At 38.5% G+C, this 57671-nt stretch carries 52 protein-coding genes, 1 tRNA gene and 1 pseudogene; 3 read left to right on the top strand and 51 right to left on the bottom strand.

Annotated elements, in window-relative coordinates:
• Window positions 1–271: 271 nt before the first annotated feature.
• The 31 genes and pseudogenes from ONT18_RS17135 to ONT18_RS16990 all read right to left on the bottom strand — a co-directional run bounded on the left by ONT18_RS17135 (window position 272) and on the right by ONT18_RS16990 (window position 27686).
• Window positions 272–760, bottom strand: coding sequence for a hypothetical protein (locus ONT18_RS17135; RefSeq protein WP_203069189.1), 489 nt, complete (start codon window positions 758–760; stop codon window positions 272–274).
• 293 nt (window positions 761–1053) lie between these two features.
• Window positions 1054–1599, bottom strand: a complete 546-nt coding sequence (locus ONT18_RS17130) for a hypothetical protein (RefSeq protein WP_218459710.1) — start codon at window positions 1597–1599, stop codon at window positions 1054–1056.
• A gap of 7 nt (window positions 1600–1606) precedes the next feature.
• Window positions 1607–1681 (bottom strand): annotated as a pseudogene (locus ONT18_RS17365) (Fe-Mn family superoxide dismutase); the annotation flags it as partial.
• 74 nt (window positions 1682–1755) lie between these two features.
• Window positions 1756–2127, bottom strand: coding sequence for a hypothetical protein (locus ONT18_RS17125; protein ID WP_203069187.1), 372 nt, complete (start codon window positions 2125–2127; stop codon window positions 1756–1758).
• A 17-nt stretch (window positions 2128–2144) separates the two neighbouring features.
• Window positions 2145–5360 carry a hypothetical protein gene (locus tag ONT18_RS17120; RefSeq protein ID WP_264907261.1) on the bottom strand — a complete coding sequence of 1072 codons (3216 nt, stop codon included), beginning with the start codon at window positions 5358–5360 and terminating at the stop codon, window positions 2145–2147.
• Between the two features lie 16 nt (window positions 5361–5376).
• Window positions 5377–5476, bottom strand: a tRNA-OTHER gene (locus tag ONT18_RS17115).
• Window positions 5462–6220 (bottom strand): hypothetical protein, encoded by a 759-nt coding sequence (locus ONT18_RS17110; RefSeq protein ID WP_264907259.1) that lies wholly within the window; start codon window positions 6218–6220, stop codon window positions 5462–5464. The genes ONT18_RS17115 and ONT18_RS17110 overlap by 15 nt, the downstream gene beginning before the upstream one ends.
• A gap of 98 nt (window positions 6221–6318) precedes the next feature.
• A complete protein-coding gene (locus ONT18_RS17105) occupies window positions 6319–6471 on the bottom strand; it encodes a hypothetical protein (RefSeq protein WP_203069186.1) in 153 nt (50 codons plus the stop codon).
• 899 nt (window positions 6472–7370) lie between these two features.
• Window positions 7371–7892: a hypothetical protein gene (locus tag ONT18_RS17100; protein WP_151202076.1), complete on the bottom strand. Its 522-nt coding sequence runs from the start codon at window positions 7890–7892 to the stop codon at window positions 7371–7373.
• 85 nt (window positions 7893–7977) lie between these two features.
• Window positions 7978–8586, bottom strand: a complete 609-nt coding sequence (locus tag ONT18_RS17095; protein WP_200758680.1) for a hypothetical protein — start codon at window positions 8584–8586, stop codon at window positions 7978–7980.
• A 3-nt stretch (window positions 8587–8589) separates the two neighbouring features.
• Window positions 8590–10692 (bottom strand): ATP-binding protein, encoded by a 2103-nt coding sequence (locus tag ONT18_RS17090; RefSeq protein ID WP_203069185.1) that lies wholly within the window; start codon window positions 10690–10692, stop codon window positions 8590–8592.
• Window positions 10682–11776 (bottom strand): DNA cytosine methyltransferase, encoded by a 1095-nt coding sequence (locus ONT18_RS17085; protein WP_200758677.1) that lies wholly within the window; start codon window positions 11774–11776, stop codon window positions 10682–10684. Before ONT18_RS17085 ends, ONT18_RS17090 begins: the two co-directional genes overlap by 11 nt.
• Window positions 11777–12179: 403 nt before the next feature.
• Entirely contained in the window at window positions 12180–12707 is a 528-nt protein-coding gene (locus ONT18_RS17080) for a hypothetical protein (protein WP_200758675.1), read from the bottom strand.
• Window positions 12708–13346: 639 nt separating this feature from the next.
• A complete protein-coding gene (locus ONT18_RS17075; RefSeq protein WP_153128395.1) occupies window positions 13347–13817 on the bottom strand; it encodes a hypothetical protein in 471 nt (156 codons plus the stop codon).
• Window positions 13808–14401, bottom strand: coding sequence for a Panacea domain-containing protein (locus tag ONT18_RS17070; RefSeq protein WP_153092573.1), 594 nt, complete (start codon window positions 14399–14401; stop codon window positions 13808–13810). The genes ONT18_RS17075 and ONT18_RS17070 overlap by 10 nt, the downstream gene beginning before the upstream one ends.
• 331 nt (window positions 14402–14732) lie before the next feature.
• Window positions 14733–15140, bottom strand: a complete 408-nt coding sequence (locus tag ONT18_RS17065; protein ID WP_153119324.1) for a hypothetical protein — start codon at window positions 15138–15140, stop codon at window positions 14733–14735.
• A gap of 845 nt (window positions 15141–15985) precedes the next feature.
• Entirely contained in the window at window positions 15986–16516 is a 531-nt protein-coding gene (locus ONT18_RS17060) for a hypothetical protein (RefSeq protein ID WP_264907252.1), read from the bottom strand.
• Complete coding sequence (locus ONT18_RS17055) at window positions 16482–16817, bottom strand: hypothetical protein (protein ID WP_264907250.1); 336 nt, start codon at window positions 16815–16817, stop codon at window positions 16482–16484. The genes ONT18_RS17060 and ONT18_RS17055 overlap by 35 nt, the downstream gene beginning before the upstream one ends.
• Window positions 16818–16917: 100 nt before the next feature.
• Window positions 16918–19233 (bottom strand): AAA family ATPase, encoded by a 2316-nt coding sequence (locus ONT18_RS17050; protein WP_264907248.1) that lies wholly within the window; start codon window positions 19231–19233, stop codon window positions 16918–16920.
• A gap of 529 nt (window positions 19234–19762) precedes the next feature.
• Window positions 19763–20200, bottom strand: a complete 438-nt coding sequence (locus ONT18_RS17045) for a hypothetical protein (RefSeq protein WP_118201864.1) — start codon at window positions 20198–20200, stop codon at window positions 19763–19765.
• Window positions 20200–20853 carry a S1 family peptidase gene (locus ONT18_RS17040; protein ID WP_259318973.1) on the bottom strand — a complete coding sequence of 218 codons (654 nt, stop codon included), beginning with the start codon at window positions 20851–20853 and terminating at the stop codon, window positions 20200–20202. Before ONT18_RS17040 ends, ONT18_RS17045 begins: the two co-directional genes overlap by 1 nt.
• A 163-nt stretch (window positions 20854–21016) precedes the next feature.
• Window positions 21017–21613, bottom strand: a complete 597-nt coding sequence (locus tag ONT18_RS17035; RefSeq protein ID WP_264907244.1) for an SLATT domain-containing protein — start codon at window positions 21611–21613, stop codon at window positions 21017–21019.
• A 13-nt stretch (window positions 21614–21626) separates the two neighbouring features.
• Window positions 21627–22925, bottom strand: coding sequence for a nucleotide-binding domain-containing protein (locus tag ONT18_RS17030; protein ID WP_264907242.1), 1299 nt, complete (start codon window positions 22923–22925; stop codon window positions 21627–21629).
• A 74-nt stretch (window positions 22926–22999) separates the two neighbouring features.
• A complete protein-coding gene (locus tag ONT18_RS17025; protein WP_264907240.1) occupies window positions 23000–24016 on the bottom strand; it encodes a helix-turn-helix transcriptional regulator in 1017 nt (338 codons plus the stop codon).
• 13 nt (window positions 24017–24029) lie between these two features.
• Complete coding sequence (locus ONT18_RS17020) at window positions 24030–24443, bottom strand: protein-export chaperone SecB (RefSeq protein ID WP_264907238.1); 414 nt, start codon at window positions 24441–24443, stop codon at window positions 24030–24032.
• A 2-nt stretch (window positions 24444–24445) separates the two neighbouring features.
• Window positions 24446–24967 (bottom strand): hypothetical protein, encoded by a 522-nt coding sequence (locus ONT18_RS17015; RefSeq protein WP_264907235.1) that lies wholly within the window; start codon window positions 24965–24967, stop codon window positions 24446–24448.
• On the bottom strand, window positions 24954–25394 hold the full coding sequence (locus ONT18_RS17010; RefSeq protein ID WP_118153928.1) for a hypothetical protein: 441 nt from the start codon (window positions 25392–25394) through the stop codon (window positions 24954–24956). The genes ONT18_RS17015 and ONT18_RS17010 overlap by 14 nt, the downstream gene beginning before the upstream one ends.
• 582 nt (window positions 25395–25976) lie before the next feature.
• The gene (locus ONT18_RS17005; protein ID WP_264907283.1) at window positions 25977–26258 is read right to left on the bottom strand and encodes a type II toxin-antitoxin system YafQ family toxin; all 282 of its coding nucleotides are present in this window, start codon (window positions 26256–26258) and stop codon (window positions 25977–25979) included.
• A complete protein-coding gene (locus ONT18_RS17000) occupies window positions 26258–26461 on the bottom strand; it encodes a hypothetical protein (RefSeq protein ID WP_117695734.1) in 204 nt (67 codons plus the stop codon). Before ONT18_RS17000 ends, ONT18_RS17005 begins: the two co-directional genes overlap by 1 nt.
• 158 nt (window positions 26462–26619) lie before the next feature.
• A complete protein-coding gene (locus ONT18_RS16995) occupies window positions 26620–26868 on the bottom strand; it encodes a transcription-repair coupling factor (RefSeq protein WP_228114886.1) in 249 nt (82 codons plus the stop codon).
• A 395-nt stretch (window positions 26869–27263) separates the two neighbouring features.
• Window positions 27264–27686: a hypothetical protein gene (locus ONT18_RS16990; RefSeq protein WP_264907232.1), complete on the bottom strand. Its 423-nt coding sequence runs from the start codon at window positions 27684–27686 to the stop codon at window positions 27264–27266.
• A gap of 191 nt (window positions 27687–27877) precedes the next feature.
• Here ONT18_RS16990 and ONT18_RS16985 point away from each other — a divergent pair, with 191 nt between their 5' ends.
• From ONT18_RS16985 to ONT18_RS16975, 3 genes are all read left to right on the top strand, one after another.
• A complete protein-coding gene (locus tag ONT18_RS16985) occupies window positions 27878–28420 on the top strand; it encodes an HU family DNA-binding protein (protein ID WP_264907230.1) in 543 nt (180 codons plus the stop codon).
• Between the two features lie 88 nt (window positions 28421–28508).
• Window positions 28509–28643 carry a smalltalk protein gene (locus tag ONT18_RS16980; protein ID WP_153079614.1) on the top strand — a complete coding sequence of 45 codons (135 nt, stop codon included), beginning with the start codon at window positions 28509–28511 and terminating at the stop codon, window positions 28641–28643.
• A gap of 39 nt (window positions 28644–28682) precedes the next feature.
• Complete coding sequence (locus ONT18_RS16975) at window positions 28683–29207, top strand: N-acetylmuramoyl-L-alanine amidase (RefSeq protein WP_264907228.1); 525 nt, start codon at window positions 28683–28685, stop codon at window positions 29205–29207.
• A 1106-nt stretch (window positions 29208–30313) separates the two neighbouring features.
• Here ONT18_RS16975 and ONT18_RS16970 read toward each other — a convergent pair.
• From ONT18_RS16970 to ONT18_RS16875, 20 genes are all read right to left on the bottom strand, one after another.
• A complete protein-coding gene (locus ONT18_RS16970; RefSeq protein ID WP_264907225.1) occupies window positions 30314–30499 on the bottom strand; it encodes a hypothetical protein in 186 nt (61 codons plus the stop codon).
• A gap of 153 nt (window positions 30500–30652) precedes the next feature.
• Window positions 30653–31999 carry an SIR2 family protein gene (locus ONT18_RS16965; protein WP_264907223.1) on the bottom strand — a complete coding sequence of 449 codons (1347 nt, stop codon included), beginning with the start codon at window positions 31997–31999 and terminating at the stop codon, window positions 30653–30655.
• Between the two features lie 25 nt (window positions 32000–32024).
• Entirely contained in the window at window positions 32025–34115 is a 2091-nt protein-coding gene (locus ONT18_RS16960; protein ID WP_264907221.1) for an ATP-binding protein, read from the bottom strand.
• A gap of 11 nt (window positions 34116–34126) precedes the next feature.
• The gene (locus ONT18_RS16955) at window positions 34127–35599 is read right to left on the bottom strand and encodes an SIR2 family protein (RefSeq protein WP_264907219.1); all 1473 of its coding nucleotides are present in this window, start codon (window positions 35597–35599) and stop codon (window positions 34127–34129) included.
• 29 nt (window positions 35600–35628) lie between these two features.
• Window positions 35629–36654 (bottom strand): nucleoid-associated protein, encoded by a 1026-nt coding sequence (locus ONT18_RS16950; RefSeq protein WP_264907217.1) that lies wholly within the window; start codon window positions 36652–36654, stop codon window positions 35629–35631.
• Complete coding sequence (locus ONT18_RS16945; protein WP_264907215.1) at window positions 36644–38527, bottom strand: DUF3732 domain-containing protein; 1884 nt, start codon at window positions 38525–38527, stop codon at window positions 36644–36646. Before ONT18_RS16945 ends, ONT18_RS16950 begins: the two co-directional genes overlap by 11 nt.
• Complete coding sequence (locus ONT18_RS16940) at window positions 38524–38985, bottom strand: three component ABC system middle component (protein WP_264907213.1); 462 nt, start codon at window positions 38983–38985, stop codon at window positions 38524–38526. Before ONT18_RS16940 ends, ONT18_RS16945 begins: the two co-directional genes overlap by 4 nt.
• A 2-nt stretch (window positions 38986–38987) precedes the next feature.
• Window positions 38988–40184 (bottom strand): hypothetical protein, encoded by a 1197-nt coding sequence (locus tag ONT18_RS16935; RefSeq protein ID WP_264907211.1) that lies wholly within the window; start codon window positions 40182–40184, stop codon window positions 38988–38990.
• A 340-nt stretch (window positions 40185–40524) separates the two neighbouring features.
• On the bottom strand, window positions 40525–40869 hold the full coding sequence (locus tag ONT18_RS16930; protein ID WP_006849551.1) for a type II toxin-antitoxin system RelE/ParE family toxin: 345 nt from the start codon (window positions 40867–40869) through the stop codon (window positions 40525–40527).
• Window positions 40860–41132, bottom strand: coding sequence for a hypothetical protein (locus tag ONT18_RS16925; protein WP_006849550.1), 273 nt, complete (start codon window positions 41130–41132; stop codon window positions 40860–40862). Before ONT18_RS16925 ends, ONT18_RS16930 begins: the two co-directional genes overlap by 10 nt.
• A gap of 117 nt (window positions 41133–41249) precedes the next feature.
• Window positions 41250–41402 (bottom strand): ABC transporter ATP-binding protein, encoded by a 153-nt coding sequence (locus tag ONT18_RS16920; RefSeq protein WP_264907207.1) that lies wholly within the window; start codon window positions 41400–41402, stop codon window positions 41250–41252.
• Window positions 41403–41935: 533 nt separating this feature from the next.
• Window positions 41936–42139 carry a hypothetical protein gene (locus tag ONT18_RS16915; RefSeq protein WP_264907205.1) on the bottom strand — a complete coding sequence of 68 codons (204 nt, stop codon included), beginning with the start codon at window positions 42137–42139 and terminating at the stop codon, window positions 41936–41938.
• A gap of 103 nt (window positions 42140–42242) precedes the next feature.
• A complete protein-coding gene (locus ONT18_RS16910) occupies window positions 42243–42914 on the bottom strand; it encodes a transcription termination/antitermination NusG family protein (RefSeq protein ID WP_153093407.1) in 672 nt (223 codons plus the stop codon).
• A gap of 252 nt (window positions 42915–43166) precedes the next feature.
• Window positions 43167–49223, bottom strand: a complete 6057-nt coding sequence (locus ONT18_RS16905) for a T9SS type A sorting domain-containing protein (protein WP_264907203.1) — start codon at window positions 49221–49223, stop codon at window positions 43167–43169.
• Between the two features lie 197 nt (window positions 49224–49420).
• The gene (locus tag ONT18_RS16900; protein WP_264907202.1) at window positions 49421–50875 is read right to left on the bottom strand and encodes a fimbrial protein; all 1455 of its coding nucleotides are present in this window, start codon (window positions 50873–50875) and stop codon (window positions 49421–49423) included.
• 65 nt (window positions 50876–50940) lie between these two features.
• A complete protein-coding gene (locus ONT18_RS16895) occupies window positions 50941–52401 on the bottom strand; it encodes a fimbria major subunit (protein ID WP_264907201.1) in 1461 nt (486 codons plus the stop codon).
• 45 nt (window positions 52402–52446) lie between these two features.
• On the bottom strand, window positions 52447–53529 hold the full coding sequence (locus tag ONT18_RS16890; RefSeq protein ID WP_264907199.1) for a FimB/Mfa2 family fimbrial subunit: 1083 nt from the start codon (window positions 53527–53529) through the stop codon (window positions 52447–52449).
• 41 nt (window positions 53530–53570) lie between these two features.
• Window positions 53571–55358, bottom strand: coding sequence for an Mfa1 family fimbria major subunit (locus ONT18_RS16885; RefSeq protein ID WP_264907197.1), 1788 nt, complete (start codon window positions 55356–55358; stop codon window positions 53571–53573).
• 243 nt (window positions 55359–55601) lie between these two features.
• Window positions 55602–57020: a DUF3868 domain-containing protein gene (locus tag ONT18_RS16880; protein WP_264907196.1), complete on the bottom strand. Its 1419-nt coding sequence runs from the start codon at window positions 57018–57020 to the stop codon at window positions 55602–55604.
• Between the two features lie 23 nt (window positions 57021–57043).
• The gene (locus tag ONT18_RS16875) at window positions 57044–57616 is read right to left on the bottom strand and encodes a DUF3575 domain-containing protein (RefSeq protein WP_437181579.1); all 573 of its coding nucleotides are present in this window, start codon (window positions 57614–57616) and stop codon (window positions 57044–57046) included.
• Window positions 57617–57671 lie beyond the last annotated feature (55 nt).

Below are 57671 nucleotides of genomic sequence, written 5' to 3'. Positions count from 1 at the left end.
CAAAAATCTTACGTTACTCATCAGTAACTCACTATAAATCAGAGTATTCAAATTCAATTCGTAACCTTCCTCATTCTTCCGAACCTTAACATTCCTCATTTGGGGTATAGGTTACGGATAGGTAACGTTCCTCTGTCTCATCTTGTCGTATTCCCGTCTTCGTCTGTCCTCGCCACTTTTAACCAAAATGAGGAAAGTAACTGATAACCAGTAAACTTTCCTCATTCTTCTCTCAAACACTTTTTATATGTACTTTCTATGAGATAACATTTTATTTAAAGCCACAAAAAACTTGATATTTACGAAGTTCTTCATGACTTTGCATAATATTCAGCAGAATATCATCAGTTGTTAATTTACTTTTTCCTCCAGAGATTTCTTTTCTTACAATCAACATAAAATTCAAGAAATACTCAATGTAATCTTGATTAGGCTGATTTTGAGAACTATTGCAAAGAAACTCAGTAAAAGCCCTAAAAGCTTTGTCCGAACCATAAACAAAGAGGTCTTCTTTTACTTTCAACATTTCTTGAAATCTATCAGAAGGACCGACTATTGCTCCCTTATTTTTAATTTCTGACATAATTGAATAAAACATATTCACCGCATTATAGTATGCTTTATACTTCTTATCGGAGACATAATTCTCCGATATTTTTCTTAACTCGGTTCGTAATTGCCATTTACAAGTCATTACTGTAACAATAATTGTTACCAATGATGAAGATATTGGAATAATCCAATCTGAGATATTATTCATTCTGTATATTTAAAGTAAGCATCCAACCCCTATGGCAATATAGCTCTGCCTCCAGTGTTTACTGGGTAAAGCATATTTCCAAGAATTGAACTTTTTCGATTTTTACCTATGATTAACATAAGAGAGCCTTCGTCATGTCAGGATAATCTTGTCTTCCCGCCACTACCATGTCAAAGAAACCTCTAAAGAAATCTAGCGGCGGCGAGCCTGTAACTCGCCGTTGAGTTTATCCACTTACTTATTCTTTAGTGGGCAATGTGGAGAAATAGATGGTTACCGCAGAATTTAACGCCCTAATTCAGAAGCACCATAAGTTTATCTGCATGAACTAAAGCCTCACGGTTAATCCTCATATATTCTTGGATTGTAGGTAGGCGATGTTCTTGCTCATATATCTTTCCACATTCCTTTCCAAAGAAATCTGCAATTATTTCTTCTCGAATATATTTGAACTGTTCCTCTGTTACGGTCATGTTCTGCTCATTGAATTCTTTTACGTAAGTATAGAATCTTTTGAGGTCTTGTTCATCTGACAGGAACTTACTGAGTTTTTCCGAAAGATAACTATTGGACTTGACAAACTTCTCATAAAGCTTTTTTGCAGCTACTTTGAATAAATCCCATATAACTCCGTCAATTACTTTTTGACCAAGCCATAGAAGAATTGCAGATGTATCTGGTAAACAAGCATGGGAATAGGAATTATGCTTCTGCTCTGCCTCTATTCGATAATTGTAACCATAACGTACTGCATACTTAACAGTATCAGAATATTCTACATTAAATATCTTCTCTATTTTATCTATATCTTCCATTGAGATTTTCTCTTGCTGTTCCATGTATTTATTAATTATTCCGTTGTTCAACAACATCCCAGTTGACAATCTGCCACATTGCGGCAAGATGGTCAGAACGACGGTTCTGGTAGCCGAGGTTAGTATATCCGCAAGAAAACTAAGTAAGACCACAATTTCCAAGTCCGAAAGCCCATACTCTCAGCTTTTCGTTGCAAATTCGCTTGTACTCAGATTCTTTGATAACTGTTCAAACCTTCCTTTGGAGAGTAAGCACGCTTTACCATCATTCATATCCACAAATCCAAACTCATCGACCTCTGTATCATAGACAAAGTCAAACTTTTCAGAATACTGCAGATATAGGTTCTCATATTCGGTCAGTTGCCCAACAGTTTCTATCTTGCAATCCTTCCACACATGCTTGTGGAACTCTGCAAGTAGTTTTGTCTGTTCTTCATCAGGACAGTACCTGCTTGTGGCGTAGCTTACAAAATCAGTCATTACCGTCCTTCTGCCCTTCAGCACATCCGCAAACGAATTTGTTTTCTTCTTTCCTAAACAGGTTTTCATAATCGTTCATCTCCTAACTAATTACCCTCCCCTGTCTTATTATGAACTTCACGCAAGTTTTTCAATAATTCAATGACAGGGGCTGTCGTTTTCTCCGATTCTGGAATGATGGGGTCATCATCCCACTCCAATGCGTTCCTCGTAGGTTCTTGGGCCGATACTTTCCATGCATCGGTAATGATAACCTTTTTAAGCTCAATGGCCTCGCTAAAACCGGTGTTCATATTTACATGCATCTGGTCGTCAATTTCAACTGCTACAAGCTGGCACTTACCGAACCGAGAATATATCCGCTCAAAATTGTCCAGATTCGATGTGTCGTTTGGAGTCATCGTACGCTTCCGACACATCACAGCGACATATCGACCTTCTGTAATCTTATCAAAAGGTATCTCTGGAGTAACACAAGCTCTATACCATGAGGGATGCGACTTGTCAATGCCTCTTATCAGATGCAGTTCTATACTTGGTTCACCCTTTGCTATTTTTTCTTTCCATTCATGGATGATTTTTCTGCCAGCCTCCAAGTTCTTGAATGCCAGGCCCACTATAGGTGGAGCAGCGAACCATCGGTCGTACATGAAGCACACACCCGTCCATCCTGCTTCTTCCAACCATTCCATAGTGCTCGAGATGCAAAAAGTCTGTACACCACACTGTTCTGTATGTGAGTTCTGATCTGTATAGGCTTCACCCATTGCATCAGACTTACAAACATAGGATCTGTCATTTGCATTTTGCCATTGACGAACAGAATACTTGAACTTATCGCCAAGCACATTATACACTGAGTTGTTCAGTTCCATCATAGCAGTCACCCTGTCCATCAACTTTTCTTTTTCGTGTCGCTGAGCCACCAACTCTCCAACATCTGTGTTTGATACTGCATTAATGGACATGAAACATGCCATAAAGAAGGCAAAGCAACGCCAATATGTTTCTCCATCAAGAGAGTCGTGGTTCACTTTGAACACATATTTTGTTCCGTTTTCTCCTCTTTCCAGTTCTGATTGTCCATCAGTTAAGACAATTTCCACCTGAATCTCCTGGCTCATCACCACAAGTTCCAGTGTGTCAAAAGTGGCAAGCAGTGTTTCCACAGTTGCTAAAAATGTCTCAGCAACCATTTGGTTCCTAACTGAATTCTCATAACTTACAGTGAAACGACAGCCCTTTGCCAGGGTGCTAATAGAAGTCTGCCCTTCTTCCGCTATATTTAGAGAGTTTAGGAACTGCTTGTGTATAGGTTGCTGCCTAAGCAAACTATTCCAATCATCATTGACAAGATGAATATACTGCTCATCCACAGAGTCTTCGTACCCTAAAGCATACTTCAGATAGTTTTCTGAAATGGGCATATCGCAACGTGCAAAAATATCAGGCAAGATGCAAATAGTTTCTCTCGTAAGGTCTGCTGCCGCAAAATGACAAGCCCAACCTCCATCGAACAGCACATCTCTTTCAACAAATTCTTTACTCTCTATTTCTTGACCATTATGGGCAATGACAAATAGCAGTTCACGCCAGTTGAGATACATCACCAGACGACCTGTCATCAGCTCTATTTCGCACAATTTCCACAGCACAGTAAGCAGCAGGTGGCTGATAGATCCCTTAGTAAAAAACTCCTTGACGAGTATCGACGCTGCCTTAACTAGATATGCCTTTCCACTATATGGAAGTTCAAGATTATAAAGAGCTATGCCCATATAGCCGTATGTTTTAACCAGTTCGGACTCATAGCCTTCTTTCTGAAATGCCTGTACACAGTGCCCTAAATGTTTCACCACAGGCTTGTATTGTTGTTTGTCTATCAAGGTCTGTGCACGATTGAAATGTATTAAGGCACCCTCAACCTCTGATTTGCGCTGAGACGAAATCTCAGAAATCTTGTCGATAAGCTTCTCATATTCATCGTTGTCATCTATAACTCGTCCCATTATCTCTACGATAGTTATCTGAGCATTAAAACTAATGTCTGGATAGTTGGCACATGCCTCAATCAACTCTGACAGTTTCTTTAACTCTGACGTTGGGTCTTGCGTATAGTGTAACAATTGGAGTAACCTATGTTCTGTGAAGAAAAGTTCAAGAAACAGACGGCTCGCCTGCGAAAGATCTTCTCGCTCCTTTATCGTCTTTAAATCCTTAACTTCCTCACAAAACTTTTCGGAATCGAATAAGCCAACGCCCGCCGCATTTTCCAAATTCGTGAGGATATTGGTCATCAGTTCTATAGTATGCACAGTTGTGTGCGTCTTTGTGAATTCCTTTAACTTCAGATAATCTGCATACATGGCATTCACATCGTGGAACCAGAAAAACGATGTCCAAGCATGATTATAGGTTATATTGAACCGCTGCACAGGTGAACCATGTGCCTCTGCTTCTCGCTGCGCACGGTTGAAGCGTCCTTCGGTCTCCATTCGTGGACGTTCCAACCCTCTGCTTAATATGCAGGTCTGGAGCAAATCGTCAATATAGTCAGTATCAAGGCTTTCTACTTGTCGTGACAACAAATCGTTCTCCAACTGCTCCAGTTCTTCTTTCCTGCGCTTATCGTGGGAGCCTTCCTTGATGGTCTTTCTCCTATATTCTTCGGAAAAATTCAGCTTATCGGTTGCAACATCATAACAGTCTTGTTCAAATACGGCAAACGAACACCACTTGCCGTCAAAGATACTAACTGCCACACCATACTGCTTTGACAGTTCATCCTCTACCTCTTGACGTGTACTTGATTTGATTTTCTGGTTAGAGAAGAATATCACCTTCGTATAGCCACGGCCAGTCTCTACTGCTTTCTGGACATCACCCTCTATCTTACTTTTCCAGTTTTTCTGAACACTAATAGCTATCGCCCATTTTTGGTCACCAGTACTTCCTTCAGACACCCACCACCTGTCAGATATTGCTTTGTCAACAGGATATGTCTCGCCATCCACCTTACCATCACCACCACCATCAGGGCCGGTCTGTGGCTTAATGTTGGGTGTCACCAGACGTGCGGCCAGCACCAAGACAAAGTTCTCAAACTCCGACTGTTTCTTGTCCTGCGAGAGCTGTTGCAATTTCAGGTCGAAGAGTTCAGGAGTTAGTTTAGTCTCATACACAACTTCCGTATCTGAGAAGAGATTACTCCTAAGACGACGATAATAAGAGAAAATGTCCTGCTGCTCCGTTAACAGGTCATCTTCACGCTCCTGCGTATTATTTTCTATAGGTTCTTCCATTTTATTAAACTATAAGTGACTCATAGAAGATTCGAACTTCTGCCTTCCCCTTCAGCATAGCCACGATTATGTGCCTATCCTGAAGGGGGATGAACTACCATCTATTCTAATGAGTCGATTATATTGTTTATCGTCAATTCATCGAGTGTGTATCCGTAAAGTGTTCTTATGCAGTTTAACACGTAAGTTTGGAGTCTTTTAGTCCTACCTCCGTGAACGAATCTTTCATATTTTGGAATCAGTTGCTCCCTGTTGTTAAGCACTAACTGCTCCCAATTAATATTGGGTAATAGGCTAATGGTCAGAAGATCTGCAATATTTTTAATATTTGCTGTACACAGTATGAAATCATCAAACGACAACTTTGATTTTTCCTTTGGTTCGCTAAGAGTCGTATAAAAAGCAGCAATAGCTTTCTTGTCGAGAGTTTTATATTCCTTCTCGTAGTTTTGATTCAAGCTATGCGCCACGTCATTACGCAACAACCTGTAATAGTCATATAGTTCTTTCTTGAACTTCTCAATCGAAGGACTTATCCCAATTTGCAAAAGTGCGTCCACAAGTTTATCAAACTTTGAACCATCTATTTTGCTTAACGAGAAAGCTGGATCTATTAAGAACTTTACATCATCAACGAAATCAGTAATGAAATCATCGAAACTTGCATTCGGGAACACAAGATAGCCCTGAATTTGTTTCTCCCTAAAATTTGCAAGACTTATGTTATTTAACCTCACACCTGTAACTATAGAAGTGCGACTGAGAAAGGAGTCAAAGGATTCTTTCTTAGCATCAAAAGTTCCAAGATAATATCTACTGGCAACCTCTTGGTATTCGACCAGAGCGTCATACTGCCCCAATGTCAGCCACAAATTGCGGTTCGATGGTATATCAAACGTTGAATTCCTGTATGTTGAGCGATTCCTTACCATAGGCTACAAAGAATTTCCTGCTTAACTCAGTTCCATAATTCTTCCAGTCCATCTTTCCAACCAGGGAAAGGTGGGTAGTGCATCAACTCGTTGTATATGTCTATCATCGTATTGACAAACTCCCTGTTGATGTAAAGAACCTCCTTGGTAATGGACAACGGAGGAACTACACCACTCATATAAGTGAGGCGATACACAGAGTAGCCATACTTTTCCCGATTCCGGTCAATCTCTCCAATTGGCGAAGTGATGCTCTCATACCCTTCAATTCAATCAAAACCGACCGTTTTGTTTCTTCAGGCAATTGCTGAAAGGCACGGCTATTCGTTACGCCAGTCTTTTCTTTAATCAATAACATTACCTGATTATCCAAAGGACGACCTTTCGATGTATCTTATATATCAAGGCATGCAACATCATCAGACAAAGAAGTATTCACAAGGTCATTCAGTTTATCCTTAATTCCGCAACACTATTATAAATTAAACTTTTTAAGTTCCTGAGCAACAAAAAGTTGCCCGAGATTTTGTCCTGTCGAAGAATTCACTTATCTTAGTGTTGCAAAATAAGCAAGAGAATTCAACGGTCGAGTAAGTGGAGAGAATTTCACCCTCCCTTCTCTCGGAACCGTGCTTGACAGTCTCCCATCACACGGCTCTTCGTACTTAACTCTTTTGTTTATTAGTTTATATTCTTTATTAACCTAGACGTGGATAGGGTACAAATCCCTTCACCCAGTGTGAAAACTAATTTTTTGCTAACGATGCTTCATCAATGGTTCACTTGCGTTCATCTCCTTGACACATACCTTGCCAACCTTACGAAAGGCTTTCAATTGTCGTTCACTACCCATCTGTTTCCATCAGAGCAGCACAAAGTGGTTTGCAATCAGCACCTGCATGCCGAATACAGTGGGTCTGCCACCATCTCTTTAGAAGTTACGACAGAAATCTATCAAATATAGCCAATATCAGACTTCATTCTGTCTCAGGACACACTTTCACCTGCAAAGGTGCAAAATATTTATAAGACTACCAACTTTTTTATGAACAAAATCTTATCCCGAACTGGAGTATTTTTACGCTAAATCAGAAAACAATAAATCATCTTCTCCTTCAAAAACAAGAGACTCCAAATTGTTTATCATTAGCATCTTTTGAAAGTTATCCTCAAAAGAATTAGATGGCATATCTTTAATCGTATTTTTATATGTGGATATCATACATTCCTTTGCATCCTTCTTAGATTTTCCAGAAAGAAAATCTTTCAAGCCCTGAAGAGCACATTTCAAGAATAACTCTTCGTCAGTTCCTATCATCCATGAGTCTGAGTAACCTACGAAGAATTTAATTCCAATTCTTATTAACTCATCTTTTAAATCTAGACCTGAATAACAAGCTAAAGCGTAAAGTCCTTTGTTGGCAAAATTATAGTTTGTTGTATGGATAGAGATGACTTCTTCGTTATTTTCGTTGATAATCTCACCATTTATGCCATGAGAGACAATAACACAAAGAGAGTTACTCTCCATCTTTCCACAAACTTTATCTGCATTTAAGTTAGGTGGACATACGCTCTCAAATGTTATCTTGTTATCCAAACAAGCTTGTTTCGCTTCATCTGAGCAAGACTCGAAAAAATGATGTAATTCCGTATTACAATCATTGTTGTATGCAATCAAAACACTACTCATTAGCCTCCGAGTTTTCAGTAAATTGATAGATATAGAACTGATTCACCATCTTTTCAAATGATTTCCCAATCGTGGATTGTTTGCGAAGTTCTTCCAATATTTTTTGCCATGTAATCGTTTGGTCAAAAGTCCTAAAAGCAATCTTGTCAGAACATTCGGGATGATTAATGAGCCATTGCTCTAAGATACAATCAAATCTAGTAACCCAATTTTTCTGTATCTTGTCAATCAGCCCAAACGTCACGTCAATGTCTTGGCTGCGATCTAAAAAAAAGAAATTCTCTTCGTTCATCATATCAATAACCGACTGAGCTGGAAATGAGGTTACAGGATTAGCTGACATCATTATCACATATAGTAAAGATGTTTTTTTTCGTATTTCTTTCAGAATGTCTATCCCTTTGGTAGGTAAACCACTAAAGTTCCAGTCAAGAAATACAATCATCCTACTATTTATGTTTTCTAGAACAAAATCTAAGCCCTCTTGCGGATTCTTAAAGACATGACTATAATCAGCATTTTTATAATGCTTTCTGATATTCTGAACGATAGGTTCATTTACGTCTAGATTATCATCAATAAATACTACTTTGAAATCCATACTTTAATGTTTAAAGGGTATAACAATTTTTACCGTAGTCCCAATCTCACCAAATTCACTGTCCTCAATAGACACAGTTCCCTTCAAAGATTCTACTCTGGTCTTAACAATGTATAAGCCAACACCAGCCCCGCCTTTATCTTGAGTGGTAGTATAGTATAGGGCAAATACTTGCTCTCTGCGTTCTACAGGGATTCCAACCCCAGTATCCGAAACCTTAATGACAAGATTATTGGAGAGTGCTTCATAGGACACCTTTAGGATCTTGGTTTTGGCATTTGCCATTGCCTTAATCGAATTGTCAATCAGATTTTGAAGGATGTCTCTAAAGAACTGCTTATTAATTGTCAACTTGAGTTGAACAGGGAAAGAACTATCAACCTTGATGTTTTCTTGATCAAATATATGGCTGTAGTCATTCAAAATTTCTTCGAAAATCTCCTTTAAAACAATTTCTTCAGGATTCAGATTGGACTGCGAGTAACTCAGCATAAAGTCAATCACCCGGTTCAGCACCTTGTATTTTTGGAACATTTCTTTTGCGTATAATTTGAAAAGTTCTTCTTCTTCTGGATCAGGGTAATAACGATAGAAAAATTCAATTCTATCCTTCATCTGATTTAAAGTGGTACGAACGGCATGTGCAATCTGTATGGCATAGTCTTGCAGTGACATGATGCTCATATAGATATTCTCTTTACGCGTAAAGTCCTCTTCTACCTTCTTCTGTTCCTTGATTGCATTTTTTACTGACTGCCCAGTCTTTTTTGCTTGTTTGATAAGAATATCAACCGTGGGCTTTAAACTGGAGTTCTGCTGTGCAAAGTCGGAAATCGTAGTGATGAATTGGTTTATATTTTCAGATGCAGAATTTAGCTCAGTAGAAACTTCTTCTTTCTGTTTCTTACGCATGGTCTCTTTATAGGCTTGTAATGCATTTAGCTGAAGTACGATAAAGTCCTTGAATTTACGATAAGCCTCATTATCAACAAAATCTTGTCTGTTGGTAGCATCAATAATATTTGGGTTTCCATCACGAGTCAATTCGATGGAGCCAAGAAATTCACGCGTACTTATTCTGTTGAAAATATCTTGCCACACACGCTTGTCAATTCCTAAGATATCTCTTTTTTTATCTTGATCCTTGTTTGCCTCGGCAAATGGTGTGGTGATGATGCCATCTCTATAGACTTTGAAACCATCTATCGAATCGTTGGGGTATGCTTTGCGATATTTGGCACGAGCAGGTCCATCAAAGAAATATACTCTCATTTTGATTCCACCAAAGTCTTTATCTATGGGTATATTTCGAGATTTAAAAGAACTACTTTTTTTATCAAAAAATATACTTTCCTGAGTGTTGTTCTTTTCGTTAAAATCGATTGTAAATGAAGCTGTCGCTATATCTGTCTCCTCAATTGTATGAATTGCATTTTGATTGATTCCGAATTCATCGGCTACCACACGAACTTGAAATTCATCATTTTTATTAACAAAAGGAGATCTGATCTTCGATATCTGACGAATGAGTTGTTCTATTTCGCTTTTGGTCCAATACTCTCTGATAGCCGAGATAACCAACTTTGTACCCGATTCTGAGAGTTTGTCTGCGGGAGAATATTGGTAATCGTTTTCAATATCAGTAAACAGCAGTATGTCATTGGTATCATTATGTTCGTAGAAAGACCAATCAATTACAACATTCAGCCATTCCTTTTCACCCGCTGTTTTGGTAATAATGCGAGTCTTGTCACCTAGCTTATCAACAGCAAACCGTCCAATTCCTTTTTCGCCTACGCATCTTCGGTGAAAAGGTTCTGGAGAATAGGGATTTTTACGTTTAGATGACGTTCCAATAACCATCCATTTGTCCCTGATATCTTCAAAAGACATGCCACAGCCATCGTCGATAATTTCTATGACAGCATTTTGTTTGTCAGCCCCCACATTTGTGAATCGAACAGTAACCTGACATGCATTGGCATCATAGCAATTTTTCACCAATTCGAATAGAGCCGTGACTCTATCTGTAATGAGCTCACGACCTATCAAGCGAAAAGTCGAAACATCAAATCGCCATTTTAAGGTTTGATTTTTATCTTTCATTTGGCGTATTTCTAATATGTTGAATAATACTTTCTGCAATTACTTCCCCAAGTCTGGGAGGTACAGCATTCCCGATGTATCTAGAGGCTACACCAATAGATATTGAATCCTCGTTGTCAAAGAAGGCATAAGAACGAGGGAAGGTTTGCAACAGTGCCGCTTCTCTAACAGAAATAGCCCTATCTTGGTCGGGATGACCGAATCTTCCATTTCCCAAACCCGTACATTGCGTGGTCATGGTAGGACTAGGCTTGTCCCATCGCATTCTTCCATATACACTACCAAAACTTTTTCCACCCTTTCTTTTATGACATTCCAAAACCAGCTCTGATGGCCAGTCTTTCCAACTACCTCCTGCTGGAGTCGCCTTGATGCGCTGCAAATTCTTTTCTGATAGGAAACAACATCTGTGTAGGGAGTCAGTGGAGCTAGCCTCGCCAGCTTTTAAAGGAGGCAAGTTTCCAATAGTATCTCGTACTGTTTTATAATTATCGGGGGTACAAGTTTCCTTAATCAAATCTATAGGACCTAGCCGAGATGCCAATAAAACCAACCTCTTTCGCGTCTGAGGAATACCATAATCTGGGCAATATACTACATGATACGAAACGTTATATTTTGCTTCTTTTAGCGTATGTACAAAATCGCCAAAAACATCTTTCTCATTAAAAGTAAGAAGGGATGGTACATTTTCCATTGTTATAATATCTGGCTGAACTTCCTTCACCAATCTACCGAATTCGTATAGTAAATCATACTTATTCGGATCTTTCTCTTTGTTTTTGAATGCATAAGAAGAAAACGGCTGACATGGTGCACAACCAGCCAACACCTTGATGGATTTCTTTGAATAGTATTTGTTTATATCTATTCCATGAACCTCCTTGATATCCTTATAATTGAATTTGGCTTCGTTGTTAGTTTCATATGCATATTTACAAGTTGCATCTAAATCAAATCCAGCAAGAATGGAAAAGCCCTTAGATTTCATTCCAAAACTCAACCCACCAATACCACAAAACAAATCAACCACCTCTATTTTTGGCAGTTTTCCTCTTCGTTTATGTGATTTAATTTCTTTCATTGTTCGTAATTAAATTAATGACTCCACTTTAAAAAGTGTGTTAAATTTGAATTAAATATATGCCTTGGAAAGTTTTTACGCTATCCTTGGCGTTAACTAACTTTGGCGGCAAGTTGGCAAACGACCAGTTTATACAGCGTCAAAAATGCCTCTTATTGCCTAAATATAGTCCCAAAGTTGGGCGATTCGGTCTTTGAACTATTTTGTTGCCATCTGGAGTAAATCACCGTTAGAACGTAACTACTGATTTTCAGTAGTTAGCACATCCAATAATTTTTCAAAAAAAGCATATTATTAATTGGTATTGCCAAAGCTGCCATTTAGGCAGCCTTGACATTCTCCGTATATCACCATTACATCGTACCCACTATATTATAGCGTCAGAAGCATTCCTCAATGCAAGCTAAAGTAACTTTTGCTCTTCTATTACCAACTTACTCAATACCGGCATGAGCTTTTCTATCTTGCGGCACTTCACCTTATTATAATAGAAGTCTATATCATCGAGGAGGTCATAAGCCTGGTCTTCTGGCATATCACCACCATAACCGCCAGCGACTATCGTTATGGCGGCAAGCTTACGAGCATCTAAGTGGATACGGAAATCGTACATGCTTCGAAGGATTACAGGAAGGGTATTGTATATGACGTTACAATAGTGAAGCAGGTCTTTGAAATCTTCTGATTCAGTTAAGTATGCTTCGAGCATCTCTTCCTGATATTGGCGGAGAAGCAATAAGTACTTTTCCTTGCCTACCTTACCTTTGATATTTTGGGTCATAACCCAGAACAGGGCATGGGATAGAACGATTTTATCTTCTGAAGGGTGATAATAGAAGAGGTCGTCTTCTGGGCTATTCGACTTAGCCCATTGTTCTTCTAACTTACCAATCATTTCCTTTCGAAAGGAATTTCTTTCTTCTTTGTTCATTGTATTATATTGTTTTTTCGACTCCCCTGTCCCCCTCTTGCGAAGAGGGGGTCCTTACCCTATACCCAAGCCCTAAATCCCTACCATAGGGATTAGGGATGTAACCGCCCTACAGTGCTATCTGTTCGAAAACCTACCCGTCCTTCCTTACCGTTAAGGAAGGCTCCACCTCTCACCCCGACCCTCTCTCCTCAGGAGCGAGGGAGGAAACCGCCCTACTCGGTGCTCGGAACCGCTACGCTCTAAGGTTGGCGGACCATCAAAGGTCTTCGTCATATTGTGCGGGATGGGACCGCCAGGGGACATCTTGATGATGGGGACCGCCTTACTATAGCTTGCTGATTGGGAACGCATGGGGACGGCTTGCTGGTTGGAATCACCATATTTGTTCCTCATTGCAGTATCGCTCTGCACTGGTCGTCGCTCGAATGAGGAGTTTATTCTTTTTAAGTCCCACAGATTGCACAGATAAACACAGATTTCTTAGACCTGTGCGGTCTGGGGGGATTAAGGGCACGCGGATCTCGCTGATGACGCAGATCTTTTGAGTTGTGCGGAATACGATGGTGTTTAATTTTATTTTGTTCCTCATTGCAGTATCGCTCTGCACTTGTCGCCATTCGAATGGGGAAGAATACTTTATAAAATTCCAAATCTCTTCTTTTCTTTATTAGTAAGAGTTTCGGTTGTTTTAAGAACCTCAAAGATTCCTTGGAGATCTTGGGAGGTCAAAGTTCCAAAATACTCTCCTTCCATCAATTTCTTTAATGGGATAGAAAAGAGCATGCCACAATCAACAAAACTATCATACTTCAAGAATTCAGGATAATCTGTTTGATGAAGAAGATATTGGGCTGAAAGAAAAGAATCGGAATAAGCTGCCTTAGGACTCATTTTTGTATTAACCAATACTGAACCATAACATACTTTTTTCACTTTATCTACTCCGATAATTACTAATTTCTTTGGTTTCTGCTTTCTTCCATCCTTGAAAACCAAGCCTTCTTCTATAGAAATAACTGTTCGTACCAATGAACCTATTTCTAATTTATCTTCGGTAACCTTACGAAGATTATCAAGATAGGATTTCTGCAACTCCCTTAAATCCATGATAATGCTTTTTGAACTGATTGGCGGTCACGAATTACGCATAGCATGTCTTTGCTTGCTCCTGCCGCAGCTGCCATATCATACATGGTTATCTTGGAGTCCTCACCTGTCTTGTCAGCCTGACGTTTTGCACGTTTCCAAGCTCTGTCTTCATGGGACTTATCAGATAGGTCAAAGGATTCTACATCCTTGCACTTTTCAATCCATTTATCCAACATCTTCACATCAGCTACAGATAGTTCATCCATATCGCATTCCGCATTCTTGGAAGCTAGAACAAGTTGATGACCATCCTGAGAGATGGCTATATTCAATGAATCTGCAAAATCCTTTAATTCTGGCGTAGAAAGGTCTGCCTTGCCTTCAATACCACGCAACACCTTATAGGTTAAAGCAGGTACTGGACCATGCTTTCTTGCAACAAAGGTATCGTAAATGATTGGCAATCCATATTCCTTTAACTGATCTTGCTGCGCAAAATACATAACCTTAAAGAGATGAATATAATCAACTCCTTCTGGGAATGCTTTCAGAATGTAAAGCACTACTGCCTTTATTTTCAAAATCTGATCTATTGTCTTCATTATTGTATCTCCTTTTTGCCTGCAAATATAAGGGTTTTCTTTGAAACTACCAAATTTTTGGAGGAGTTTTTAATTTTCTACAATTTCCAACAAATTTCTACTTATCGTAAGCGTTGCACCACTGATGTACTTGATTTCGCTGCCGATGACGGCTTTCTTGCCATTATAGCTCTGCACGTATGCTTCCACACCTTTCATGCTACCCGACACCACTCGCACTTTGATACCTATTCTTCAAAGGAATAGGGGCAGCAGTGACAGGCTCTTCATCATTCTCTACAAAATATCGATAGTTGGCAATAACCTGATCGGGAATTTGGTATATTTTCCTTTAACCTGGCATCGTCAGCATCTTATACACATCCGAACGGAAGCGGATCTTATCAAGTTGTGACGGAGAGACGTTACAAAAGATGAAAGTGGAAAGAAATAGCTTTTCTTTCACTCTTCGCTTATTGGAACGCTTGTCTATATAACCTACTTTTACCTTAGGAATCCAGTAATCAAACCAAACATGATTGTGATTAAGATTGATTCGTATAGAATCAGCTATTCTCGTTTCACAATTCACTCTCACTACAGCCATATACCATCCTGCATCATCAGGTTTTTTAAGCCCTTCATTAGGCTTTTTGGGAGCCATTTCCTTAGCGTTTTCTTCACTTTTTGCCATGGCTTCGCCGTCGTCCCCTGCAATAGTGGACGTAACCTGTGAGTGTATATTTGTCTCTTTCATCATGCGAATCAAGTTCGTTTTTTGATGACGTTCATCTGAATCTCGATATAAGAGACACAGAATCTCCTTGCAAAAATACGAAAATTGTTGGAAACTAGCAAATTATGCGTGTTAAAAAATTAATATCATTCTACGAAAATCAACATTATTTTACTATTCTTTTCGTACATAATTTCCTAAGTCGTTGATTGAACGAAAGTTTTCGGTTTTTCTGTATCTCTCATGTAAAGATTCAGGAAAAATGGTTCATTTTGGTTCATTTTACAAAATCCCTCTTTTTATTCTTTTTTGTGGCTTATAGGGCTGCCAGTATTTTGGCGTTGGCATCATCTACTTCTGAGCTTTTGATAGAATTGAGATAGATTTGCGTGGTGGTTTCTCCATCTTTCGTTTGGTTGCAACCTTTGTGATGATGGCAGATACACCTGATACAATTGCCTCTAAACGAACAAAGGGAAACAACCAGTCTTTGGTCGTTCCCCTTTGTTCGTTGTATTCATTCTGATTACATCACATGATTGTCAAAATGGCTTTGCATGCAAATCATCCCGTCCTTCCTTGTTGATAAAGCGAGCTGCACTCGGCAATTTGAAAGCGAGCTTTCATTGCACTCACTGGCATCGCTTTTTCCCATTAAAAAAGGTATTTTTTCGAATCCCTCCGTCTCCCTTTCCAAAGGGAGCTCCACCTCTAACCAAGCCTTCCTCCTCAGAAGGAAGGATGTAACCGCCCTACTCGGTGCTCGGAACCGCTACGCTATAAGGTTGTCGGACCATCAAAGGTCTTCGCCATGTTGTGCGGGATGGGACCGCCTGGAGAGTAATGAAGTCCTAACATTTGCTACAAAATTACGATTGATTGACATTCATTGCCTTATCTGTAACAATAGTAGCCTCATTGCTGATATCTGTTGGGGGGATATCACTGACACGATTACTACTAGCAGCGTTATTCGCATAACCCTCTAAGATTTGCGAGAAAAGCTTAACTGTTTCATGATAATGCTCCATTAAGTTTTTATAGTTCTCAGACATTATTCCATTAGTAGTTCTTATTTCTTCAACAGCTTTGGCCATATTATAATATTGTCTACCAGTCTCAATAGAGGTATAACCAGCAAAAGCTATGGAAGAAACAGAAAGAACTATAGATAATAGTGTTGAAAAATTAACCAACAAATTCACAAGATTATTTCCATCCTTAATATAGTTGGTTAAGATCCATGTTGTAAGCAAAATCACAGTAAGCACTAGAATTCCAATCATCCATTTTGTATTTGTACTACAAGAACAATTTGAGGAATGTTTCTGAAAAGGAACATCATTGTAAGAATTGCGTATAGTATTATTCTGACTTTGATTGTTGTTTGTTATTTTCATCACAATAAATTCTATAATAATTTAACATATCTTTTAATACAGAAATCATTCTTTGGAAAAGCATATCAGCACCTTCCTTATTATAGACGAAAGATTCTGTTGAAAACCATATTTGACTATTGATACAAAATGCTTTCCCTACTTTATAAGAACGAGAGATTTCGTAAAGCAGCCTTATTGTTTCCGAATTTGATTCATCTATTTGACCTGCATTCGGCAATACTATTCTTACATAATAGGGATCATCAGAAATAATATAGCTAAATATATAATGAAGTCCATCTATCGTAAATTCTATCATTGTACGATTTTCATCAACGAAAGAAGACTGAATTTTATTTTTATCTAAAAAATTTTGGAACGTTCGTAACATAATATATTATATATTTTAAAACAGAATTTTATGCCTGATCTTCATTGACTATCCATTGTTCAACAATAGAATATTTATCACCCAGATAAGATTTTAGATGAAAGCCATCGACATAATAAAATAGCATAAGTAAATATTTAGCAGTCTTGCGTATTTCATCTTCATCAAACATTGGTGAAAAGTCATTCAATTCATATACTCTTTCTTCCATGTGACTTTCAGTATTCAAAACTAAACGACTCATAAAATTCTGATAGAAAACTTTCTTAGAAGATGGTACATTCCTCAAAAACTCTTTATCATGCAACAAAGTTTCAAATTTTCCATTACAAATAAAAGAAGAATATGCCTCTTCTATTCTTCGCATTTTATTTCCTGCAGTTAATGTATTAGAAGTTGCAGTATACGCAACCTCAAAGACATCCAACATCAGTTTTTTATATTCATTTCGCTCATTACGAAAGCAATTTAAGTCATTAATATGCCTATCCTTCAGTTCATAGACTCGAAACTGATTCCTATCAATGTCGCTATACACTTTCTGGAGATTAAATATAGTCATCAATTCATGAGACATGATTAATACTTTAGTTTTAGGATTCCCTTCATATAATGCATTAATCTGCCATCGCAAGAAACTCATTATACCAACTTTATTATCTTTATCAAAACTTGTTATTGGATCATCAAGCACAACCAATGCTTCCTCTGAATAGCGACTTTCTTTCTCATGATTCTCAAACATCTTTGCAAAGAAATAGCTTAAAGCTATAGCATTGCGTTCACCTGTGGAAACATCTTTAGGTTTTACATCTTTACCATTAACCTTCAAAACGTAAATTCCATCTGAATTCTCTAAGACCATCCTCTTCTTATCAAAAAATATGTAAGAAAGAGCATCATTAATAAAATCCAAAGCAATGGATACTTGCGTCTTTTGAGAACGAACTTGTGATATTTCATATCTAACCTTAAGCAAAGCACTACTTGAACTATTCAATTTTTCTGAATTAATTCGTTGTTCATTCAGACGTTCGCTATAGAGTTTAAAGTTCTCTACTAATTGCAATGAAGAAATCTGCTTATTCAATGCTATCAATTCGCGCTTCAATCTAGATTTCTGTTCTATCTCTTTATTATAATAGAGGATAGCGGAATTAATCTTCTCCAATAAAAGAGAATACTTATCTTGTTCATCCTTTATCTCATACCAACTAAAATAAGGCTGCATGCCATATACATTTTGTAATCTTTCGGTAAAGACATCACAGAGCTTAATATAATTCTGCCGCAGTTCGTTTCCACAGTTGATGAACATATCAGTAGTATCCTTGCCTATTATTTCTTTAACCAAATCACTAAGTTGAATAGGTTGCCAACCGGACAACGACTTTGTCATCGCTTGTAGTTGCTGTTTATATACCTCTGACTCTTTGTTAAAAAACTGCTGAATCTTAAGGAACAAGTCTTTTTTGTCATAAACTGACATAGGTCGAAGACAAAGTGGACATACGGTCATATCTTGATTATCAAAAACTGGATGTATTTGATTAAGATAATTTCCATGTTCAGATCGGACCAAATCTATTATTTTTTTATCTCGATTGCTAAGATGTGGTTCTTCCAAATGGAGTTCAAGTAATTTCTTATATTGATCAATATGATTTGAAATAACATTATTAGAAAGCAGTTCTATTTTAATACCGCCTTTCTTTACTTTTTGAAAGATTTCCATCTTCTCGTCATACTCACGACGCAATCTTGCATACGATATATGAGCTTTGGACAATTCCATTAATTCTTGAAAAATGTCAACTGTTACTGCCGATTTGATAGAATTGTCCTTAATTATTCTATCACGCTCAGCCCATCCACCATTCGCACTTAGTTTTTTCTTTATAACATTAAAATGCCATAATGGTGATTTATCATTTGAAGAATCATCAAATTGTCTTTCGCTTTCCGAAAATCCATTGTATGCTTCAAGAAGTACACTTTGTTCCTTCTCTAATTTATTTAGTTTCTCATCTAATCCAACCTGATGCCCCAACATCACTATCGAAATCAAACCATCTTGATTTATTTTAAAATTGTCAGAAACAAAATTCTCATCATAGACATATACATTTGAGTCTAATTCTTTATTTTTATCATCAGGAAAGCTTGCGGTATAATTGCAATCACTAGCAGTTTGAGATAGAGTCTTTAAACATTTAGCAATTGTAGATTTACCACTTCCGTTTCGGCCATACAGAAGATTCAATCGCTTGCACAATATTGGTAAGGATGTATCTTCAGCAAAGGCTCCACCTTTAACTATAATATTACTTATCAACTCTAACATATGGATAAAACGTTTAATATTAAATAATTATTCTACACAGGTCTATCGCCATATCACCAATACTGCATCCCCACTATATTACAAGTAGTTACACTTATCTTTTTTTGAAAAAAGTTATTTTGTATCGTTATTGTAGAAGATAAGCTGCACTCGGCAATTTGAAAGCCAGCTTTCATTGCGCTCATTTGCATTATCTTTAGAGTGAAGGATTGCTAAGCACACAATTTCACCTCATCTATTTTTTAACACCGTAACATGGAAACATAGACTTATAATCCTTATCCCCATCTTTCATGCGGGTAAGAGGTAGCTTTCAACAGGTCTAGCTCATGCTTTTTCTGCAACAATTCTTCATTTATCCGTTCTCTTTCCTCACGAAGTTTCTTTGTTTCAGACTTGATTTTTAAGGTTTCCTGCATTATTGCCTTATTCTCTTCCTTCAAAAAAGCCACAGCAGATTCCAAGGCAGCAGCCTTACGTTCCCATCATGGTTATGGCAGAAATCTTATGGTTACTAACGATAAGTTGGCTAAGCATTCTTAATCATAGAGCAATATGCGTTTACGGACACCTTACTTATCGTATGCAACATCAAAACGATTGCTGGAGTCAAGAATGAAGCACTCACCCCTATAATAGGAGCTAAGAATGCTGCTATTTGAGAAGAAGCACCAATATTAATCAAGCCACCCATATCCAAAAACTGCTTTCTATCTTCCTCATAAGAATCCCCACAAATCAATTTATTGAGTTCATCTTTAAGACATTTCCAATAGTTTTTTTTGGATTCGCTAGATGATAAACCACCAAATGTTGCAGTATTAATTGGACCGAAACTACTCAACCACAAATTAGCAACTTTTTCTTCATCTCCATCATTATTCGCCAATAAAGCCTTTATCGTATTCCGCTGATAAGGTTTCAGAACACTCAACCATGTTTCAAGGCTTTCATCTACTATTTCCATTATTCCTCAAGCATTTCGTTTATGTATTCTGCACTCAAGCAAAAAGAAGTTTGATTTAATTCATGAGGGTTAATACCAGCCAACATGATACCAGATGCAGGTGCATACCCTCCAACAAGGATTCCTATAATTTTCTGTAAACGAGGGCAAAAGACCATAGAACCAGATTGACCAGGACGAGTTTGTACATTTAATATTGCATATTTATATTTTATACCTTGAGAAGCTCTAAGAATCTTTGCTCCTACCATCGTTTTTTGTACTGTCAAAATATGCATCTGCCAATCATTTACACAATGTGGATAACCTATAATCTCAACATCATCCCCCACCTGGAGTTCATCAAGACTTCCTATTGGGCAAGAATCTATCCTTAAGTGAGCAGTTTTCAAAACTACTAAATCACACAAAGGATTAACACATTCAATGGATTGAACATCCAAGATACGACATTGATTTTTTGAAGTATCTTGATACTCATGTATGTTGTTGGAATCCACAGATGAAACTAATACTAAATTATCCGTATGATCACCTATGACATGTCTACAAGTTACAAAGTATCCATTCTTTGGTACAGCAAAACAGCTACCCAATAATTGAATATTATTGCCTGGTTGCTTTAAACCAACCATCACGACTAATTTTTCCATATTCTTAAAATTTATGTTTAAATTTTAAATTAATATTGAAAGCATAAAGACGCTCTATTTTTAAATCCTGCTTCTACAGCCTCAAGACTCATTTTCATCTAAATGAGCATTTATAAGCAAGGATACTTATTCCTTTCTATACTAGGACATTTTATCATCAGAACTATTCCTCTTGCAAATCAACAGGAAGAATTTTGTTCAAACTATCTTTTGTGAAAAAAGGTTCTCCATTCTCTATAGCTTTTGAAGCCTTGCCATATCCTCTAGATGTGGTTCGAGGTGCATTAGCATATACAGATAAAGTGCGTTCTTTAAGTTCGTCTCGTCTTTCTTGGATTTCTTCCACATTTATACTTTTTGCCTTAATGTCATAAAGTAGAGAAAGATATTCCTCTCTCAAATCCAATAATTTCAAGGCTGTCGCACCATGAGATGCAGAAAGTTCACCCAAGTCATAGCCTTTAGCCAAGGAATTGGCAATAACTAACAATGCGGATATACCAGATGATATTAGTGCTGCCCATCTAACACAATCATACTGACCATCTCGTAATGGCGTATTTTGACTTACACCAAACAAGATGAAGATTATACCTGTTGTGGAAATAGCAGACAATACAATTTGAGCTATCTTTATCCAATTATTCCAGCATCTATAAATGTCAGCATCCTTCTCGTGTATCTTATGAGTCCAAAATACATTGCCATACGAATTTCGAATTTGAGAATCTAAAAGTTTAATAACCTTATCTTCATCCATTATCGCTTTCTTTTTAATGTTCTATAGGAACCAATATTCTATCTCGTGCAACCACCACACCATTCTTGATGATATAACATTCTACGTAATGAGGACCAAAGAAATTGGATGTTTCTTTACGACCATTATTGCTAAGATTAGGGTTTTCTATTAAACCTCTCAAGCAATTACGACGTTTTGCTTCGTCACCTACATTTTTCACCTTCCATTTTACGATATAGTCACCTGGTACATCAGTTGAATCTATATAAAACTTCAAGGTATAATCATGATGTATCAATTTCTTCTGTGACAACAAATCTCGTAAAAATATTGGTCTGAACCCATTACGTTCTATCTTGCAATCTATTTTCAAGTCATACAATATATCGACAGGATACTTATCTTCGATAAACTGTTCATTATCATCATATGTTTGTGCATAGCAACGTGCTTCTGTAAGACTATCTTCTGCCTTTGGGAACTCTTTGCCAAAGATTTCACGCCAAGCATCGTTTCTAGACTCATCAGTTTCCTCAGCTATTGCTTGCTTAGCTTTATCGTAAGCTTTGCCCGCCTTACTCCTAAATGGGTGTTTAACCTTAACATCCTGGTTGCTGCCCAACGCTTGATAGTGGTCTTGTTTAGGTTGGTCTTTAAGGAACCCAAAGAAGTCCTTGCACATATCATCAAAATCTGAATATGAGGCGAAATCATAATCATCACGGTCTTTCAAGAAATTGTATGCCAACGTATCAACAAGAAGGCCACCCATTGCAACCCCCATATTATTCTTCCAAGATCTTGTCATCTTACACAACAAGCGGTGATGCGTACCATGATTCTCCTTAAACTCAGTCATCGCATTCTGTTCTTGTTTTGGCTTGGTAATCTTATAACAGCCGTATTTAGTATCAGGATATTTATAATTAGTATATCCATCATCCCCCTCCTCTTCAAAAACAGGTTGAACTTCAAAAGTAAAATCTGTAAAGAACACATCTACCACCAAACGATCGTACTTGATATTTGTAGTGGGATAACGTTCTTGCAGGGCATCACGTACATCAGCCAGCAAAGTCTTTGGAGAATTTTTGTATGTATCCCATTTAGACTTTGGCATGATATACAACAAATCCAAATCAGAGATACCTTTTATACCAGTATAACGTCCATACGAACCAACTCTCAAACTATTTGCAGTTTCAGAATCGGTATCTCTAAATGTTTTATTTAACTTCTTGGTAATTTCGTTATAACGACTACCAATCTTTTCGTAATTATCAACCTTGATATTATCAAGAAACGTTGAAAAAGAAGAACTTACTGTCATATCAATACTTTTTAATTATTTATGATGCAAAAGTACCTCTTAACATTGCAGACCTGCTTCATTGTTTCCGGAAATTATATATCAGCGTTATATTTTATGATATTTTTAGCTCGACCTACAAGACTTTCCTTCAAATCTTGGGGTTCAAGTATCTCACAATTATCAGCATAAGACATCATTATCGTCTCGAACTCATAATTCGGAATCAAGTCTAAAGAGAAGATAGTATATTCTTCGTGTCGTTCAACTACCCGCTGTGAATGATGAATAGGCTTTGTCTCTATATAAGAAGAGGTGGGTGGATATGCCTTGATGACAATATGGCTGCAAGATTCATTGAACTTTAGTGATACTCCTACTATATCCTTGAAACAAGCGTCAATATCTCCTTCATACGGTTCATAGGATTCTTTCTCCAATACCTTGTAATCATCAATTCTGTCCAATGGTATAACAACCAGCGGTAACTTTTCAGACTTGGCAGGTTCCTTGCCCACCAAGAACCACCTATTATTATATTGGCGCAATTGATAAGGATGTACCAGACGTTCCCAAGCTTCACCAGTAAACTTATGATATTGAAGCGATACCACCTGATGACTCGCTATTGCTTCATACAATCGGGAAAAATAATTCAGTCCACGCAAATCTTCGTTCTGCGAGAAGCTAACGTATGACTGCTGAGCATTATCCAAATTGAAGGTTGATTTCATCTGAGCAATAGTGGCTTCCAACCATTCGTGATTTGGCAATCCTTTGAATCGAGACAACATACTAATGGTATCTGAAAGCAATTCTGCCTCCTGCTGACTCATTGGAAGATTCTTAATTGAAAAGTTTGAATCAGAATAACGATAATAAACTTTATGACCCTCTCTCTTTGTTACCAAAGGGATAGCCCCACCTGCCTTCCGTTGCATAAAGCTTATATCTGCACGAACTTGTCGCTCAGTAACGGAAGAACCATCATAATAAAAAAGCTCTTCATTACAGGCTTTAACCAGGTCGTCGATAAAATATTTCTTTCTCCAATCACGAAAGCAGCGGTCTAAGACCATGTATCTGATATATGCATTCTTTCCCTGAGCCATAAGCTAATTCTATCTAATCTTTGCGATTAATCTTTGTAAAATTCACAGGTGGAAGTATAACACTTCCCAGTCCAGCCTTTAATGCGATATTGGCAATATGCTCACGAACAAAAGGAAAAATGATGGCAGCACCATTAATTCTACCAAACTGTTCATTGTCCAATATTTGAGAATTACCAGTTCTCTTAAAAACCCCAACAAAAGATACCACTATCTTATATTGCTCTTCATCTTTAAGCTTATTCGTTACAGTGGTAGTAAGCTTAACGTTTACAGTATTATCCTTTGAACCTACACCTGTTTCAAAAGATACCTCCTGCTCCGATTCACTAAAGTTTATTTTTCCTTTGCGGGTAAAACTAGATTCTGTGAGCAGAATACTCTCTACATTAAATCCAGATTGCTTGTCCTTAATATTGTCCATCATATTTAAGCTGCTTGTAATAAACTGTCATCAAATGACATTACGATTTCCTTATTATTTAACACGATTTTATCCTTATACTCGTTACTGGTATAATCCAAGTCAAGTGATTCTATTTCAACTGCAGTATAAGTATCATAGAATTCCGGTGACATCGTATTAAAATCAACAGAATTCTCCTTATAAGTATCTACGTCCTCAGAAGAATCATTTATGGTGATGTGATCATCCAACCTCAAACCACCTTGGGCATAGTCTGAACCTTGAATACTCCAATCAATATGCTCTATTCCAACATAAGCATCTTCTGAGATAAAAGAAATATCCTCATAAGGGATTGCGTCGTAAGCACGTTCAAAGAAATCACATTCCCATATAGCAAACTCATCACTATCAAACACTACCTGTGGTAATACTTCAATCGTATGTAAGTTTGCCAATTGGTCGTACTCATAATTGACTTTTACATTCTTGAAAGTTTTGACAAATTCCGTCAATTGTTCTTTCAAATAATCAAACGCTACCATATCTAAAATGTTTTAATATATTTCTAACATCCTGTGCTAACTCAATTGCTTGATTACTTTGTGTAGAAGTAATATCAACTTCTTCATAATCAGCTTTAGTTCTCAACTTTTTCAACTGACCTATTTTGTTAGCAAATTCCACGACTTTTTTCTTATCCATGATAGAAGTACAAGCCTGTGTCATTCGCTTACGAACATACCCAATCATAATTTCATGAGAGCCATGAAGCGTTGAATCAACATCATTCTTCATTTCATTCTCATTATTGATGCCAAACTTCTTATAACAAAGATGCTTCATGAGAAGAAGGCAACTATAATAAGCACTATGAGGAACTACTAAAAAATAGCATTTATTAGTATCGTTGTTAATATCCTCAGCAGCACTCATAAACAAGTCTGACTTATTTGTATATATGCTCATCATAAGCTAAATATTATACTTGTCCGAGATTTGGTGGCAAAGTTATCATTTAATATTGCAAACATACTTCATTCTTTTAAAAAACATATATGTTGAAAGCACCCTCAATACAAGCTAAAGATACTTTTGCTCTTGTATCACCAGTTTGTTCAATACCGGCAAGAGCTTTTCTATCTTGCGGCACTTCACCTTATTATAATAGAAGTCTATATCATCGAGGAGGTCATAAGCCCTATACCCAAGCCCTAAATCCCTACCATAGGGATTAGGGATGTAACCGCCCTCTGTGCTGTTTTTCTAAAATCATCCCGTCCTTCTTTATTGATAAAGCGAGCTGCACTCGGCAATTTGAAAACGAGTTTTCATTGCACTCATTGGCATCGCTTTTTCCCATTAAAGAAGGCTCCACCTCTCATCTCGGTCTTCTCCCCTCAGGGAAGAAGAGGAAAACCGCCCTACTCGGTGCTCGGAACCGCTACGCTCTAAGGTTGGCGGACCAAAGCGGTCTTTGCCATGTTGTGCGGGATGGGACCGCCTGGGTATAACTTTCTATAACATTTTACTCAGATAACTCATATTAGTGGGCTACCAGCCAAAAATGTCACTATGTGTACCTGTATCGGCTAAAATCAGAATCAATTCTTTATCATTTTGTTTCCAAACTAAAAGCCAATCGGAAGTAATATGACATTCCATACACCCTTTATAGTTTGACTTTAAAGGATGTGGTTTATATTCTGGTGGTAAAGTTCCAGTTTCTGCCAAAATAGAAATGACTTTACGAAATTTACCCTCAGAGCAACCTCGTTTCATACATTTTTTAAATGACTTTTTAAACAATGTTGAATACTTAACTGTATATTTCATCATTCAGCAAGACTCTTCATTAATTCATCCAAATCATTAGTAGCAAAGAGTTTTTCATTCTTTGCTGCTTCTAATGCCTTGTCTAATCTACAAGCCTTAGGGGCTTTTTGCTTTTTGGCAACCCACCCGAATTTCTTAATCAATGATTTGAAAAGAGAAATATCGGTTGCAGGGACATCTAATGTATATGTAGCTGTATTCATAATTGTATCTCCTTTTTATAGGTGAAAATATAAGGGTTTTCTGTGAAACTACCAAATTTTTGGGGCGTTTTTTCTACTCCGCCCAATTACTTATAGAGATCTACGGTGATATCGAATGGTGAATCGAAATCGTTCAGCATCTCGGTCTTCTTTCTTGATTATTCTTTATCTTTTTTTATCTCGTCAGCAGGTTTCTCCACCAATTTTTGCTCTGCCTGGCTGGCAGTGGGCGCAATGAGATTGTTGCCGCCATGAATATTGAAGATAGCATGGGGATCCTGACACTCCTTGATTTGATCGATGAGGCCATGATACTCCTTGGACATCATCTTGCGTAGCAGACATTGCACTCGGGAGACGTCGGCAAAGTGATTCTCATTCATGAACTCCTGTGCCTTCTGTATCATGTACAAATTTTTATCCTCCATACTAAATTAACCATCTAGAATCAATAAAAGCCAATTTTCAGCAGCAATTGACCATAATCCGCAAGTTTTGCGAGTTGAAAATCCTATAGTTGTACGACTGTAAAGCTACAGTTGTACGACTATACATGCTATAGTTGTACAACTCTGGGGTTATAGTCGTACAACTATAGGGGTCATAGTCGTACGACTATAGATTTTCAAGAGACCAAATATATTTTTCAATTTTTATACACTACTGATTATCAGTAATTTACCAAGCCTCAACATAATTTCAATTCTACAAAACGAATTTGGATTCATTGAAAATTCTGAAATTATGGAGTGCGTAAAAGTGCCTTTTGTCAGTATTTTTCCTCACGCTACTTCATTGGTGATCATTTCCACTTATACCAGGCTTCATTGATATACTTGCGGATATTACTGATGCCTGTAGTTACCTGTGGTGCCAAGGGCTGTAAGACTTCGATGAACTCCTGCTTCACCATAATATCTTGGTCAACCTTTACATCTGTATCATTCACCATATCCATCACCACCTGAGCCAATTCCTTGGCATTGGTGCATGCAGAGAGCTTGGCTACATATTCTGCTAATGCTTCCACATTATTAATATATAAGGAGAGACGGGTTGTTTCGGATGAGAGAACAGACTCTTGACTTGTGGTCTTCACCTTCATCATCTCCTCTATGTACTTGTCGCCATAAAAGTTTTGCTCAGCCTTGATAGCATTGGGCAGAATCTGGTTGTTACCGCCAGAGATATTAAAGACGATATTTGCCTTGCTGGTATCTTCCATTGCTATGATTTTTATTAAAAGTGAACGTATCGTGAATGAGTAGTAAACAGATGGTGAACGTCAGTGAAGGCATTTGTTTTCGCCTCGCCAATGTTGTATCTTCGCAACGTCAATCAGAACAAACGGGATTGCAAATCTCTTTGAACTGACGATGACTGAACTTTAGTATTAATCTTTTAAATGTTTCAATTATGAGTAAAAGCTACAAAGTTGCAAAGAAGACCATTAACATGGGTGAGAAGAAGGGACAAACAGTTTATTCTGTTAGACCTTACAGTTACGGAACCTTGACCACCGAGGAGGTTGCTAACCAAATCGCAGTGGAGTCTACAGCTACTCCTGCAGACGTAAAGGCGGTACTCGACCGCTATGCTTACTACGTGAAGGAGAACCTGAAGAAGGGTTACGACATCGAGTTGCTTGGATTCGGCAAGCTCTTCATCCGCTTCATTACCGGCAAAGCCGTAGAAGATGAGAGTAAGGCGAACGCTAAACTCGTCAAGAGTCTCGTTCCTGCCTTCCGTCCTTCTTTCACCAAGTTGCAGAATGGTACTCGTCTCTACAACCTGATTCCTGATTCCATCGAACTCGTCAAGTACGGTGAAGAGAAGAAGGATAAGACCACTGGCGGCGAGACTACTGGTGGTGAAACCACTGGCGGAGAGACCGCTGGCGGCGGTTCCGGCACCGAGGCTGGCGGAACTGGTTCCGACAATGGTGACGGATTGGAATAGTCTCCAACTCTGGCAGTGCCTTACCTCTCTGAAAGGGAGGCACTGCTAAACTCTGATCACTTATTGTTTCATTTAAATTTTATTGATTATGAAAATGTTTCGTTCTAACTCTGAATCAAATCCAAACAAGATTTCCTGGACTCAAATCGTAAATGCCATCGTACAGGCGCTGATTGCTGCTCTCACGGCACTGGGAGTAAGCTCGTGCGCGAATGCCTTATAGCAATGTTGAATGTTGAGTGTTGAATGTAGAATTATTCCTATGACGAAAGATACATTTCCAATGAACATTGGCGGGGGGAAGGTACGCTCTGAGCGCATGCTCCGCGCCAAAGTGGAGAACGGCAAGAACATGATGTCAGCCGACTCTGTGAGATTTCTGGTACTGCATTGCTCGGCTAGCCGATGCAATCAGGACTATAGTGTGGAACAGCTGCGCCGTGACCATAAGGCTCGTGGGTTTTATGACATCGGCTATCATTTCTACATCCGAAAGGATGGTACGATGACGCAGCACCGTAAGCTGCTGGAGGTGGGGGCTCATGCCAGACCTTATAATGGATGCTCTATCGGCATCTGCTATGAGGGAGGGCTCGATGACCAAGGCAAGCCTTGCAACACCATGACAACTGAGCAGGAAACGAGACTCATTGATCTTTTCAGGAATCTGAAGATTCTCTTTCCGAAAGCGAAGATTGTGGGCCATCGGGACTTGCCTGGGACTACTCCGAAGGAGTGTCCGTGTCTGGATGCTGGAAGCTGGGCTGCCCGACACCGCCTTGATTAACTCTTATAACTCCTTTTGGCTGGCATTGCTGGCTAAAGGAGTTTATCATGATACGTCTTTCCAAAGTGCGTCGGATCTGTTGCTACAAAACCATTTTCAGCTACATATCCTTCACTTTTTGCCATGGCTTCGCCGTCGTCCCCTGCAATAGTGGACGTAACCTGTGAGTGTATATTTGTCTCTTTCATCATGCGAATCAAGTTCGTTTTTTGATGACGTTCATCTGAATCTCGATATAAGAGACACAGAATCTCCTTGCAAAAATACGAAAATTGTTGGAAACTAGCAAATTATGCGTGTTAAAAAATTAATATCATTCTACGAAAATCAACATTATTTTACTATTCTTTTCGTACATAATTTCCTAAGTCGTTGATTGAACGAAAGTTTTAGGTTTTTCTGTATCTCTTATATAAAGATTCTGGAAAATTGGTTCATTTTGGTTCATTTTACAAAATCCCTCTTTTTATTCTTTTTTGTGGCTTATAGGACTGCCACTATTTTGGCGTTGGCATCATCTACTTTATTATATATGTCATTTGCGGTAACTTTGCCTGTCCACAGGAACTCTCCGAGCACTTAAAGCTCAGTCGCCGCACCTTGCAGGAATACCGCAAGCCAATAATTGATGGGAAAATCAGAGATGACAGATACACCTGATACAATTGCCTCTAAACGAACAAAGGGGAACAACCAGTCTTTGGTCGTTCCCCTTTGTTCGTTGTATTCATTCTGATTACATCACATGATTGTCAATTTTCCAAGGCTTGATATCATCATTCGTTTCATGTATCCAATTGCTCACATTATAAGATAATTTATATCTGTCTCGGATAAAATGAGTAAAAGGATTTCTAAAATCATCCCGTCCTTCTTTACCATTAAAGAAGGCTCCACCTCTCATCTCGGTCTTCTCCCCTCAGGGAAGAAGAAGGAAACCGCCCTGCTCGGTGCTCGGAACCGCTACGCTCTAAGGTTGGCGGACCATCAAAGGTCTTCGCCATATTGTGCGGGATGGGACCGCCTAGGGATAACTATAGTATTTACATAAGTTTAATGCTTATTTACACAAGTCTGAGAAAAACAAAGACTAGCAATATATATTGTTATCTCCTCATTAACTTTGCTGCAAATTCAAAGAAATCTGCAACGTTTTTGAAATCGTCAAACTGCTGACAATAAATACTGGCATAAGGCTCGGGAAACCTACTGCGTATATCAGCCTTTATCATGCTTGCCAAAGCTTCCTTGGTATAGGCTTTCAGCAATTTGTTGTATTGTTCCTCGCTCATAATATTCTCTGTTATTTCAACATCCTTGCTATATGCATCGTCTCATAAACTATGATACTACCATCAAGAACTGCATTCGAAAATAAAGAAGCAAAGTATTCTTTGCTATTCACTTGTTATTATCTGATGTTAGAGATATTTTCAACTATCTAATTAATATAAATCCTTTAATAATTTTGGAAGTTCATTATAATCACTATACCATATCACTCTCAAACCCAGTTCCACGAAAATCTGCTTTTGGATTTTCATTGCTTCATTGTTTTTTGCTTCTGCATTTTTGTCTGTACCAAATTCAGATATACGTGGCAAGAAAACAAAATGCCTTGGATCATTTTCACTATCTTGGATGGCAATATCAAGAAGGCGTCGAAGATTAGGATCTGTCATTGACAAACCGATAAAGATGCAGGTTGTTCTACTCAAAGCATGAAGCTGCTCCACATTTGACCAGTTGTAAGAACTTGCATAAACTCTATGGTACTCTTCTTCACTCAAAACAGGAACGGACTTTATGTCATCTTTATTGGCATAAGGGATAAATCCATGAACATGATAAATTGGGAAAAACCGTTGCGGTTGATTCTGCCCAAAGACAGAATAGTTTCCTATACCTCTTTTTCTTAAGGCTCTTTCCATCACATCATCAAAATTATAAGTAATGATGCTCTGAGCTTGCGATTTCTTACTATCGACAAGATTACATATCTCGTCAATAAGTGGAGAACGATATGCCGAAATACCACCATAAAGTGCATCATGTAGGCATTGATAATAATCCTCGTCATTAGACTTTTTCTCCATCATCATTCTGACGAATCTACCCATGACAATAGAAGAGTTATAACAAACCTTTGTTAGTTTCTCTATATCTCCATCTTTGAATTCTTTTTGCTTGCAAGTGTCTATCATATCTTTCAGAAGATTCCACCAAGAAGGAAGATTTGCAGACATACTAACACCAGCCCCTAGAAATAAGGTAAACCTTTCTTCTGTAAGACTTGTCTTTGCCATTTCCAAAGATTTGTATCGGTCTATAAGCCAATCATAGGTGGTTCTATTCGGGATTGTAGACAATCTATTCCCAGACAATTTATCCCAAAACTCTTGTAATGAGTAAATCTGAAACTTGTTTTTATATTGCTTTCTTATCCTGTCTTTTACTGATACAGGTATTATTCCAAAGGCATACAAGAGTATAAAGTTACGAATTTCATGCTTTATACAGAGTTGCTGATATAGCATCTCATACCTTGATAGGGTATCAAACAATATTCGTCCCTTAATTTCAATAGCAGTAGCACCTTCAAGACCGAAATCAATTGTTTTTTGATCTATTTGCCTTTTCACATACCCCAATCCATCAGGAAGGAAAATATCATAATAAAGAGGACTATATCTTGATCTGACTTCTGTATCAAATCGAATATTATAGTTTGAGAGCATCATTGTAATGGCATCAATTGCTTCGCTCTCACTTCTAAAGTATACTGCATTCATTTATTTTTCTTTTATAAAATATCATCTATTCAGTTTCCCATTCATCACAGATGGAATGGTAAAACTCCTTGTTCTTTCCCTCATTCAACCAATTCTCCACGAAATGTGGATTATCACTTTTTGGTTTAGGACTAGCTGTGTTTATACGAGCCATTACTGGTGTTCTTACTGCGTCTCCTAATATAATAGCATGTTGTTGTGGCAATATTGGCAATTGATTCAGAACTTCTGAACTCGCAGAAGAAACCAATTTTCTGATATATTGTTGGTCATCTGGATTTTGAAGACGATGAATGATAAAACTATTGCACTGAGAAAGAACGGTCTTTGATAACTCTGATGGTCGCTGGCTTGAAATAACTAGTGACAATCCATATTTACGACCCTCACGAGCTATTCGCTCAAAAACTTTGCGAGATATAGAAGTTCTGTCTTTCTTATTAATTTCCGGGATGTAATTCTGAGCTTCTTCCAACACCATAACAATCGGCATTGTTCCTCTATCTTCTTCCTTGAACCTTGAAACAAATTCAAGGACGATTCTACCAACAAGTCCCGTAATCGTCTCTAACACCTCAGAAGGAAGGAGCGACATATCAAGAATTGTAATTTGGCTAGGAGATCCTTGCTCTACATCAACATTCACATTCTTAATGTACTCGGTATAAATATCACTGTTTGTTGTATCATATACTTTGCAGTAATCACCCAAAAGAAAAGAGATGAATTTTACCAATACATTTTCTATATCCTCTTTAGTTTCCATCATCAATGGACTGGAAATACGCATGTCATCCTTAAAAGATTGCATACGCATTTTCAAGGTTGATACGTATTCAGCCAAACGGTCAGACGAAGTTTCTTGTTCTCGGATTGCAACATCAAAATAGGTTGACAACAAATCCGAAAAATTATAGAATATAGGCAAATCCAAGTTTCTGTTCTCTGATGTTGTTGCAATATTTTTGTCTGCAATGAATTTCTCTATTAGTTTTTGTAACTTTGGCAAAGCATCAGCTATCACACCAACATCGGCACTTCCATTAGGAAAACCTTTGTCATTTTTTGTCAAATTTCCTTTTCCTTTTACTAATTCCTCCAAGACCTCTATCAATTCATCATATAAGTCTGACTTTGATTTTGCTCTTGCAACCTTGAACATTTTCAGGATTGTTCCTAAATCATCAACAAGGCAGTTTTTCATCGTAATTGTATTACCCTGCAATGAAGTTAACAATGAATTTAACTGGGATAGCTGAAACTTGGATAGAGTTTTCGTGGGTTCTTGAATATCGTTAGTACTTTTTGCCAATCCTACAGCTCTCTTCAATATTGGTGCTTGACTGCCTGTAGTTGGTTCAAAAAGATAATCTAAGTCATCATAATTCATAAACCAATAAGGTATCCTCAGACCTTCCTTAGTTATAGCTAAAGGATTCACAACATTATCTTCTGACAATTGGAAAGCATTCTTATATTCCCCATTAGTATCAAAAACAATGAAATGAGCACTCTTCAATCTTTTACCATTATAAGTAAAATGGAAAAGGCTCTGTAATATGGAAGCTAACGTGCATGATTTACCCGAACCTGTATTACCTAAGATTGCAGCATGCTTACCAAAGAATTTATCTGGATTTATCTTTATTTGAAAATCAGGAAAGGCTGGTGATGTGCCTACCGGCAAATAAAAATCCTCCTCAAAATTTACTTGCTCTGTTTCCTTCTTTTGATCAAAGATTTTCTCTAAATCCTCTCTTACGACATACCATACAGGATTATCCAAAATAGGATAGTTGTAAACGCCCATGACGTATTTTTTATTGTTTTCAATTGTACCAATCATGGTAGCCGACAAATATCGAGAAGATTCTGTCAAGAACAATGCTTTATTACTTTTACACAACTCAGTTTCCTCACGAGTTTGAACACGATTGATGATAGCGACAATTCTATCTGCGCCTACTGGTATAATAATGTAAGAATTGATTCTTGCTATTGGATAGATTTCATGAAAGCCACTTTTATATAGGCTCTTCAAATTATCCTCCAATTTGACATATACCGTAAGACTATCAACGGAAACTATATGACCTACTTGCCTTTCTTGTTCCATAATGTATTGCACTATTTATTTAACAATGTTTCCAAGGTCTTGATTACTTCATCCGAAGACGAAGCATCTGTAAAAGTTGGCATCATTTCTGTTGAGAATGTTAAGAAATCACCAATGTCATTTCCTTCCAATATAATGATACGAGGATCTTTCAAATCTCTCAAACGCTTAATCTCTTGAGACTTTTCTGATTTTTGAAAATTCACAATTATTAATGTGAAAGAAGGATTTGACAATGCTTGGTAGATAATATCATTGAAATGCTCATCGCAGAAAGAATAGCCAATAGCAAACAGTACTGACTGAGGTTGGGAAATTGCACTACTAAACTGACGGATAAGTTCCGAATACGGCAAATCTAATGTATATGACTTCTTAACAGCAGATGGATATATCATCAAATCTCCATAATCAAAAGATTCGCTTGAATCCTTTGACTTTTCTTTGATTAAGTCTATTGGCATTTCCTTAATTCCATAGACATTTGATGCATTCAAATCATGATCTTTAACCCACGTAACTGAGCCATGCAATTTGAAATACCTAACGACTTTTTCTATACGTTGTACTTTACCTGATGTCGTAGAACCAGGATAAAATATATCATAGTCAAATGTCTCTGGTTTAAAGTAACGATGATGAAAGTCAGAAAAGCCATCAATGTACTTTACTCCTATATTATCGAAGGCATATTCAAAAGCCAAGTCATAATTACTTGTGAATATGTTCGCACGTTTCAGATTTAAAGGTCTTTGTAACAAAGACTTCAAGAACTTCTCATGAAAGATATATTTATCCTTTTTGAATAATTCCTTATAACCTTTACTCTTAATACGCTCCAAATCTCTATCGCTGGTCGTTCTAAGATGAACATCGCATAGATTGAACATTGCCTTCTTGATGGCAGAAATCAAATTGCTTAATCTTGTAACTTTATCATTATCTTGCTCAGCTTCTGCTACATACAAATTGGCAATAAGGTAATTCAACAAAGATTCCAATGGGACTTCTATTTCTCCATATTCATCAACAACCTCTACTTCATTCCCTTTTTCGGTTTCCTTCTTGACTTCACAATTTCTATAGAACTCACCATCATAAGTATACTTCCATCCATAGGAGTCTGTTCTGACCTTATCTTTCTCTAACCCACTCGTTACATTCTTCTGCATCTTTTGAATGTAAGCTTTGAAATCATTTGCAATATCCTTATTCTTGCCTTTAAGGATGTCATCTTCAACGGCAAACGGAATGTTTTGTATAGAAGCTGCTCCTAAATGAATTGATGACCCCGTACCAAAAAGGAAAGAAACATTATCCAATTCCAAATAATCACGGAACATCTTCTGTATACGCTCAATAACATTCGAGCGCATTTCTTTCTGCTGTTCTTCAGAAAGGGACTTGCTATCATCTACAACTTTTCCCCATTCAGGAAGGACATTTGTTCCACCTATATAGATATTATTGTCTTCTACAAACATAGCATCAAATGAATTAGTTAATAAACCGACTACTTTTCCTTATTATAGAAAAACTGATAGTAATTCATTCCTGAAGCTTCATCAAAGCCTTGGACGATTTTGTCATGCCCTCCCAAGATATTTATCTCAAAATTGGAGTCAAGATATAAAGTCGTTTTTGGTAGTGAACTTTTCTTTTTTACCAATGGCATTTCTATATGGATGTCAATATTCTGCATTTGAAAAGGATTTTCTTTCGATGACAAATAGCGTTCAAATTGCTTATCCAAACCGCCTTCACCGAAAATTTCTTTTGAAAAATCATGGACTGACACGGTTTCAGCCTGCCCCAATGCCTTTCTTACCTTAGATATAAGATTGGCTTTTTCTACCTTTGATTCATCAGAGTAATTGTCCGCAATGAAAGCCTTGCAAGAGTTTAGAAAATTCTTGGTTTGTGAGTATGATGTTGCATCTGTCATAACGTGGAGAAAATCGTCTTTCCAATACTTAGACTGAATGCCTTTTGACTTTTTATCTACAGAGAAAACAACATAGCCATTTTCTTCATTGACATTGAAAATCAAGCAGCCTTTCTCTACCTTAGAGAAACTTATGACCTCTGACTTTTTTATCTCATAGCCATGTTCTGTATGGAAATATTGATAAGCAGGTTGCTTGTTTTCAGTCTTTAGTATGGCTATTGCATCCGTCTTCTTGCCATCAATTTCACAATCTGACAGATAAACAATGTTCAACTCTCCAGACTTTGTCATCGGGTGGGATGTTTTCTCATAGAGAATTTTCGCGATAAACTCTGATTGCTCTTGAAATCTTGAGGCATCTTCAAATATAGTTTTGACAAATGTATATATTGGATTTAATGCCAATGTACTTTCAAAGTAGAAGTGACATGGCTCTTTGGTGTCAAAAGACTTAACCAACATTGATGTTATATCAGAAGATATATCCGTATAGTCAAGTTCTTTCTCAGAGAATGAGACACCTTCATCTCTGCTTTTGTTGCCAACATAATGAACTATCATGTGGCTTATGTTGCCTATTTTAATTTTCATTGTCTTTGTTTTGCTCTAAAACATATTGGGGAATCAAGGCATTGCCATTCGTAAAATGTTCTTTGGTTACGAAATAATCCAACTTGTTTTCTCCTGTCCAATAAGTATCTGGTGCATGCTCAACAAGGATTATTTGGAACTGCTCTTTTTTCTCCTCTGTCACATATTTCATGAATCGGTTGATACCTGCGAAAGCATCAAGCAATTTTTCCTTGTCGGTTGTCTTTACATTCTCTGAACCTGCATAATATGGTATGCTCGGTTGGTCTATGAAGAGAAACTGACCGATATGACGCATATTCAAATTCTCGAAGAAATAACGATGAATACCTAAGAAGAAGCAAAGATGAAGGAACATATAGTTGGACTGGCTACCTATAACATCATAATTGAGTATTGACTTGCCATTGTTCAGCATTAGACGCTCCTGTTTCATATCATATTTGGTATAGCAGTGCTCATAATGCTCCATATATTGGAAACCATCAAAGATATGCTGGATACACTCGTTCAGTTTTGGAATGGTGACCAATTGTTTCTGCTCTATTGCATCCTTCATTTGCTCCAATACGGAAATTCTCTGAGCATCTTCTTCATTGAAGATTTCTATATTTTTTAATTCTTCCTTATGTTTCTTTTGCCAAAGTCGTTCCAGCTCTACTATTTTAGATTCCAAGAAACCAATTAGTTTAATGTTATTTACTTGTTGATACAGAGAACCTTTTTGCTTGGTTATCTTCTCCATATTATCCTCTATTGATTTCAACTGTAATTCCAGACTATGTGTTGCCTGTTCTGAAACAAATGGCAAGGCCTCTACCAATCGCTTGTTTGATGATATCTTTTCCAAGGAACTTTTTAGAGATTTTACAACATGGGATGTCCACATATTGGATCCTTGACTGATAATTTTCTCGTGCAGCACTTCAACAGGTTTCAATGAGTCTTCAACCAATCCCAATGACTTGATATATTCTTCCTGTTCTTTCTTTGCACGTTTTATGTTTGTCAACTGAAGACTTATGCGCGAGTGCTTTTCCTGCAAAGCCTTGAATTCTTCGTCGTATTTGTCTTTTTCTTCCTTTGGAACAGTATTTTCTTCCAAAATTTGCTTCAAAACAAGAATCTGTTTTTCATCAGGATAGTCTTGTATTTTATCTGTCAATAGTTTTGCATCAATACACATATTGACAAGTTGAGTTAAAAGGTCATTAAAGCCATCTGTTTTGCTTCCTAATGACTTTTTGTAGCTATCATAACTTTTCTTTTTCTTCTGAAGATTTTTAAGTTCCTCATTTATCTTATTAATTTGTTCTACATCAGGAGTCAAAACAGACTCCACAAACTTGCAACGATCTTCCGTTTCTTTAAACATGTCGATGCCATAGAATTTGTAGTTCAAAAAATCGTATGGGGAAGTTATTATATTTTCTGTCAAAGCATTGAAAACAAAGCTTGATCGATAGAAAAGTTCTTTATTGGATTTATATCCAAAAGCTCTATCTAACTCTCGTCTCGCATCATTGACATGCGAATTACATGACGTTGGATAAAATGGCTCAGGAAAAGGTTCATATTGGAGATACAGCTCTGGAGGAACGACATCTACTGTAGGTCTTTTCCTTGCTATGGCAAAGAACTTGTCACCAACATTGAATTCCAAACCATACCAGCGTGCATTTTCGTTAATAACAGGGAATACAATGTTTGGACGACCTGACAATAGGCAATAATCTATAATAGCATAAATATTGCTCTTACCTGTAGATGAACTTCCAGTAATTACATTTACCCTATTGTTCTCAAAGGTGATGACACGAGGCTTTATCCCTTTGTCGAACCATATATATAGTTTTGATATAAAAAATTTCATAACTCAATATTCAATTTATGGTAATCATAGGCTATATCAGCATCCTTTACCAACTTCAATAGCTTAGAAGCAGCAGTTTGGATACAAACAAATCTCTTGCTATCACATTTTGACAATATAGACTCATAACTTGCTGCATTTTCTGCTATGACAAACTCTCCATACAAAGAAACTAAATTCAAGTCTAAGAGAATTGATATCCCATTTACGACTTGCGAAAGCAAATCAATGTATCTATCATTGAAGTTGCTCAAATAAACCTGGTTTTGCGTAACAACAGAATCAAAACTGTTATAGTTTTGATATGTCATTTTTTGAGTGATGTTATCATCTAACAAAATCGGCATAAGTAGAGCCACTTTTGACAATGGTATTCTTGGTGATACACTTAACATAGACATAATCGCAAAAGCAGTTATAGCCACATTATTATATATATAGTAACCAGAGATTTTCATTTTTACTTTTTCAATTTAGGATATACATCATAATGCCAACAAATGGTAGGGTGCTCCATATCATTGGTCATATTTAAAAACCAACCAGAGGAAAAAGGCTTGTATATAGAATGCACATCATTTATTGGTATTCTGTATTCTATAACTTCATCAAAACATTTTTGAGCAGCATCTACCTTTTCTTCATCACTTGAGTTTGACCTTATACGCCTATGGCATCTTGAAAAAGAATCAAACCATAGGGATTTCGCAGAAAAATTCATTGCCTTTTCCAACTCTGGTGTCATTAGCTGAACGGAATTGTAATACTGGATTGACCTGCAAAAACATAACCAATCGCCACAATATTTTTCAATTGAATCAGGTAAATTCAACACATCTATCTGTTGCAGATATTTTATAAAAGGAAAATCAATTACATCTTCTGGTATTTCTATAATATCATCTTGTATGGGCGTAAGGCTTTCATCACTAACATTCTGAAGTATTCCCTTATACTCATGAAGAAATGCATTTTTCTCCAAAGAAAAGGTTTGTCGATTAGTTACAGCATTTATTTTTGCTGTATGCAATTTTCCTAATAGTTCCCAAACAATCTGATCTGCCTTAGTTGGTCTGTTGTTTTGAATTAAAAACTTTTCATATAATGCGCCTAACGAATTGGGAACTTGCATTACTTCAACTTTTAGCAAAAACATTCTCAACTCCACTTTTCCTAACTTAAACATTTTTTCGACTATTGGAAAATACGAAACCGTATTTTTTACTTTTTGCAAAAAAGAAATGACTTCTTCTATGCCACATTTTCCCTGTTTCAAGCCTTTTATCTGTTCATAAAAGGAATTGGATAGAGTCTTGTTTGTATAGAGAATAAACCGATTACCATCTTTCAAGAAATCTACCTTGGAAGTGCTTATGGCATATAACGTAAGCCAATTGTCTAATGTTCCCCAAAAGTCAGAATCGGCATCTGTCATTTTAGCATTATCATCAACAGAGTTCTTTACTTGAATAAGCCATTTTGTTCCATCTGCACATAAAACAACAAAGTCATCCTCCGTTTCATACTTAATGACATCACCTCCTTTAATATCGAGTAAGAAAATTACAAAAGCCAAAAACTGAATATCAAACCCTAAAGCTTGCAAATCTGCTTTGTGGCGTTTTACAAATTCTTCTTTTGTTAATGGAACTCCCATAAGCTTTTTAATATATTATTCCACAGTTTCCCAAAAACTTCGTAAGCATCCAACCATATATCACCATTACAGCGTCCTCACTATTTTACTAGTAGTTACACCTATCAGTTTTTGAAAAAAGTTATTTTTGCTCCTCATTGCAGTATCGCTCTGCACTTGTCGTCGCTCGAATGAGGAATATTGATTTTATTCTACTTTTGACAGGATTACCTCTGGGGAGGTTCCCATCAGGATTATGGCGGAGTAATCCATATTAAGTGTAATCATACGATTGCCTTCTTTACTAACTGTTCGGAATTTCCGAACAGTTGCTGACAGCATCAATTTTCTGAAGACTTACCTATTTGTCATATTCTTCTAGAAAGCGTTTGATCATGGAAGTTACGGCTTGCGGAGACCGCTTGACATGAACTATCCCCATAATTACAATTTGCTCGCCATCTATCAAATAATAGACACGGTTTGGAGCTAACAACAAGTGGCGTATAACCATATCCTGACCAGATACCCACGAAGTGTAGCGAGCATCATATATGCCATGTGTGGAATATTGAGCCAGTTCATCTGTCTTTTCCAAGATATTATGGAGAACTTTTTGAGAGGTTAATAAGCCAAAATGTTCTTCCACATAGTCCATGACTTCATCTAACTGCGTCAAAGCCAAGTCAGACCAAACTACTTCCATCCTCTTTTTGCTTTGATAAAAGACTCAACTTGCGAATTTGGAATGCAGCGACCTGCTCTATTTTCCTTCAGAGCATATTCTGCAGCCGCAATCATCACCTCACGTGGTATCCCATGAATCGAATTAGTCGACTCACTTATATCAACATCGCCCAAAGAAGACTCAATTTTAGCTATCAAGGAATATTTATCCTCAATGCTTAAATTTCTGATTTCATCCCAATAAGGAATGGTTCTATCTTGTGATACATTACTTATCAACATAATACATTCTCCTTTATTTTAATCTTTGTCTGCAAATTTACGACTTTCTTTCGTAATCACCAAGGAATTAAGAGAAAAAATGCATTTATTAACCTATACTTGGCTTAGGGCTAAACATTACAATACACAAAATGATTCTGCTTCCTTACCGGTTCTGCGGCGATAGTCATCACGCATTCGCTTTTCCATTTGTGCTATGTATTCTGCCTTTCGCTCCCTAGATGCCCTGAAGCGACTTATAAAATCTGCTTTTTTTTCTTCTATGTTCATAACGTAATCTCCTTATTAATTATTGTATTGCTTCGACTCCCCTGTCCCCCTCTTGCGAAGAGGGGGTCCTTAACCCTATACCCAAGCCCTAAATCCCTACCATAGGGATTAGGGATGTAACCGCCCTACAAGTGCTATCTGTTCGAAAACCTACCCGTCCTTCCTTACCATTAAGGAAGGCTCCACCTCTCACCCCGGCCCTTTCTCCTCAGGAGAGAGGGAGGAAACCGCCCTACTCGGTGCTCGGAACCGCTACGCTATAAGGTTGGCGGACCATCAAAAGTCTTCGCCATATTGTGCGGGATGGGACCGCCTTACTTTAGCTTGCTGATTGGGGGTGCATGGGGACAGTATGCTGATTGAGCCCACCAGAATTGTTCCCCATTGCAGTATCGCTCTGCACTTGTCGTCGCTCGAATGAGGATGTTATCTTATAAATATTGTTGCACAATATTTGCTAGTTCATCAGCATAAGAGGATGTATCTTATCATTTGAAAGATAAAAGGATAACCATCAGACATCAACCGTTCCATTAGATTAACTTTTTGTAAACAGGTATTGCAACCTTATCCATTTCTTCTTTCGAAACCTTAACAACTCCGGGAGTTGCATCGAAATATTCTACAGGATAACGATACTTGCCATTTGGCATCAAAACCTTAGTTACACGGCGAAAGAGAGAGATACCCTCTTCTGTAACTATCTTTGTTATCGTCTTATCTATGATTTTTCCCATAATTTTTTATTTCAATATCGCCTGCAAAGATAAGGGTTTTCCATGAAACTTCAAGAATGTATACCAACGTTTCCATTTTTATGCAACAAGATCATTCTACAACTCAATCTTCTTCAACGACTTCGAGTAAATTTCTACTTATCGTAAGCGTTGCACCACTGATATACTTGATTTCGCTGCCGATGACGGCTTTCTTGCCATTATAGCTCTGTACGTATGCTTCCACACCTTTCATGCTGCCTGCTACCACTCGCACTTTGATTCCTTTCTTCAAAGGAACAGGGGCAGCAGTGACAGGTTCTTCATCATTCTCTACAAAATATCGATAGTTGGCAACAACCTGGTCGGGAATTTGATATATTTTCCTTTGACCTGGCATCGTCAGCATCTTATACACATCCGAACGGAAGCGGATTTTGTCAAGTTGTCTCGGAGAAACATTGCAAAAGATAAAGGTGGAAAGAAATAGCTTTTCTTTCACTTTTCGCTTATTGGAACGTTTGTCTATATAAACTACTTTTACCTTGGGAATCCAGTAATCAAACCAAACATGATTGTGATTAAGATTGATTCGTATAGAATCAGCTATTCTCGTTTCACAATTCACTCTCACTACAGCCACATACCATCCTGCATCAGCTGGTTTTTCAAGCCCTTCATTAGGCTTTTCCGGAACCTTTTTCTTAGCGTTTTCTTCACTTTTTGCCACGGCTTCGCCGTCGTCCCCTGCAATAGTGGACGTTACCTGTGAGTGTATATTTGTCTCTTTCATCATGCGAATCAAGTTCGTTTTTTGATGTCGTTCATCTGAATCTCTACATAAGAGACACAGAAACTCTTTGCAAATATAAGATAATTGTTGGAAACTAGCAAATTATGCGTGTTAAAAAAAATAATAAAAATGATAGGGACACCTTCGTCTCTACCAAAGAAACAAAGATGCCCCTATATATAGTAAGGTATCAGATAATGTGGGTATAAAAGGATTATAAAAAAATAAGTATTGATATTTAAAAACCAGAATATACTATCTTACTGAAATCTTCTGACCCTTAGCCTGAGCACAGGACTGGGTAGATGCCTTCACGATGTAAATGCCGGATGGAACACGGAGAATCATTCTCTGCTTATCAGGCAACTGATAACTGTGAACCATCTTGCCATCCAATGTAAATACCTGAACCCTGTCGAGTTTCTCACTACCCAGAGCAGAAACAACGATCATGCCTGCAGCTGGTGAGTAAACCTTCACCGGTGCACTCTGCTCTTCAGCCTCCATGCGGTCGATGCCGGTTGAGGTACGGGTCTGGGTGAGGAAGTATCTTCCGTGGTCACCCGCCTTCACCTTCACAGCCTCGCCATCATGAACTTCCGTAAAGCTTGCCGATGCAGCATCGTAGAGATAAACAGGAGCATCGAGCTTGTTCACACCCTTCAGGGTAAGTGAAACCTCTTCAGCCTGCTGGCTCACGATACCGAGTGGAATCCAGGACAACTCAGGAACAGCATTCACAGCCACCGCCTCGTTGCCGGCAACGGTATAAACCTGCGGAATATCCTTGAGGTTCTGATCATACAAGAGATCCACATCCTCCTGGTCATCATAGTCGGCAGAAGCCTCCGGACGCAAAGCAATGCGTGCCCTAGACGTCTGGCCGTTGGAATTCTCTGTCGTTGCTTCAATGCTCTTGACATAGTCAGATGCCATCAGCAGGCCAGGAGTAATGGTGCGGTCAACACACATCGTAGAAGTGAATCTTACTTCTCTAATAGCAGCGCCAGTATTCTTCTTAACAAAGAACGACTGGGTAGGCTGGATAGCGTAGTTTTTCTTATCCAATTCTTCATTGGAAATCGCCTTTACCTCACCATTCTCTACAATCCAAATAGCTTTCTGCAAACCAGTATTGGCCTCGAAGAACTTAGCCATCGAGATAGAACAGGTATATGGATTGGCAACGAGATAGAATCCGCTGGCGTTATCTGTTCCCAAGGCCTGGGTCTTCTCTGCGAATGTCTTCTCTTCATTACTGTAAGCTACGAGAAACTTGCCATGGCCAGCATCTTTCGCAACCCGAGTCTTGCTTGAAGAGTTCTCATTACCATTATAATCGAAGTACTGATATTCGGTATCAGCCTTTGGCAAACGGAGGAGCGCCTTTGTAGTCTTATCCTTCGGCAGGAGGGCATTACCCGCCTTGATAGAGAAACCACCGAAGGTTCCATCTGCGGCATAGCTCTCGTCTACCTTATTATATACGTGGCTCCAGTAGCCGAGATTCATATCAACATCACCTGGAGCTGCTCCATCCGGATAATGATATGCATTATGCTTATCATCAGGGGTGATTTCCTTCACATCACTCTTCATCCAAGCTCTCTGATAAACCGGATACTTGCTCCGGCTATATACATTCGTATCAAACGTGATATCCGTAAACGCCTTGGTTTCCTGTCGTCCATCCTTTGCTGGCACATACATATCACCGGCGTAGATATACTGCAGAGGCGAAGCCATGGTGTACCACTTATTTGGTTCCAGCTCTTTCTCTACCCAAGCCTTGTCATATATCAGATAGCACTGGTCGCGAAGCTCGCCCTGAGGTTTGAAGTAAATCTGATGACAGGTATTGCCATAGAACTTCTCACACTTCAGATTACCTGCTTCCAATCCCTTATCAGCAGCTGCTTCATCCCAGTAAGTCATAATATCATACTGGATATACTTCGTAGCCTCATTACCCTTGCCATTGGTCAGCTTGGTAGCAATCTTATTGGTGCTACGGTAAACGACATTACCGAGGTCAGGAAATGGCAAACCATTCAGATTGCCTATAGTTACCTTGGTAAACTTCATTGGCACATAGCTGTTCAGCGTAGGAATATCCTTTGCAGAAGTTGGCGTACCCGACATACTGCTTCCATAAGCCAGATAATCTGTATACTTATCATCATACAATTCTGTAGAAGATGAGCGATGCCAGTTATCATCATTATTCCAGTTGGCATTCATACCGCCATCTGCTGTTGGTGTCCAGGTTACGAACTCCGGTACAATCTTCAACTTGAGATAAGACTCGCCAGGGCAGTTAGTAGTTCCCTCAGAAGCTGTTCTCTGCTCGAAGGCAAATCTGAGCTCGTAGTAATATCCCTCATGGAAATTCTCTACGGCAGCATCAGAGAACTTGATATTGAGGGTAGCCTGAGTCGTTTTATCTATAGCCGGCAACTCTGTACTCTGCAATGTGGCAACCTGGGTATTCAGCATGGCAGTTGTCCATAACGGGTCATTCGTGTATGCTACCATTACCTTATCTGAAGTAATTGCAGAAGTGCCACTATCATCGACGAAGGTAAGTGGCGAAGTGATAGCATTTCCATCACCCATAGTAGCACTATGAAGAGGAATCTCCAGGAACCCTGTATTCTTCAACTTCTTCAGCTGTGGCAAACCGATGCGAAGCGATGCCTCATAATCAGAAGCCTTGAATGGATAATCCACATCGTTGAATCCGAAGTTAAGCTGCGGTCCATCCTTCATGACACGCAATTGGACGGGTGTTGCAGCAGAACACAACAGATAGGTCTTACCATTGATTTCGTATGGAATATAACCATCTGAATTCTCAGTTCCTTTTGGCAACATAAAGATTTTATGTGTTTCACCCAAAGGAAGCTTTTCCTTGCTGATAGTGATTGTGTTGCTGGCTGTTTCGTTCAGCTTGTTGGAAGCTACTGCAGGATCATTAATATACCAGAAGAACTCCACATTATCCAATGTTATCTTACCGCCACTATTAGGATCGGTTGTAGTCAACTGTCCCTTGATAGTAACCTCATAGTTGTCAGTTTTATCGCAAGGAATCTTATAATCCGTCACGATCTTACCATCTGTATCCGTAATGACTGGATGCTGGCTAATCATTTCAAACCAGTTACTGTATACCGAGCAGACTTCAGCAGGTGTGCCCCAATTAGCATTTCCCTTGACAGGATCTTCTGTAGATACAGATACATAATACTTCTTACCCGTAGTCAAAGAAAAGTCCTTATTGCTGATAACAATATAGGTTTCACCTTCACTATCTTGCTCAATCATATTAGTACCATCGATTTCAAAGTTCTTACAGGTTTCCTCTGAATCGTATACATCAACAGTACCATATTCTGTGCCAGGAACATTATTCTTTGTACCATTCTTTTTATCCGTTAAGGTGTATGAATAAAATCCATCGCCCGTTACAGGTTTTCCATCTTCACCCACAAATCTGAAATAGATCTTTGTATCTTTATGTCCCAAAATCGCATTCAAGGTCTCGTGGATAGCACGTATCTTCAGTTTGATGTTTCCTGTTGTAGCACCGTTACATACCGGCTTTTCCTGAATCACCTGAACCTTAGCCGGCGCAAGATACATACGGATATCATCTACGGCATAGTCGGCACCATCAGTATTGCTACAGTAATTATCAATCTCCAGTCGGAAATCTGAATACTGCTCTACATTTGACTCTTTTTGCAAAGTAATCTTACCATATACCTGGTACCAAGTTGCCGGTTTCAAGTCTTCTACATTAGTCTTAAAATCACCAGACGCAAAACTATGTATCAGGTGTTTTTCAACAATATCATCATTGACATTTCTTTTAACACCAAATAGTTTAAACATAATCTGTGGCTTAGTACCCTCGTTTTTAGTCATGTCAGCAACACCCGCTGTGAAGATAAGTTGCTGTCCTGTACAGAGATCTGCCGTGAAATCTGCAGCGGCGATTTTTCTACTTTCGTCTGATGCATCCACATAGAGGAAGTGGCCATACTGAGAACCATTGGTTATCTCATAAGTCTTATCATGTAACATTCCACTTTGCCACCAAAGATATCCATCTTTAAGTGACCCACCATTACCGGAAATACCATTAACATTGGCAGACTTATACAAGCAATAATCTCCATGAAGTGGAGAATGACCGATTTTATTCAAACCATTATAATTAGTAGCATCGTAGTCAATCAAATCACGATATACGAAACTATAAGCACGGCGATCCCATTTAGATGGTAAACGGTCCTGGTTGTTATCTGGAGTTGTAGGAGCTGCCAATGTTTGTTCTACATCATCATCATCAAATGTAATTGGCTTAGTAGCCATTTTATAATGCTCGTCAAGATAACTAATCAGTCTATTATTCAAACCTTCTTTAACTATCTCTTCTTTAGTCATCGGATGATTATTCATAAATCGAACATCAAAGTTGGCAATTGGACAACGGTGATTTTCATCATCCATAGCATATGCAACGATGTACACAGGATCTCCATAGGTAAATGTAAAAGTCTTATTAGCCCCACTTTTATATACAGACATCCAGCTTGTGTTAAGATTATTCATCTTCAAATCAAAGAAACGGTCGGTCTTGGTACCTAACCATAGACAATAGGTCTTGGTCTTATCATATGCCCACCATTCTATCTTAGTTGCATGGCATAATTTTGTTTTATCGAAGTTGGATTCTACGAGTTTGTCCTTTTCATCTACATAATATACTCGATTAGTGAAACCCGAAAAAGCTCCATCGTTCTCATATATACCATCAGCCAATGGATGGAAATAATATTTCTTTGCATCTGATAAATCCAGTCGAAGTGTCAAAGTAGAACTTGCATCCTTCATGCCAACAGTCAAATACTTTCCATCCTCATAAGTTCTATAACCTGCTCTTTGAGTATTTTTTCCAATAGCCGTATTCATAATATTGTCTGCTAACTGCTTGGCAGAACGGATATGGAAAATGTATCTGATAGAGAGCGTAGGCTCGTGTACCAGATAAGTTTTTGTTGCATCCAAACCATCAATATAACGGCTTATATCACAGGCAATATCTTCACCAGCCCATTCATCAGATGAAGCTCCTGCAGGTGCAGTATATGTAACACCAACATTCTTACTAACAGGGTCTTGAGGAATATTGAAAGCAAACAGGCCATAATCATTACTTCCCGATACAATATGATTCAGAAGAGTTGATGCTCCGGTCCCTGTAACTGGACTTAAATTATCATTAGCTTTATCTGTTTTAAAATCATACCATCTGAAATAACCTCGTGGCTCAAGTGGCGATCCCGATCCTATTCCATTTTCATATTTGTCGAATGGCAGCACTAACTCTACTTGCTCATTAGCATCTTTCACATAGACATAGTACTCCCATTCAGCAGTCTGCTGCATACCCTTTTCGTCAAATGCAGTATTAGCATGGTCTACATAATGATTGAAAGGCATGTTGTACTTTGTTTCCAACGTAATATTATACAATGCATCCAAAGTTGGCTCTTTCTCAACAACACCATATTTAGTAGTCAATTCAGAGACATTTTTGGAAATAACAAAAGATAATTTTATGTTATCCCAAGACTCACTACTAGGCAACACTAAGGTAACATCCAAGTCTTTTGCTTGAATTGAGGAACCTGTATTATTAAAGTAAATATAGTCAAAATCATTACGCTTCTGTATTTTTCCTGAAGAGACAGTAAGATTATCTACTTTGGAGTCATCTGTATGCTTTATAGTCCAACGTATATAGAAGTCCTTAATATCTTCTTTAGACGAAACTTCTAAAATCTTTTTTATTTCATCATATACAGAAGCACCACTGAAGATACATTTGTTTCCTTCTTTTAAAGCATAAGCAGATTTCACCAAAGTAGGATCAGTTGCCTTGGTGAAAGTTACAGCATCAACATCTCTCTGAGAATAAAGCTGATAAGTATATGTAACATCTGCCGTTGTCTTATCTGTTTCAAAATTATTCGTATTAGAAGCCTTTACGACAAACTTATAACCAGAGAGATTTACACCTGTAGTATTTATCTTTAACCTAAACAAATTATCGAATCCCCATTGATTTTTTTCTTTGTAAAAAAGAAAATAATTAACGGTCTTCTTGAAGCCACCACCATTAAAATCCGAGTATGCATCATTAGATTCCTGATTCCACAAACCGAGTTTAATATTACCTAGATCTACAATAGCATCAGACTTGTCAAGAAAATAAAACTCAATATAATTATATTTTGCCATATTATCACTACCAACAAAGATACTTTGCATATCAATAGATACGCGGTTTACATCGATCAAAAATACATTGTTCGTATAAATTTCACCAGCCCATATAGTATTTGGCAGCAATGCAAGCATTGCTACCAACATATATCTCATTACACTATTAAAAATCTTAGACTTAAACATAAGCTTCAATGTTTTTAATATAAGTATTATTGTTTTGTTCTGAAATAGTAACTCTGTCTCGTATATTTACGAGCAGCAAAGCTTCTCAAATCCTTGGTGAAAAGTATCTTGTATGTAAGATACTTGTCTGTTTTGCCCGGTACTGGGACTGTAACCTTATAGAGTGCCTGCTGCTTGTCGGCAGCATCATCATTAAAGGTTCCTTCGAAATAGCCGGTAATTGCATCCCATTTTGGAGGTATTTTAAACACCTTCTTGGCATTAGCTTCGGCAGCAGCTTCATCAGTCATACCATCTTCTTGGATTAACTCCCATGTTACTTGGGTATAGTCGATGGTGCCGGAAACCTCGGAGTCGTCACTTGCTTTTACAACCTTTGGCTGGATATGGAATTCCTCTTCCGGATAATAACAGGTATAGGAAAGAGTGGTTCCGTTATCTGTTATGGATGGATAGAGACCAATGGCAGAGAAGGACTGAACATCAAACTTCAACTTGTAATCATCTAATGAGATTGGCAGAATGTGATGGTCGTTTCGAGCTATCGTTGTCCAATCCTGGAACAGGGCGTAACGCTTGACTCCTGCTGATGTATTCAGGTTGATGATGAAATACTTGGAAGTATTGCCCGCTGCGCTTTCATTTACATAAAACGAAATCTCATTCTCTGGCTTATAAGTATCAATACTTGCCGGTATCGTCTTTGATGAAGACAGCTTATAAGTATAATTCTGCGTTGCAGCCTGCTCTGCCAGATTTGGAGTACATGTAACCTTATCTTTATCTGCACCAGATGATGCATCTGAATGCTTTGGCAGCAACATGATGTTTTCTGCATCTCCATTCTCACTACTGTTCTTTGTTATATCGCTGAGTGTAATATCTTTGATTTCCAAAGCAGTAGCACTTGGATTCTTAAACCGAAGTGTAACCTTTGCCAGCATTCTTACTACCCAAAGTTCAGTGATGCTTGGCTTACCAGAAGCATTTATCGTTACTTCCTGCTTATTGCTCATTGGAATGCCTTTGGTAGTAACATCGAAGCCATTACCATCCATCTTCCATTTCTTATCATCAAATTTGACGGTTGCATCTTTTGAGATGCCAAGTTCTGTTGCTGTTAGATTGGCGAAGGAATAAACCTGATAGGTAGCTTCTCCTTTAGGAAGATCCTTGATTGTGACTTCATCTTTAATGCGATTATTAGCCGATACATCCGTATTCTCTACAAAAGAAACAACCTTGTTGTCTTTCACAAAGGCTACTACCCAGCTCTTCATGTTTTCTGCATCTACGCCATCATTCCACAACGTAGCTCTGGTTCCTGAAGAAGGAGCTGTAGAAAGAGTCATGTGGACGGTAACCTTGTCGCCTGTGTTATCGCCTCCACTGCCTCCCTGTATAGGGTCAGCACTATCTGTGGAGCAAGCCGATAAAAAGGCTAGCACCATCAGAATCAATGCCGTATGTATCGTTTTCATCGTTTTCATTTTCTCTGAAAGTTTAATTTCAAACTATACTTTCTGTTTATCTATTTGTTTCGTTTTTACATTGTTGTCTCTTCGTGAGTATAGGTTGCCCATTTTCTCACGTTGAGGGTTACCTTCATTCCATCCGGTCCCTTACCGGTAATTCCATCGATACGAACTCGATAAATGTTATTGCGGACTATGCCGTAATGCATTATATCATTAGTTGTACCATTTCCCGTTGGGTCGCTATGGCGAATGACGTAGGTGTAAGCCTTATCTTTACCTTTCGATTCATGACCAGCTATTGGCTCTTTTTTTGCTGCATCCCAGTCTTCTGCCTCATAATACTTACCCTTAAAGACAAGACCTGTAGCATATTTCTCATTATTATCAAAAGAGGTGTTCTCTTTTACGTAATCGAGGATATAATAAGCCGTCTCCGGATTGTAGGGATTTTCAGCACTAGCCCTAGGATTGTTAGAATACGTATGAGTCTTTCCTGCATCACGAGTCTGATAAAAAGGATCATAAGAATCCTTTTCCCAATACTCATTTGTATTCTTAGGATATTTAAAAGTAGCCTCGCTCTTATTTAGAGAGGTAGGATCCACCACATAATTAGTATTCTGCTTATTTCCATCTTCTTTTTCCAGACCAAGATACGTCAAATTAGACAATGTATTATCCGTGGCAGTACGTCTAAAGACATATTCCTTAGAAGTTAATACATTATAAGGACGAACGTACTCAAGTACAAAGCCACCAATTACGTCAGAACCCTGAGTGACATTATAGCAATATTTGCAATGGTGGGTCTTATCATCTAACTTATAACGCTGCACATGAGGCATAATATCTATTCTTGCAGCCAAACGCTCTATCTCATGATTGATAAGGTAAGGGTCACTTTTTGTTCCACTACCAGACTTTATGGTTAAAGAGCTCTGTCCACGGGAAGACATAACGAATGTTGAAAAGCCGCTTAATTCTCCTTTTTTGGTAAAGGTAGCATCATCGGTGCGCTTAAAAACATCAGTAATCAACTGATCTCGCACTGCTGATAACTTACGACCACGATAATCTGACAAATCACCAACATTAGCGATGACCAGGAAACGAAGACTGGTATCTTTCAAAAACTTCGGATCAACTTCAACTGCTATAGTACGTTTGCCATCAGGAGTTACAGTTGGAAAATAGATTACATTATCTATAGTAACATCGCCATCTGTCAAATCTTCCTTCTCAGAATGGAAGAACAACATTGACATATTATTTACTGTTCGCTCATAAGTTTCGCCTTTATGATCGCCATTACCATCTTCTCCTCCAAAAGGTGTTGGTTCAAAAATATAATCTTCAGCTCTTGTTGTTTCTGATTCCTCACCAGCTACGTTTATTGAAACTGACAAAAACACCTTGCTATTGTCATTCTCAACAGGCAAATCGCTAGTAGTGTCGCTCGCACAGGATGCGAACGACATCACCAGCAAAAGGGTTAGCAATGAGAGGATTATCGTTTTCATCTTAAACATACACTATCTTTATTTTTATCGGCTTACCATGAAACCTGGTAGAACTTATTTTTCGAGTTCTTCGAACTGGATGCGCTTACTCCAACTCAGTACATTCACGCTGATGGTGATGTAGCAATACTTGAGCTTGCCACCCTGAATAAAGAACTGAAGTTTGTAATCGTAGGCACGGTCTAGGAATTCCTGTGCACTGTAACTGTACTCCTCGCTTGTACGAAGACGACTCAAGAGGTCTGGCAAGTCTACATTGACTACCGTATTTCCGGTCTCCTTACTCTTAATGAGGAGTCGGCCATCCTGGTTGTAATCTTCGTGCTTCAGAATGCGGGAAGTCATAAAGTCAGCATGGGCTATCTTGCCCTGCTCGTCCTCATCTACCGTATTCCATGTAGCATGAGGGGTATAAATGAGTTTACGGCTCTCATCGAGAGAGTTATCCCAAAGGATGCGGGCATTATGGTCTTCGATGGTCATCGTGTAGTCGTTGACATCCATATCCTGTGGAGAGTCAAGGTCACGAAGCGCCACATTGATCTTCTTGGTATCACGCACCAGAGGGATGGTTGCATAAGACGGTTTTGAGGATGATACCTCTACTGCCTCCAGCAGCTTACCATGCCAGAGGGTATCGAGAGGAAGGCTGTTGTTGACAACCTCATCATACTCTCCCCTATTTTCATGATCGAGATTCACTTCCAGTTTCTGCATCTTATCTGCTGTAGCCGATGGAGCGGTACGAACGAACTTGGCGCGGCCTGAAGTTAACTGGTCGGCGTATGCATTCTGTCCGGCAAGGGCAAGGAGCTGATATTTACCTGGCTGCAGGTTCTCGACGTGCATCACATAATTTGGGTCTTTGAGAGGCGATGATAGCGCAGAATTCGTCTCGGTCTGTTGGGTTATATAGTTTCCGTTCTCGTCGAATACATACAGCGTTACCTGTCCAACATGGTCGTTGAACATGTCGGCACGCTGGAGGTTATAATCATACTTAAACTTCACATATACACCATTAGGGCAGTCGCTGTAATCCTGGTGCCACATATCGTGACATGAGGTCGCGACGGTCAGGGTCATGGCAGCTGCCATGACACCCTTTAACCATTTATTTATCTTCTGCGCTATCATATCGCTAATCAATTATTGTTTTCTATATTTATCGTTTTATATTACTCACCGAGAGTTGCTCCCTGTGTACGCTTAGCCCATGAAAGGACGTTGATCTTGACAGAGATGTAAGCAGCCAATTCATCATCAGGATCACCAATAACCTCAGGAACAACTGGGGAACCAAGTTTCTTGATACCTGTCACGTCAATAGTATACCAGTTATTACGGAGTACACCATAACGACCAAGATAATTTTCTGCCTGCTTAGTGGATGGATATGCACCTAGACTTACAGTTGGTTCTGGAGTTTCCCCCTTCTTCCATGGAGTCAATTCGTCACCAAAATGCTTAATTCTTACAGGATAGTATGAAATACCATTCTCATAAGTAGCAACCTTGATTGCTTTCATAATGTTTGTAATATCTGTGGTCACAGTTGGGGCTGCACCAGAGGTATATTTAGCATCACCTGTAGCATTGACAGAAATGGTAGGTGCGTTATTACCTGCTGTACTAGCAACAGTAACATCCAAATCACCTTCATCAATTTTTTTACCATCCTTCAAGCCTGTATTAATCCATGCTTGTACGTCAGTATTGTTCAAGAATGCACTCTTAACAGCCTTCTTCATATTAACTTCATCAAGCAACTGACTCTCGTTGTCATTAACTACATAGAAAGTCTTACCATCATTTTTAAGCTGCGCAGCAATAATAACACGTGTAGTTACATCCTGATTCTGCTGAGGAACTGAGAAGGTATTTTCCAAACAGTAGTCATGTTCACCGAGATTATTCAAGGATGTAGGCGCAGTATTACCTATTGTATTGAAATGGTCAGATAGGGTGCTAGGCTTAACGTCGTAGTTAGGGTCTTTTGCCCAATATGTACGATACAACTGAACACTACTTTCCATAGGATTATCACCAACAAAACGATAAGGCTTTGTAGGAGTTGATGATGTAGTCTTCAAAGAAAGCCAATCTGAAAATTTTGAAGTATTTCTCAAATAATAGGTCTTCTTATTGGTATTATCCAATACCCAACCCTTAACAGTATATGGTACAGTTGGAGCATCATCCAAATTACCTGTAGGTTTTGAAGCAATAACATCTACCTTTGCCAATGCACGTTCTACATAAATAGTTGCAGAAGAATTAGCCTTAGCCAAAGCCTCTGTAGCATAAATATGATCCTTATCTATCTTTGAAGCAACAGAGACTGTAGCACCAGTTGGAGAAGTTTCTCCACCTTTAACACTTGACAAAGGAGCATTCATCATCAAGAAACCTGTTGTTCTAAAAGCAGAAGCATTCTTTGTTAACTCTAAGCTTTGCAAATCTGAAATTTTCTTAGTTGGAGGAAAATCTTCACCATTTACTTTCAAGGTAGCATTAGTTTCATCAACAGCAAGTGTTCCATTGTTATTCAATACAACAATAGCATAGAAACTTTTAGTATCAGAACTTAAACCATTATTGATTTTTTGGGTAATTTTGGTTGTGGTTGTAATATTATCATTTGTAGCTCCAACCAAGTTCATACTCAAATTCTTTAATACGTATGCTCCAGCAAATGTTGCATTAGCCTCATCAGCACCCTCAAACAGAAGCAAGGTACCATTTTTAACAGCATACTCGTCAGCAAGTCCATCATCAAAATTGTCGTTCTCAGCACGACTCATAGAACCACTACGTGTAGGCAAATTCAATGAAAGCGAAACATAGCCACTACCGCTCTGATTAGAACCTGTGCTGTTACCACCACCATTCAGATCATCGCTACTTGAACAAGAACCGAGCATCAGCCCTGCCAATGCAACGGAAAATAATAAAGTTTTCTTCATCTTATTCGTTATTATTGTTGTTATTAATATTTTATTTCTTTATTTATAACCGCTCTTAAAAATCTAATTATATTACATTATTATATATTTGGTTTACAATTCATCTAATACGTTATATTTGAGGTACTTTCTATATTTGTACTTAGAAAAAATATGCCTGGTTCAGGAGACTGTCCCAGGTCAGGGCAGTGCCCTGACTCTAAGGAACAGCTATATTATCCTAAACAGACAGTATGTATAACTTTATAGATTCTGTAAATTTTCTTTTGCAGAAGCAACACCAGCCTTGGCTGCCTGCTCCAGATAATAACGAGCTTGCTTCTCGTTGCCCTTCAGCATCTCATAGACACCTCGGGCATTCTGGGCATCGGCACAGGTTCCTGCCTTGTCGAGATATGATTTCGCACCATCTGCATCACCGGCATTCAAGCGGGTTATGGCTGCATTCAGATTCGCTGTCTCATTCTCCGGGAACATGCGGACAGCTACTTCCATCACATCATTAAACTCCTTGCTGCCTGGCTCGTAAGTCTGGGCTACCATGAACATCTCCTCCTGGCTCAACTGCTGTGGCTTGGTTTTGATGATCTCCTTTGCCTCTTCCACATCAAAAGGTTTCACCTTATAAGTAATGTGGTAGTCGGAATGGCGGAGGGCTGGATACCAGGTGTCGAGCATAAAGCGATACTCTGAAGGATACTGCTTCTTAATCTTCAACTCGCGGGCATCCGGATTCAGACTCTTATCGGCAATAATCGCCAGAATGGCATCCTTATGCTCCAGGTTGCTACCTTTAATATAAGCTATCAGACCATCCCAATCCTCTGGAGTAGAAGAAACCGTGAAGAGGTTGTTTGGCAACTTCACCATTCGGCGGACATATTCGGTCAGCGTCTTGGCACGGTTCTTTGCCAGATAATCATTATGGGTGTAAGGACTCTCCGGTGATGCATAACCATGAATATTGATGCCGCTCACTTCGAGATTCTTATCTTCCTTCAATGCATTGATGGTGCGGATGATGCTATCCAACTGTTCCGGATTACGGCGATAATCTGGATGCAACTCTATGCGGTCTACCGGGAAATCAATATAAGCACGCTTATCAAGATGACGGACCTTGATTGCCTCTACCTCCGGACGGACGAAAGAAGCTACAGGCTGGCGACGGCGAGAAACCGTGAAATCATTGCCATCCTGCAGATCACCACAACCGCAGAGGTCCTCGTGAATTTCGAGATCGTAGTTCCTTACCTTGGAAGACAGAGGAACTGATGCCAGATACTTCACGGTCTGCTGCTTCTTGTTGTCTCGCTTCACCACGAAAGCCTGAGGAGAAAGCTGCAACTGTTTCTTTCCAACCCCTCGGTCAAACATGATCTGCTGTCTTCTACCGTTGATAACAATCTCAGGCATCTTGAGCAACTCTCCCTTATGCTTGATCATCGGAGTATACACAAGCTGGTTGTTAGTAGGGAGATCCAGGGAATCAAGATTCAGATCCATCGCAACCGTAACCAGGTCATTATGATGAGACATCTGTACATTAGATACCTGAATCTTTTCAGCAGCCAATTTGAGACTCTTGCAATCCTGAGCTGCAAGAGGCATAGCCATCAAAAGAGAGCTGAATAATAATATGTAGTTCTTAAAATCTTTCATACTCATAGATTATGTTTAATGAGTTACAACATATAAATAAGAGAAATGGCTGCCTTGGTAGGACCCACGTAGTTGTCATGAGATGACTTCTCCTTCTCGCCACAGGCACCGCACTTGAACTTGTCGTACTGGATATAATCATATCCGAAACCTACAGAGGTTTCCAGGTTCCAGTGCTTGGAAAGAGGCCATTGATAACCAGCGGTCACACCACCACCTACATACCATCCTTCATAGCGATGGTCGCGTAGTGATTTGAATATGCCAAGGGGTAACTTCACTCCTCCTGCATTAAACTGTCCGCCCATGGCATGAACACCCAAGAACCAGCCATTGAAGCTCTGGCAGAACCAGTAACGGTATTCTGGTTGCAAAAGCCAATGACGAAGGCTTGACTGGTCGCCACCGGACTGTTTCCAAGGATTGAAGCCAAAGAATACCTGAGCGGTATGCTTCTTGCCTAAGGCAGTCTCGACACCGAGATTAGGAGTTGTTGTAGCCCAATATAAGAGGTTGGACTTGACTCCCGTGTTTTGCGCATAATTAGCTAGCGATACAAATATGAGTAACACTAAAGCTAAAATTAATCGTTTCACCATCAATTAAAAGAGTTTAGTTAAGTCTATTTTTTTTCGCTTTTACTATATAAAT

The sequence above is a fragment of the Segatella copri genome (genome assembly GCF_026015295.1).
Taxonomy (GTDB): Bacteria; Bacteroidota; Bacteroidia; order Bacteroidales; family Bacteroidaceae; genus Prevotella; species Prevotella copri_C.
Note: the sequence above shows the minus strand (reverse complement) of the source record. Positions and strands in the feature narration are given on the sequence as shown.

Excerpts from the sequence above, each read along its gene's own strand:
- ONT18_RS16945 (WP_264907215.1), bottom strand. The coding sequence starts at position 38,527 with ATGAAATTTTTTATATCAAAACTATATATATGGTTCGACAAAGGGATA.
- ONT18_RS17080 (WP_200758675.1), bottom strand. The coding sequence starts at position 12,707 with ATGAACAAAGAAGAAAGAAATTCCTTTCGAAAGGAAATGATTGGTAAG.
- ONT18_RS17025 (WP_264907240.1), bottom strand. The coding sequence starts at position 24,016 with ATGGCTCAGGGAAAGAATGCATATATCAGATACATGGTCTTAGACCGC.
- ONT18_RS16920 (WP_264907207.1), bottom strand. The coding sequence starts at position 41,402 with ATGAACATAGAAGAAAAAAAAGCAGATTTTATAAGTCGCTTCAGGGCA.
- ONT18_RS17010 (WP_118153928.1), bottom strand. The coding sequence starts at position 25,394 with ATGATGAGCATATATACAAATAAGTCAGACTTGTTTATGAGTGCTGCT.
- ONT18_RS17000 (WP_117695734.1), bottom strand. The coding sequence starts at position 26,461 with ATGAATACAGCTACATATACATTAGATGTCCCTGCAACCGATATTTCT.
- ONT18_RS16960 (WP_264907221.1), bottom strand. The coding sequence starts at position 34,115 with ATGGAACAAGAAAGGCAAGTAGGTCATATAGTTTCCGTTGATAGTCTT.
- ONT18_RS16935 (WP_264907211.1), bottom strand. The coding sequence starts at position 40,184 with ATGGGAGTTCCATTAACAAAAGAAGAATTTGTAAAACGCCACAAAGCA.
- ONT18_RS17020 (WP_264907238.1), bottom strand. The coding sequence starts at position 24,443 with ATGATGGACAATATTAAGGACAAGCAATCTGGATTTAATGTAGAGAGT.
- ONT18_RS17095 (WP_200758680.1), bottom strand. The coding sequence starts at position 8,586 with ATGGATTTCAAAGTAGTATTTATTGATGATAATCTAGACGTAAATGAA.
- ONT18_RS17055 (WP_264907250.1), bottom strand. The coding sequence starts at position 16,817 with ATGATAGAATTTACGATAGATGGACTTCATTATATATTTAGCTATATT.
- ONT18_RS17015 (WP_264907235.1), bottom strand. The coding sequence starts at position 24,967 with ATGGTAGCGTTTGATTATTTGAAAGAACAATTGACGGAATTTGTCAAA.
- ONT18_RS17075 (WP_153128395.1), bottom strand. The coding sequence starts at position 13,817 with ATGGATTTAAGGGAGTTGCAGAAATCCTATCTTGATAATCTTCGTAAG.
- ONT18_RS17120 (WP_264907261.1), bottom strand. The coding sequence starts at position 5,360 with ATGGAAGAACCTATAGAAAATAATACGCAGGAGCGTGAAGATGACCTG.
- ONT18_RS16905 (WP_264907203.1), bottom strand. The coding sequence starts at position 49,223 with ATGGCAAAATATAATTATATTGAGTTTTATTTTCTTGACAAGTCTGAT.
- ONT18_RS17040 (WP_259318973.1), bottom strand. The coding sequence starts at position 20,853 with ATGGAAAAATTAGTCGTGATGGTTGGTTTAAAGCAACCAGGCAATAAT.
- ONT18_RS17125 (WP_203069187.1), bottom strand. The coding sequence starts at position 2,127 with ATGAAAACCTGTTTAGGAAAGAAGAAAACAAATTCGTTTGCGGATGTG.
- ONT18_RS17060 (WP_264907252.1), bottom strand. The coding sequence starts at position 16,516 with ATGAAAATAACAAACAACAATCAAAGTCAGAATAATACTATACGCAAT.
- ONT18_RS17085 (WP_200758677.1), bottom strand. The coding sequence starts at position 11,776 with ATGAAAGAAATTAAATCACATAAACGAAGAGGAAAACTGCCAAAAATA.
- ONT18_RS17070 (WP_153092573.1), bottom strand. The coding sequence starts at position 14,401 with ATGAAGACAATAGATCAGATTTTGAAAATAAAGGCAGTAGTGCTTTAC.
- ONT18_RS16940 (WP_264907213.1), bottom strand. The coding sequence starts at position 38,985 with ATGAAAATCTCTGGTTACTATATATATAATAATGTGGCTATAACTGCT.
- ONT18_RS16995 (WP_228114886.1), bottom strand. The coding sequence starts at position 26,868 with ATGATACAGAAGGCACAGGAGTTCATGAATGAGAATCACTTTGCCGAC.
- ONT18_RS17050 (WP_264907248.1), bottom strand. The coding sequence starts at position 19,233 with ATGTTAGAGTTGATAAGTAATATTATAGTTAAAGGTGGAGCCTTTGCT.
- ONT18_RS16900 (WP_264907202.1), bottom strand. The coding sequence starts at position 50,875 with ATGAAAACGATACATACGGCATTGATTCTGATGGTGCTAGCCTTTTTA.
- ONT18_RS16910 (WP_153093407.1), bottom strand. The coding sequence starts at position 42,914 with ATGATGAAAGAGACAAATATACACTCACAGGTAACGTCCACTATTGCA.
- ONT18_RS16885 (WP_264907197.1), bottom strand. The coding sequence starts at position 55,358 with ATGAAGAAAACTTTATTATTTTCCGTTGCATTGGCAGGGCTGATGCTC.
- ONT18_RS17105 (WP_203069186.1), bottom strand. The coding sequence starts at position 6,471 with ATGAGTGGTGTAGTTCCTCCGTTGTCCATTACCAAGGAGGTTCTTTAC.
- ONT18_RS16880 (WP_264907196.1), bottom strand. The coding sequence starts at position 57,020 with ATGAAAGATTTTAAGAACTACATATTATTATTCAGCTCTCTTTTGATG.
- ONT18_RS16915 (WP_264907205.1), bottom strand. The coding sequence starts at position 42,139 with ATGGGAAAAATCATAGATAAGACGATAACAAAGATAGTTACAGAAGAG.
- ONT18_RS16975 (WP_264907228.1), top strand. The coding sequence starts at position 28,683 with ATGACGAAAGATACATTTCCAATGAACATTGGCGGGGGGAAGGTACGC.
- ONT18_RS16980 (WP_153079614.1), top strand. The coding sequence starts at position 28,509 with ATGAAAATGTTTCGTTCTAACTCTGAATCAAATCCAAACAAGATTTCC.
- ONT18_RS16965 (WP_264907223.1), bottom strand. The coding sequence starts at position 31,999 with ATGAATGCAGTATACTTTAGAAGTGAGAGCGAAGCAATTGATGCCATT.
- ONT18_RS16970 (WP_264907225.1), bottom strand. The coding sequence starts at position 30,499 with ATGAGCGAGGAACAATACAACAAATTGCTGAAAGCCTATACCAAGGAA.
- ONT18_RS16950 (WP_264907217.1), bottom strand. The coding sequence starts at position 36,654 with ATGAAAATTAAAATAGGCAACATAAGCCACATGATAGTTCATTATGTT.
- ONT18_RS16895 (WP_264907201.1), bottom strand. The coding sequence starts at position 52,401 with ATGTTTAAGATGAAAACGATAATCCTCTCATTGCTAACCCTTTTGCTG.
- ONT18_RS16930 (WP_006849551.1), bottom strand. The coding sequence starts at position 40,869 with ATGGAAGTAGTTTGGTCTGACTTGGCTTTGACGCAGTTAGATGAAGTC.
- ONT18_RS16890 (WP_264907199.1), bottom strand. The coding sequence starts at position 53,529 with ATGATAGCGCAGAAGATAAATAAATGGTTAAAGGGTGTCATGGCAGCT.
- ONT18_RS16955 (WP_264907219.1), bottom strand. The coding sequence starts at position 35,599 with ATGTTTGTAGAAGACAATAATATCTATATAGGTGGAACAAATGTCCTT.
- ONT18_RS17090 (WP_203069185.1), bottom strand. The coding sequence starts at position 10,692 with ATGAAAGATAAAAATCAAACCTTAAAATGGCGATTTGATGTTTCGACT.
- ONT18_RS16990 (WP_264907232.1), bottom strand. The coding sequence starts at position 27,686 with ATGGAAGATACCAGCAAGGCAAATATCGTCTTTAATATCTCTGGCGGT.
- ONT18_RS17065 (WP_153119324.1), bottom strand. The coding sequence starts at position 15,140 with ATGATGAAAGAGACAAATATACACTCACAGGTTACGTCCACTATTGCA.
- ONT18_RS16985 (WP_264907230.1), top strand. The coding sequence starts at position 27,878 with ATGAGTAAAAGCTACAAAGTTGCAAAGAAGACCATTAACATGGGTGAG.
- ONT18_RS16925 (WP_006849550.1), bottom strand. The coding sequence starts at position 41,132 with ATGTTGATAAGTAATGTATCACAAGATAGAACCATTCCTTATTGGGAT.
- ONT18_RS17005 (WP_264907283.1), bottom strand. The coding sequence starts at position 26,258 with ATGAAATATACAGTTAAGTATTCAACATTGTTTAAAAAGTCATTTAAA.
- ONT18_RS17030 (WP_264907242.1), bottom strand. The coding sequence starts at position 22,925 with ATGACAGTAAGTTCTTCTTTTTCAACGTTTCTTGATAATATCAAGGTT.
- ONT18_RS17035 (WP_264907244.1), bottom strand. The coding sequence starts at position 21,613 with ATGGATGAAGATAAGGTTATTAAACTTTTAGATTCTCAAATTCGAAAT.
- ONT18_RS17045 (WP_118201864.1), bottom strand. The coding sequence starts at position 20,200 with ATGGAAATAGTAGATGAAAGCCTTGAAACATGGTTGAGTGTTCTGAAA.
- ONT18_RS17135 (WP_203069189.1), bottom strand. The coding sequence starts at position 760 with ATGAATAATATCTCAGATTGGATTATTCCAATATCTTCATCATTGGTA.
- ONT18_RS17130 (WP_218459710.1), bottom strand. The coding sequence starts at position 1,599 with ATGGAACAGCAAGAGAAAATCTCAATGGAAGATATAGATAAAATAGAG.